The sequence below is a fragment of the Burkholderia sp. MSMB1588 genome, from assembly GCF_001546925.1.
In the GTDB taxonomy this organism is placed as follows: Bacteria; Pseudomonadota; Gammaproteobacteria; order Burkholderiales; family Burkholderiaceae; genus Burkholderia; species Burkholderia humptydooensis.
This window is the reverse complement of sequence record NZ_LNJS01000002.1, coordinates 165,795-223,465: the sequence shown is the minus strand read 5'-3', so window position 1 is coordinate 223,465 and position 57,671 is coordinate 165,795. Positions and strand designations below refer to the sequence as shown.

Genomic DNA, 57,671 nt, shown 5'->3' with positions numbered 1-57,671 from the left:
GAGATAGGCCCGCCCCGCCACTGAGAATCGATGCTAGTGAGTCATTAATCGACGTGTTATCGAAAATCGGCAAACGTCCGCGCTTTCATTTCGCATACGGAAATATTTCCGGCGGCTGGCGCGCGCGTGCGGTCCGTCCGCCTTTCGCCATTCATCCGCTTCGACTGCTTCGACTGCCTCGGGCGCGTAGCGCGACAGCGAACTTATGTCGTCCGGCACACAGATCGCCGCCGCGCGCGCCCCTACATTGTCCGTACGCAGCAAGCGTACCGCGCGCCGCCTTCGAGCGGCGCGCGGCTTACCCACGAAAGACCATTCCAATGACCGAGAGACCATGCGGGACTCCTATCTCGATACCGCTCGGGGTGCGGGCATCATCCTCGTCGTATACGGCCACGTGCTGCGCGGCCTGTTCGCGGCCGGCCTCGTGCCGGCCGGCTGGCCGAGCGCCCTGCTCGCCGCGGCCGACTATACGATCTACACGTTCCACATGCCGCTCTTCTTCCTGCTGTCGGGGCTGCATGTGCCGAAGTCGCTGCAGCGCACGGGCGACGTCTTCCTGCTCGCGAAGCTGCGCACGATCGTCTATCCGTACTTCGTCTGGTCGCTGCTGCAAGGCGCGGTGCAGATCGCGCTGTCGTCACACGGCATGAATCACGCGTTCACGCCGCGCGATCTGCTCGCGATCGGCTGGCGGCCGTTCGGGCAGTTCTGGTTCCTGTACGCGCTTTTCATCTGCATGCTGATTGCATGGGGGACGTCGATCGTCGCGCCGCGCATGCGGGTGCGCGGCGGTGCGAACGGCGAGCGAACGCGCGCGCTGCGCGCCATGTCCACCATGCCCGTCGCACTCGCCGCGCTCGCGATCGGCGGGCTCGCCATCGTCGTGTTCGTCGCCGGCTCCGTGACGCAGTGGGGCATCGTGTCGATGACGCTCGCGTACTTCCCGTTCTTCGCGCTCGGAATGCTGATCGGCAACCCGTTGCCCGCACTCGTCGAACGCGCGTCGAACGGGCTCGCGCTCGTCGCCATCGCGGTGACGTTCGCGGCATCGTCGGCATTCGCGCACCGCTTCGGCGAGCCGGACAGCATCTGGGCGCTGCCCGCCGCGCTATCGGGCAGCGCGCTCGTGCTGCTCGTCGCGTATCGCGCGACACGGCGCGGCGATGCGGCGCAGCGTTCTCCAGCGCGTCGCCCGTCATGGCTCGAATACGTCGGCTTCGCGTCGATGCCGATCTATCTCGCGCACATTCTCGCGACAGCCGCGACGCGCATCGCGCTCGTCAGGCTCGGCATCGTCGAAGTCGGCGTGCAGCTCGCGCTCGGCACGCTCGCGGGCATCGTCGGCCCGATGCTGCTGTACGCGCTCGCGCTGCGCACGGGAGTCGCGCGGCTCGCCGGCTTCCCGCCGCTGCCGGCCGGCTGCGCGATGATGCCCGACAAAGGCCGGATCGGCAGCGCGGATGCGGCTTGAGCGCCGGCGCAGTCATCAGGAACGCTAACCGTTCCGCTCGCGCCAAGAATCCGGGACGAGATGCCGGAACGAGCCGTCGCCGTATGCGCGCTCGACCTTCGACACGACGACGTGATAGCCGTCGTACCAGCGGCGGAACTGGCGCTTCGCATCGAGATGTTTCGGATGCGCAGCGAACGCACGCAGCGTTTGCTCGTCGCGCCAGTAGTAGCTCGCGTTGAACATCAGGCCGTCGGCCGAGCGCCACGATTCCATGCCGACGAAACCGGGCAGGCTCGCCGCGACCGCGTCGATCGTCTCGGTCAATTGCCGGAATTCGTCGTCGATTTGACCGAGGCGGTAAATGAATGCGGCGATATACATCGTTCGGTATCCTGTCGATTGCGCGCACGCGCGTTGTCGTGGTGTGTGAGTCGCTCAGGAGAGCCGCGACATCGTCGCGAGGCGCACCGCGAGCAGCACGAAGAGCGCGGCCAGGCCGGCCGACGCCGCGCGATGCCCGATGAAGCCCCGCACCGCATGGCCCGCCGCGCCGAGCAGCGCATGAAACGCAACGCTGATCGCGGCGAGCGCGCAACCAAGCGCCGCCAGTTGGCCGGCGACCGACGCGCCGTGACGATCGACGAATTGCGGCAGAAACACGATGAAGAACAGCAGCGCCTTCGGATTCGACAGGCTGTTCAGCATCGCGCGCACGCCAACCGACCATAGCGACCGCTCCGTCGAGGCGACCTTGCCGAGCGAGCCCGGACGGCGCACCGCGCGGTACGCCATCCACAACAGGTAGGCCGCGCCCGCATAGCGGATCAGATCGAACGAAGGCGGCCACGCGGCCACGGCAGTCGCGACACCCGCCGCCGTCAGCGCGGTGAGCACGAGATCGGCCGCGCCGATGCCGAGCGCCGCGGCAACGCCGCCGCGCAGCCCGTGTGCCGCGCCGTGCGCGATCACGAAGGCCATGTTCGGCCCCGGCGACATCAGCAGCACCAACACGGCCGCGGCGAAAAGCGACAAAGTGGATGTCTGGATCATGTCGGCGAAGGTTTGCGTGAACGACACGTGCAGCGTAATCTGGTCGCCCGATACAAACAAAGAATTGTTCTAGATACAACGCGATGGCCGAATCACGCTACCAGACGATCGTCGACGACTTCGCCGCGCGCATCCGCGCGGGCACGCTCGCGCCCGGCGCGCAATTGCCGACGGTGCGCGCATTGACGAAGCAGCACGGCATCGCGCTCGCAACGGCGTCGCGCGTGTACGCCGAGCTCGCGGAAGCGGGCCTCGTCGTCGGCGAGACCGGACGCGGCACGTTCGTGCGCGACACGTCGCTGCCGCGCGGGCTCGGCCTCGAGCAGCAGCCGGCGAAGGCGGGTGCGATCGATCTGACATTCAACTATCCGTCGCTGCCGGGCCAGGTCGAGCTGCTGCGCGGCGGCCTGCGCAACCTCGCGGCGTCCGGCGATCTCGACGCGCTCCTGCATTCGGCGCCGCAGGGCGGCCGCCGGCACGAGCGGCAGACCGTCGCGCGGCACCTGCGCAATCGCGGCATCCGCGTGCCGGCCGAGCAGGTACTGATCGTCAACGGCGCGCAGCAGGGGCTCGCGGTCACGCTGATGGCGACGATGAAGCCGGGCGAACTGCTCGCGATCGACGCGCTGACCTATCCCGGCATGAAGGCGCTCGCGCACGCGCACCGGATCGCGCTCGCGCCGCTGCCGCTGTCGGCCGCGCAGGATCTCGATCTCGACCGGCTCGATGCGCTTTGCAGGAAGCGGCCGGTGCGCGCGGTCTACACGATGCCGACGCTGCACAACCCGCTCGGCTCCGTGATGTCCGCGGCGAATCGCGCGCGTCTTGCCGAGCTCGCCGAGCGTCACGATCTGCTCGTCATCGAGGATGGCGCCTACGCGTTTCTCGCCGAGCCCGCGCCGAAGCCCGTGTTCACGCATGCGCCCGAGCGCACGGTCTACGTGTCGGGGCTGTCGAAGAGCGTCGCATCGGGCTTGCGGCTCGGCTTCGTCGCCGCGCCGGAACGGCTCGTGCCGGCGCTCGAGCGCGCGATTCGCGTGTCGACGTGGAATACGCCGTCGCTGACGGTCGCGCTTGCCTGCCAGTGGATCGACGGCGGAATCGTCGACACGCTCGAGGACCGCAAGCGCAAGGACGCGCGGCGGCGGCAGACGCTCGCGCGGCGGATCTTGCGTGACGGCGACGTCGTCTCGCATCCGTGCGCGTACTATCTTTGGCTCACGATGCCCGAAGAATTGCGCGCGGACCGCGTCGCGGGGCAGCTCGAACGCGACGGCGTGCTCGTGACGACGGCCGAGCCGTTCTCGACCGCGGCGAGTGCGCCGCATGCGCTGCGGATCGCGCTCGGCTCGATCGCGCTGGAGTCTCTCGAAGACGCGTTGCGCAAGGTGCGGCGCGCGGTGCTCGGCTGACGGCTCGCGCCGAGCACCGCGCGGACGCACTGTCACATGCGGTCACACGCGGCTCGGCGGCATCACTCCTGCTTGCCGCGCTGATTGAACCAGCGGTCGAGCAGCTTGCCCGCCGCCTCGCGGCCGCCGAGGCCGAACGACAGCGCGACCGCAACCGCGATCGCGCCGAGCACGAGGCCGAACGCGAGCTGCACGATCTCGTTCGCGATGCCCATCGCGCGCAAGCCCATCGCGAACACGAGGCCGAGGATCGCGAACTGCGCGATACGCGACAGCAGGCGGCTGTGCTCGTTGTCGGCCTGCTCGATTACGCGGCGCGCGAGGCCCGCGAGCCAGAAGCCGATCACGAGGATCACGCCGCCCATCAGCACGTGCCCGCCGAACTCGATGAACAGCGTGACGACATCGCGCACCTGCGTGAAGCCGAGCCGGTTCGCGGCTTCGACGGTCGCGAACAGCATCGCGAAGAACACGATCAGCCGGCCGGCGAGCACCGAAGGCTGCAGCATTCCGGTGAACACGCGTTCGACGCCGAGCATCGTGGGCAGGCCGTCGACGCCCGCGGCGACGAGCAGCTTCTGCACGAGCGCACCGACGAAGCGCGCGACGTAGAACGTGACGAGCACGATCACGACCGCCGCGACGATGTCGGGCACCGCGTTGAGGAACTGACCGAGCAGGTCGGTCGCGGGCCGCGAGATCGCCTCGATCTTCAGCGCGTCGAGCGCGGAGATCAGCGTCGGCACGAACACGAAGATGAAGACGACCGTGCCGACGAGATTCGAGATCTTCACGGGCGTCGGGCTCTCGACGCTTTGCGTGAGCCGGTCGGCGCCCGCCGCGACGAGCAGGTTCGTGACGAGCCCGCGCAGGATGCGCGCGACGAGCCAGCCGACGAAGCCGATCACGGCCGCGGCGAACACGTTCGGCACGATCGCGAGGATCTTGTCGATCATCCCCTGCACGGGCGACAGCAGGCCGTTCAGATCGAACGCGGCGAGAATCGCCGGAATGAACATCAGGATCACGAGCCAGAACAGCACGTCGCCGAGATACGAGCTCATCGGCCGCATCCCCGCCGTCTCCGACAGCTTGCTGTCGATCTTGCTCGCCTTCAGCGTCTTGTCGGCGAGGCTGCGCAGCAGCGACGCGATCAGCCATGCGACGAGCGTGAGCGCCGCGCCGCCGATGAGGTTCGGCAGATAGTTGATGATCTTCGTGACGAGCAGCGAGAACGGATTCGAGATCGCGTAGAGGTTCAGCACGTTGAAGATGCCGACCGCGGTCACGAGCAGGATGAGCCAGAACAGGCCGCCCGCGATGATGCGCTCCACCTGCGCGCCCTGGCCCGTGCTTTCGGCGATGCGCGCATCGACCTTCAGCGCGCCCAGCAGGCGGCGCACGCCCGCCCGGACGATCACGGCGATCAGCCAGCCGATGACCAGAATGCCGAGCGCGCCGGCGATCTTGGGCAGATAAACGCCGAGCGTGCTCTGCATCGACGTCAGGAAACTGGATGAATCCATATGTTCTCTCCCGAAAAGCGTGATGTTGCGTTGGACCTCGACGAACAACCTGCGGACTCCGAAGAAAACCGGGCTCCGCAGCCGGCGACCTTACACGGGGAACGATGACGGCTTCAATCGTGCTTCACTGTACTCGAACTTTAATCTGAGGGATCGATCCTGCTAACAAAAATCGTGCGCCAGCATGGTGCGGCGACGGCCCGCGCATGCGCGCGGATCGATGCCATTCGTTGGCGTAATGAAGGGTTCGCGCGCGCGGAGGCGCGGTTCGCGCCGGCGAACCGCAAGCATGCAACGAATCGGCCGATTGATGAGGAATGGAAGAATGTGAGCCGATGTCGTTCGCCGCTCGCATGCGATGCGCCGATATGTTGTGCGAGCGCAAACGACGCGGCCCTGAATCCGAATGCCGGCCCGGTACTTGCTGGGCGATTCGCCGCGCCGATGCGCGGCGCATGGCCGCGCGCGTCTCCCTGTGCTGCTGCGGCGCGGCCGCGGTCCTGCGCGAGTGCCCGGCCGGCGCGCGGCCGGGCGTCGCAGGTCATCCGCGCTGCGACGAGACGGCCGCCCCGCACTGCGGGCAGAAGCGCGCCGACGCATCGAGCGGCGCGCGGCATGCGCCGCATGCAGGCGGCGTCTGCGATGCGCCGCATTGCGCGCAGAACTTCGCATCCGCGCCGTTGATCGCGCCGCACTTCGCGCACGCGGCGCTCTGCGCGGGCGCGCTCGCTTCGCCGCGCAGCGGCGCGCCGTCACGCGCGCGATCCCAACCGCCGCCGCGCGGCGCATCCTGACGGCCCCAGCCCTGGCTACCGTAGCCGCCGTGGCCATGACCGCCATGACCGCCGCGATCGTCGTAGCCGCGGTCATGGCCGTGCCCGCCGCCCGCCCCGCCGTCATGACGGCCGCGCCGGCCGCCGCCTCCGTGATGCCGCCCGCCGACGATCCACTTGAGCCAATCCATCGCCGCCTCCGTTCATTGACCGCGGCGCAGCAGCCGCAAGCCATTGCCGACGACGATGAGGCTCGCGCCCGCGTCGGCGAACACCGCCATCCACATCGTGCCCATCCCCGCGACCGTGAGGCCGACGAACACCGCCTTCACGGCGAGCGCGAACGTGATGTTCTGCACGAGCACGCGATGCGTCGCGCGCGACAGCCGCACGAACGCCGGGATCTTCCGCAGATCGTCGTCCATCAGCGCGACGTCGGCCGTCTCGATCGCGGTGTCGGTGCCCATCGCGCCCATCGCGAAGCCGATGTCGGCGCGCGCGAGCGCCGGCGCGTCGTTGATCCCGTCGCCGACCATGCCCACCGCGCGGCCGCCCGCCGCAAGCTCTTCGACGGCGGCGAGCTTGTCCTGCGGCAACTGGTTGCCGCGCGCGTCGTCGATGCCGACCTGCTGCGCGATCGCTTGCGCGGTGTGCGGGTTGTCGCCTGTCAGCATCGCGGTCTTGATGCCGAGCGCGTGCAGCTCCGCGAGCGCCGCGCGGCTCGTGTCCTTCACCGTGTCGGCGACCGCGAAGAGACCGAGCACGCGCGTGCCGTCGATCAGCATCACGACCGTCTTGCCCTGCCGCTCCAGCTCGTCGAGGCGCGCTTCGAGCGCCGGCGTGCAGCACTCGAGCTCCTCGACGAGGCGATGATTGCCGAGCCAGTACGGCACGCCGTCGATCGTGCCGCGCACGCCGCGGCCGGGAATCGCCTCGAAGTAGGCGACGTCGAGGAATGACGCGTTCTTTGCGCGGCCGGCCCCGCCCAGGCCGCCCAGGCCGGCTTCGGCCGCGTTCGCCACCGCGACCGCCTGCGAAACCGGGTGGTCCGAGCGCGCGGCGAGGCTCGCGGCGAGCCGTCGCACGCGCGCGGCGTCGACATCGGCCGCGCGCCCCTCGAAATCGGTCTGCACCGGTTTGCCGCGCGTGATCGTGCCCGTCTTGTCGAGCGCGAGCCACGCGAGCCGGCGCCCCTGCTCGAGGTACACGCCGCCCTTCACGAGAATCCCGCGCCGCGCGGCCGCCGCGAGCCCCGACACGATCGTGACGGGCGTCGAGATCACGAGCGCGCACGGGCACGCGATCACGAGCAGCACGAGCGCGCGGTAGATCCAGTCGCGCCACGCGCCGTCGAGCACGAGCGGCGGCGCGATCGCGACAATGAGCGCGATCGCGAACACGATCGGCGTGTAGACGCGCGCGAAGGTGTCGACGAAACGCTGCGTCGGCGCCTTCGCGCCCTGCGCCTCCTCGACCGCGTGGATGATCCGCGCGAGCGTCGTGTTGCTCGCGACCGCCGTCACCCGATATTCGAACGAGCCGGCCTCGTTGATCGTGCCCGCGTACACCGCGTCGCCTACGGCCTTCTCGACGGGCAGGCTCTCGCCCGTGATCGGCGCCTGGTTGACGCTCGAGCGGCCGGCGACGATCTCGCCGTCGAGACCGATCCGCTCGCCGGGCTTCACGCGCACGACCGCACCGAGCGCGACCTGCGCCGCGTCGACCGGCCGCCACGTGCCGTCGGGCTGCTTGACCGTCGCGGTGTCGGGCGCAAGGCGCATCAGGCTCTGGATCGCGTTGCGCGCGCGATCGAGCGAACGCGCCTCGATCAGCTCGGCGACGGTGAAGAGCACCATCACCATCGCGGCCTCGGGCCACTGGCCGAGCGCCATCGCGCCCGTCACCGCGATGCTCATCAGCGCATTGATGTTCAGGTTGCCGTTGGTGAGCGCGATCCAGCCCTTGCGGTACGTGCCGAGGCCGCAGGTCGCGACCGCGGCGAGCGCGAGCGCGGCGGCGAGCCACACCGGCAGTTGCAGCCACGTGGCCGCCTCCGACGCGGCCGCCGCGACGCCCGCGATCGCGAGCGGCCACCACGGGCGCGGCGCATCGGCCGGCGCGGATGCAGCGGGCCGGCCCGACGCGCCGGCATCCGCCTGCTCGGGCGTCATGCCGAGCGAGCGAATCGCGCGGGCGATGCCCGCCTCCGCGCCCGGCGCGTGCTCGACCGTCAGCATCCGCTGCATCAGATTGAATTCGAGCGCCGCGACTTCGGACATTCCGCCGAGCTTCTTGCGGATCAGCGTCTCCTCGGTCGGGCAGTCCATCTGCATGATCCGGAACGCCGAGCGCGCGCGGCCGTCGGCGGCCTTTCGCGCGCCGGGCAGCGGCGCGAACGCGACCGGCGCGGGTGCGCAGCACGCCGCGCCGGCGTGGTCGTGGTCGTGACCGTGTTCGTGCGGATGGTCGCCGTTCGCGTGCGAACCGGGAACCTGTCCGTGGCCGCGCGAATCGCCATCGCATAATTGACCGGCGTGACGTGCCTGCGTTTCGGCGTCGCCATGCGGATGATCGTGCGAGCAGCAGCCGTCGGCGCGCGCCGAAACGCGCGCATCGTTCAAATGCGCGCTGTCGCGATCGGATTCGGGCGTTCGCGGCCGGCTTTCGGCCCGGGTGGCCTCGGTCATGGCAACCTCCTGAGTGATTGACGGTGTACAGTTAACACCTTGAAGTCACTACAAGGTCAACTCTTTTGTAAGGAGATTCGAATGAAAATCGGCGAACTGGCGAAAGCGGCGCGGTGCACGCCCGAGACGATTCGTTTCTACGAAAAAGAGGGGCTGATGCCCGACGCGGAACGGACCGATTCCAACTACCGCAACTACACCGACGCGCACGTCGAGCGGCTGCGCTTCATCCGGAACTGCCGCGCGCTCGACATGACGCACGACGAGATCCGCGCACTGCTGCGCTTCACCGACGATCCGGCGGATCGCTGCGATTCGGTCAACGCGCTGCTCGACGAACACATTGGTCACGTCAACACGCGGCTAGCCGAACTGCAGCACTTGCGCACACAGTTGATCGAATTGCGCGAGCGGTGCCAGGGCGAGCACGCGGTCGAGGATTGCGGGATCGTGCATGGCCTCGCGTCGATGGAAACGCCAGACATGCCGGGCAAGCGCACGCACGTCGGCTGACGCGCCGCCGCGGGATGCCCTGCCGGCAGGCATTGCACGACTTTCGCCCTTTTATATCTAGTTATATAATAACTAGAAATTAATTAACTATTCATGCAATGGCTCGCGCGATGGCTCCACCCGCCTCTCGATACTCTCCGCTCGCGCTCGTCGTGCTCGCGATGCTCACCGAAGCGCCGATGCACGCGTACCGAATCCAGCAGCTCGTGAAGCTGCGCGGCAAGGACGAGGTGGTCAACGTCAAGCAGCGCAACAGCCTCTACCAGACGATCGAGCGTCTGCAGCGCGATGCGCTGATCGCCGTGCGCGAGACCGAGCGCGACGGCGCGTTTCCGGAGCGCACGGTCTACGAGATCACCGATGCCGGCCGCGACACGGCGCGCATGTGGCTGCGCGAGCAGCTCGCTCAGCCGGCGCGCGAATATCCGTCGTTTCCGGCCGCGCTGTCGGTGCTGCCGCTGCTGTCCGCGGACGATGCCCGCCGCCAGCTCGAAGCGCGCGCCGCCGCGCTCGAAGCCGAGCTGGCCCGCCTCGACGAAGCACAGGACGCCGCGCTCACGATGCAAATTCCGCGGCTCTTCCTGCTCGACGGCGAGCTGACGCGGGTGACGCTGGAAGCCGAGCTCGACTGGGTGCGCAGCATCGTCGAACATCTGAAGGTGGGCGCGCTCACGTGGAGCGAGGCTTGGCTGCGCGAGGTCGCCGCGCGGTTCGCGCAGGCGGATTCGTCGGATTCAGACTGAACGGGCCGGCGGCTCCTCCGATCTGCGGCAACATCCGTGCGAACGACATGCCGGTGCGTACGGCCCGCCCCCGAATCGCGCCGCGAGCGCGCCACAACAACGACAACAGCTACAACACCTTCCCTGGATTCAAAATCCCGAGCGGATCGAGCGCCGCCTTCATCGTCCGCATCACGCCGATCTCGGCGGCGCTGCGCGAATACCCGAGAAACGGCCGCTTGAGCACGCCGATCCCGTGCTCGGCCGATATCGATCCGCCCCGCTCGCGCACGATCTCGTAGACGGCACGCTCGACGCGATCCGCGCCATGCACGGGCAAATCGGCAAGGGACACGCCGACGTGCACGTTGCCGTCGCCGACATGCCCGAAGCACAGGCACACCGCATGCGGCCAGTGCGCGCGAAGCGCGGCATCGCAGCGCATGGCGAACGCGCCCAGTTCGGCGACGGGCAGGCTCACGTCGAAATTGAGCAGATGCGGCAACGTGTCGATCGCGAGCCCTTCGCGCAGCGTCCACATGTCGCGCGCCTGCCGCTCCGACGCGGCAAGCGCCGCATCGGTCACGAGGCCGGCGTCGGAGCACGCGCCGAGGCATTGCTCGAGCGCATCGCGCGCGTCCGCCTGCGGACCGTTCGCCATGCATTCGATCAGCACCACGAAATCGCCGTCCGCATCGAACGGCGCCGTCACGCCCGGCGTGTTCGCGGCGACGTAACGATAGAACGCGGGCCACATCGCCTCGAAGCTGACGACGCCCGGCAGCGCTGCGCGCACGTCGCGCCAGAGCCGCACGAGCGCGTCGTAGTCGGGCACGCGGCAGAGCGCCGTCGCGGACTGCGCGAGCGGCGGATGCAGCCGCAGCACCGCACGCGTGACGACGCCGAGCGTCCCCTCGCTGCCGATGAAGAGCTGCTTCACGTCATAGCCGGCATTGTTCTTCAGCATCCGGTTCAGCGACGTGACGATCGTTCCGTCGGCGAGCACGGCCTCGATGCCGAGCGTCTGCTCGCGCATCATCCCGAAGCGGATCGCGCGCGTGCCGCCCGCGTTGGTCGCGAGCATCCCGCCGATCTGGCACGAGCCGCGCGCGCCGAGATCGACGCCGAACGAGAAGCCGGCCGCTTCCGCCGCGTCGTGCACCGCCTGCAGCGTCGTACCCGCGCGCACGGTGATCGTGCCGGCCGCCGCGTCGAGGTCCTCGATTCCGGCGAAGCGCTCCATCGACAGCACCACCTCGCCGCCGAGCGCGACGCCGCCGCGTGCGAGCCCCGTCAATCCGCCTTGCGGCACGACGGGCTGCCGCAGCCGCGTGCAGAGCGCGAGCGCGCGCGATACGTCGTCGACGGAACGCGGCCGCACGAGCGCGAGCGGACGCACGCCGGGCGCTTCGTTGTATGCGGTGAAGTAGCGCGGCTCGATCGCGGCGGAGCGCGTGACGAGCGCGTCGCCGAGCGCCGCGACGAGTGCCGATTCGATCGCGTGCGCGTGCGCGGCCGCATCGGATGTATCCGCGGCGCCGGATGCATCCGCAACACCGTCAACTCCGAATGCATCGCCGCACGCGACGGTTCCCGCCACGCCCGCCGCATCGCGCGTCGTCCGCTCGCTCATCGCGCCGCCTCCGTCATTTCGTCGAGATGTCGATATCGCCGAAATACTTGCGGCCGAACGCCTTCACGGTGCCGTCCGCCTTCAGCTTGTCGATCGCGGCATTCAGGCGCGCCTTCAATGCATCGTCGCCCTTGCGCAGCCCGAATGCGATCCCGCTTCCGAGGATCTTGTCGTCGCGCACCGGTTGCCCGACGAACGCGAAGCCCTTCGCGTCCGGCCGCGACAGGAAACCGCGCTGGCCCGCGGGCGCAAGCACGAGTGTGCCGTCGAGGCGGCCCGCCATGAGGTCCGCATACACCTGATTCTGGTCCTGATACGCGACGACCTGCACACCCGCGCCCGCCCAGTGCGCATTCGCATACGTCTCCTGAATCGAGCCCTGCAGCACGCCGATCCGCCGGCCCCTCAACGATTCCGGCGTCGGCGCGAGGCCGCTGTCCGCGCGCGCGATCAGTTGCGTCGGCACGCGATAGATCACCGTCGTGAAGTCGATCGCCTGGCGGCGCTGGTCGGTCGCGTTCATCGCCGAATTGATCGCGTCGAACTTGCGGCCCTGCAGCGCCGGGATCAGCCCGTCGAACGACGTCTCGACCCATTTGCACGCGAGCTTCGCCTCCTTGCAGACGGCGTTGCCGACGTCGATGTCGAAGCCTTGCAGCTCGCCGTTCGCCGCCTTCGATTCGAACGGCGGATATTGCGCCTCGAGACCGAAGCGCAGCGTCGGCGCAGCGTCGGCGCGCGCCGCGCCGGAACCCGCGGCGGCGCCCAATGCGCATGCGAGCGCGAACCAGAATTGCAGTCGTTTCATCGATGATTCTCCTTGAGGTCGGGTCTTGTCCGGTCGCCGGCGCAGCGCGCGCGTCGGAGCGTCAGAGGCTGCGCAGACGGCGCGCGCCTTCGATCAGCGTCGCGTCGTCCTTCGAAAAGCTGAGACGGATGCAGCCGGTGTTCGCGCCGTCCGCGTAGAACGCGGACAGCGGGATCGTCGCGACGCGCGCGTCGCGAATCGCGCGTAGCACGAAGTCCGCATCCGCTTCGTCGGAAAAGTGCCGAAAGCGCGCGAGCATGAAAAACGAGCCCTCGCTCGGCAGCAGCTCGAAACGCGAGTCGGCGAGCTCGCGCGCGAGCAGGTCGCGCTTGCGCTCGTAGAACGCGCCGAGCTCGAGGTAGCTCGACGGTTCGGCGAGCGCTTCGGCGAACGCGTGCTGCATCGGCGTGTCGGCCGCGAACGTCATGAACTGATGGACCTTGCGCAGCTCGCGCGTGAGCCCGGCTGGCGCGAGGCAGTAGCCGACGCGCCAGCCCGTCGCGTGATACGACTTGCCGAACGACGACACGATCACGCTGCGCTCGGCGAGCGCGCGATGGCGCGCCATGCTGTGATGGCGCGCGCCGTCGAATACGACGTGCTCGTACACCTCGTCGGACAGCACCACGATGTCGGTGCCCGCGGTGAGCTGCGCGAGGCGCGCGATGTCGGCGTCGCCGAGGATCGTCGCGGTCGGGTTGTGCGGCGTGTTGACGATCAGCATCCGCGTGCGCGGCGTGATCTTCGCGGCCACCTCGTCCCAGTTCACGCGAAAGCCGTCGGACGACAGCTTGATCGCCACAGGCGTCGCGCCCTGCAGCCGGACGATCGGTGCGTAGCTGTCGAACGACGGCTCGAAGTAGATCACCTCGTCGCCCGGGTGGACGAGCGCGCTGATCGTTGCGTAGAGCCCCTCGCTCGCGCTCGCGACGACGGTGATTTCGGAGTCCGGATCGTAGCGCCCGCCGTACAGGCGCTCGGTCTTGACGGCGAGCGCCTCGCGCAGCGCGGCGACGCCCGCCATCGGCGCGTACTGGTTGTGCCCGTCGCGCATCGCGCGGGCGACGCGCTCGACGAGCGCCGGATCGGGCGCGAAGTTCGGCGCGCCCTGCGACAGATTCAACGCCTGGTGCTCGGCGGCGTGCATGCCGATGACCGTGAAGATCGTCGTGCCAACGTCGGGCAGCTTCGAACGGGGCGCGGCGGCGCTCTGCATGAATCCTCCTTGGCTCGTGGACGGGCGCGCCGGTCAACGCCGGCGCGCGGGGCAACGATGCGGATTTGGCCCGAGCCAATATCCGGCGGCAATCGAAAGTTCGTCATGGCATGCATGAGAAAAATTCATGGCTCATGACGGCGGCGCGCCTGGAGGGAATTGAGGACGATGCGGATACAGGAGTCGATCGGGCGTTCAGCCGCTGGATGGTCTACAGCGCCGCCGCACGACGCGCCCGGCGGCCCGGCGACTTGGCGGCTCTGCGTTGGCAAGACGGCTGCCGGCGATCACCGGCGCGCCTCGCGCCACAATTGGCATCCCGGCATCCCGGCATCCCGGCATCGACAGCAAAAACGTCAAAAACGCCCGATTCACCCGCCCCTCGCCGAGGCCATGAGATACGCATCCACCGCCCGATGCAGCTCGCCGCGCAACTGCGCGACATCGACCTTCGCGCCCTGCGTCAGCAGCGATTGCGACACCCACCCGTAGCACAGCGCATGCGCGACGCGCGCCGTCACGTCGAGCCGCGCATCGGCCGGCGCATCGCTCGCGCCGGCGAGCGCATCGCGCCATAGTGCGACGTAATCGTCGTAATGCCGGCGATACGCGTCGATCGGCGAAACCTTGCGCTCGATCGTGAACATCGCCGCCCACACGCGCGCGTCCTGCTCGACCGCGTCGACCTGCGCGTCGACGAGCGCGGCCGCGACAGCCCGGCAGCCCGCGCCTCGCCGCGCATCGACGACCGCGCGCATGCGCGCCGCGAGCGCCTTCACGTAATGGTGGATCGCGAGCGCGGCGAGACTCTCCTTGTCGCCGAAATACTCGTAGAACGTGCCGACGCTCACGCCCGCGACCGCGGCGATCTCGCGGATCGTCGCCTTCGCGTAGCCGCGCTCGAGCAAAACCCGAACAAAGGCCTGCTGCAGCGCCTCCGAGCTCGCGCGCGCGCGACGCTGCCGCGGGCGGCGGCGCAAGGCCGGCTGCGGCTGCGCGATCGACTTGTCGGGAGACGCCGAAACCTGAACATGTCGCGAAGTCATCTTTGCTAACCTGATCGAGCCGAACAACGACAAGGAGACGCCCATCATGGCCTGGTCGACGCACGAGGTGAGCAACCAGTTCGACGAATTGACCGACTATAACCTCTTCGCCACCGACCCGGCGCTGGGCGAAGCGCTCGACCGCGCGGGCGCGGCGTGGGCCGCGCCTCGGCTCGACGCGTTCGGCGCACGGCTCGGCGCGCGCGACACCGCGCAGCAGGCCGAGGACGCGAACCGCCACGTGCCCGAGCTGAACGCGTTCGACCGCCGCGGCCGCCGGATCGACCGCGTCGATTTCCATCCGAGCTGGCACGCGCTCCTCGGCCTCTATCGCGAACAGGGCCTGATCTCGCTTGCGTTTCGCGAATCGCGCGCGGGCCGCTGGGCGGCGAACGCAGCGGGCTTCTACCTGCACGGCCAGATCGAGGCGGGCACGCTGTGCCCGGCGACGATGACGCAGGCGAGCATTCCCGTCCTGCAAAAGGAGCCCGCGCTGTGGGCGCAGTTGAAAGACAAGCTCTACAGCGACATCCACGATCCGCGCGACGCGCCGATCGACGCAAAGCAGTCGATCATGATCGGCATGGGCATGACCGAAAAGCAGGGCGGCTCGGACGTGCGCGCGAACACGACGCTCGCCGTGCCTGTCGGCGCGGGCGGCCGCGGCGGCGAGCATCTGCTGCGCGGCCACAAGTGGTTCTTCTCCGCGCCGATGTGCGACGCGCATCTCGTCGTCGCGCGCACCGAAGCGGGCGGCCCGTCGTGCTTCTACGTGCCGCGCTGGCGGCCCGACGGCACGAAGAACGCGGTGCGGGTCCAGCGGCTGAAGAACAAGGTCGGCAACCGCAGCAACTCGAGCAGCGAAGTCGAACTCGACGACGCGTGGGGCGTGATGCTCGGCGAAGAAGGCCGCGGCATTCCGACGATCATCGAGATGGCGACCTACACGCGCCTGAACTGCGTGCTCGGCAGCGCAGCGATCCTGCGCCAGGGGCTCGTGCAGGCGATCGCGTACGCGCGGCAGCGTCACGCGTTCGGCCGCGCGCTCGCCGAGCAGCCGCTGATGCGCGCGGTGCTCGCCGATCTCGCGCTCGAAAGCGAAGCGGCGCTCGCGCTCGCGATGCGGCTCGCGCAGGCGTTCGAGCGCGGCGAGCCGGCGTGGATGCGCATCGTCACGCCGGCCGCGAAATTCTGGGTCTGCAAGCGCGCGGTCGAGGCAGCGGGCGAAGTGATGGAAGTGTTCGGCGGCAACGGCTATGTCGACGACGGCCCGATCGCGCGGCTGTTTCGCGAAGCGCCCGTCAATTCGATCTGGGAAGGCTCGGGCAATGTGATGTGCCTCGACGTGATGCGCGCGATCTCGCGCGAGCCGGACGCGGCGCACGCGCTCGTCGACGAACTGCACGCGCTCGGCGGCCACGACGCGCGGATTCGCGCGGAGCTCGACGCGTTGCGCGCGCTGCTCGGCACGCCGCCCGACGCGCTCGAAGCGCTCGGCCGCGTGCTCGCGCAGCGCATCGCACTCGTCGCGCAGGCGTGTCTGCTGATCGACGCGGCGCCCGCCGCCGTCAGCGACGGCTTCATCGCGACGCGCTTCGGCGAGCCGGCGTGGGGCCGCGTGACGGGTGCGCTCGATGCGCGGCGCGTCGACGTCGCCGCGCTGTTGCACCGCGCGTACGCCGCGTGACCACACACCGCCCGCCGAGCCGCCTCGACCCGAACGATCGCCCGCAGCACGAACGGAGCACGACGCCATGAACCTGATTGCCGCACTCGAGCGCGCCGCGCGCGCGACGCCCGACAAGCCGTTCCTGCGCGACGACGGCGCGACGATCACCTATCGGCAGATGCAGCAGCGCTCGCGGCGCGCGGCCGACGTGCTCGCGTCGTTCGGCATCGCGCCAGGCGAGCGCGTCGCCGCGATGTGCCTGAACACGCCCGCGTTCTTCGATCTGCTGCTCGGCGCATGGCGCATCGGCGCGGTCGTCGTGCCGGTCAATCACAAGCTGCAGGCGCCGGAGGTCGATCACATCCTGCGGCACAGCGCGAGCCGCGCGGTGCTGTTCGACGCGGCGCTCGCGCCCGTGCTCGCGAAAGTCGAGCACGGCGCGCGCCGCCTCGTGACCGAAGGCGAAGCAAACGGCGCCGCGCCATTCGACCGCCTCGTCGCCGACGCGGCCGGCCTCGCGTCGGGCGCGTCGGGCGCGCCCGCCGACGCGGCGCTCGCCGAAATCCTCTACACGTCGGGCACGACGGGACGCCCGAAGGGCTGCATGCACAGCCACCACACGGTCGCGCTCGCCGCCGCGACGAGCGCGCTCGCGCTATCGATGACGGAGCGCGAACGCACGCTGATGGCGATGCCGGTCTGGCACGCGTCGCCGCTCAACAACTGGTTCGGCGGCACGCTGTACGTGGGCGGCACCGTCGTGCTGATGCGCGAATATCATCCGCTGCGCTTTTTGCAGACGGTCGAGGCCGAGCAGGCGACGCTGTACTTCGGCGCGCCGGTGTCGTACACGCTACCGCTCGAGACGATCGCCGATTTCGCGTCGTTCGACCTGACGAGCGTGCGCGCGTGGCTGTACGGCGGCGGGCCGATCGGCGCGGCGCTCGCGCGCCGGCTGATGCATGCGTACCGCAGCGAGGCGTTCTATCAGGTGTACGGCATGACCGAGACGGGGCCCGCCGGCACCGTGCTGTACCCGTTCGAGCAGACCATGAAGGCCGGCTCGATCGGCCGTCAGGGCACACCCGGCGTCGACGTGCGGGTCGTCACCGCATCGGGAGACGACGCGCGGCCGAACGAAATCGGCGAGATCCTGTTGCGCACCGACAGCATGATGCTCGGCTATCTCGACGACCCCGGCGCGACGCGCGCCGCGTTCGACGACGACGGCTGGTACCGCAGCGGCGACGTCGCGCGCGTTGACGCCGACGGCTATCTGTTCGTCGTCGACCGGATCAAGGACATGATCGTGACGGGCGGCGAGAACGTCTATTCGAAGGAAGTCGAGGACGTGCTGACCGCGCATCCGGCCGTCTCCGAGGCCGCCGTGATCGGCCGCGCGCATCCGCAATGGGGCGAGACCGTGGTCGCGCACGTCGTGCTGCGCGCGCCCGGCGGCGCGAGCGGCGCAGGCGGCGCTGAAGCCGCGGTCGATGCCGACGCGCTGCGCGCGTTCTGCGAGACGCGCCTCGCCGCGTACAAGATCCCGCGCGAATACGTGTTCGCCGAGCGCCTGCCGCGCACGCCGACGGGCAAGCTTCAGAAGTACCTGCTGCGCGCGGGCGGCGGCGCATGACGCGGCGGCCGCCGCGCATTGCCTGCTTGGGCCCGCGTCCGCCGAACCGCGAAAACCGCGAAATCGCCCCAAAAAACAAAACCCCGGCTCCGCCAGCGCGGCCCCGGGGTTCGTCGATATCGACATCGGCATCGAAGCGCGCCGCGAACGCCGCTACGCGACGCCCGCGTCACGCCGCGCGGCGCTTACTTGCCGCCGATGCTCTTCAGGGGCTTCCACTCGCCCTTCTCGACCTTGTACATCGTGATGCCGCCGTTCTTCAGGTCGCCCTTCGCGTCATACGCGATGTGCGTCGACGTGACGCCCGCCATGTCGGTCTTCGCGAGCAGCGGCAGGTACTTCGCCGGATCGGTCGAGTTCGCCTTCTTCATCGCGTTGAACATCGCCATCGCGCCGTCATACGCGTACGGCGAGTACGTCTGCACGTCTTCGCCGAAGCGCTTCTTGTACTTGTCCGCGTACGTCTTGCCGCCGGGCATTTCGGCAAGCGGCAGGCCGGCGAGCGAAGCGATCGAGCCTTCGGCCGCGTCGCCCGCGATCTTCAGGAAAGTCGGCGTGTGCACCATCTCGCCGCCCATCAGCGGCGCCGTCACGCCGAGCGACTTCATCTGCTTGGCCATCGGCGCGGCCTGCGAATCCGCGCCGCCGTAGTAGACGAGATCCGGCTTCGACGCCTTCAGCTTCGTCAGGATCGCCTTGAAGTCGACGGCCTTGTCGTTCGTGAATTCACGATCGACGATCGTCGCGCCCGACGCCTTCGCCGCCTTCTCGAACTGGTCGGCGAGACCCTGGCCGTACGCGGTGCGGTCGTCGACGATCGCGATCTTCTTCATGCCGAGATCCTTCACCGCGAACGTGCCCGCGACCGAGCCTTGCTGCGTGTCGGACGTCATCATCCGGAAGGTGGTCTTGTAGCCCTGCGTCGTGTACTCGGGCGCCGTCGCCATCGCGATCTGCGGGATGCCCGCGTTCGCGTAGATGCGCGAGGCGGGAATCGTCGTGCCCGAGTTGAAGTGACCGAGCATGCCCTTGATGCCGTCGTCGACGAGCTTCTGCGCGACCGTCGTGCCGGTGCGCGGGTCGGCCTGGTCGTCCTGCGTGTCGAGCACGAACTTCACCGGCTTGCCGCCGATCGTCGGCTTCGTCGCGTTGATGTCCTCGATCGCGAGCACGATCCCGTTCTGCATATCCTTGCCGTAGTGCGCCTGCGCGCCCGTCATCGGCGCCGCGAAGCCGATCTTGACATCATCCGCGTGCGCCGTCCCCGCGAGCGACATGACCGCGACAAACGTCGCGCCTGCCAGCTTTTTCATCGTGTGTTGCATATCTTCTCCTAGTACCAGGGTAAATGGAGCGACTTCGGGTTCGCCTTGCCGCTTCCGTTTCTTGAGGCGAAGGGCAAGGATTGCTCAGCCAATCGTCATCAAATTCGCATTGCCGCCTGCCGCCGCGGTGTTCACGCTCACCGAGCGCTCGGTGAGGAGCCGCTCAAGCGCGTAGTCCTCGTCGCCGCCGTTCTCGAACGCGCTCGCCGCGACGCCCTGCACCGACACGATCGGTCCTGGGCGCTGCGCGACTTCCTTCACGAGCGCGAGCAGCTCGTCGCTGTCGCCTTCGAACAGCACCGCGTCGAACGCCGCGTCCGCCTGCTTCCTCACGCCCGCCTGCGCCTTCAGCGATGCCGGCAGCGCCGCGGCGAGCGCCTCGCCCGCCGCGCCCGCGAAGAGCGCGCGGTTGCCCGTGGCGAGCACCGCCGCGAACTGCGCGCGCGCGCCGCTCGCCGTCGCCGCGATGCACAGCACCGTGCCGCGCGCGCCGAGCGTATACGTATTGCGCTCGCCCGTCGGCCCCGAGAGCACGGCGGTTGCGCCCGCGAGCACGTGCGACAGGTAGCCGTCGCAGCGCGCGGCAAGCGCCGGCTCGCGCTGCTCGATCAGCCAGTCGCGCAGCGCGGTCAGCGCGGCGGACGGATTATCGCGCGTCTCGCCTTCCTGCGGCGCGTCGGCGACGAGCGACGCCTCGAGCGAGCGCGGCAGCCCGGCCGGGCGCGTCGCGAGCAGGCGCGGCAGATAGAGCGCGCCGCCCGCCTTCGGCCCCGTGCCCGACAGCCCTTCGCCGCCGAACGGCTGCACGCCGACCACCGCGCCGATCACGTTGCGGTTCACGTAGATGTTGCCGACGTGCGCGTGCGAGATCACGTGCGCGATCGTCTCGTCGATCCGCGTGTGGATGCCGAGCGTCAAGCCGTAGCCCGTCGCGCGGATCTGCTCGAGCAGCTTGTCGAGGCCGCTGCGGCGATAGCGCACGACGTGCAGCACCGGGCCGAACACTTCGCGCTTGAGCTCGTCGACGTTGCCGATCTCGATGATCGTCGGCGGCACGAACGTGCCTTGCGCGCACGCGTCCGGCATCGCGAGCTGCGTGACCGCGTGCCCCTTGTCCTTCATCGCCGCGATGTGCGCGTCGATCGTGCGCTTCGCGTCGGCGTCGATCACCGGGCCGACGTCCGCCGACAGCCGGTCCGGATTGCCGAGCGCGAGCTCGCGCATCGCGCCCTTGAGCATCGTCAGCGTGCGGTCCGCGACGTCGTCCTGCAGACACAGAACGCGCAGCGCCGAACAGCGTTGACCGGCCGAGTCGAACGACGACTGCAGCACGTCGGCGACGACCTGCTCGGCGAGCGCCGACGAATCGACGATCATCGCGTTCTGGCCGCCCGTCTCGGCGATCAGCGGAATCGGCTTGCCGTCCGGATCGAGGCGCGACGACAGCGTCTTGTTGATGAGGCGCGCGACTTCGGTCGAGCCGGTGAACATCACCGCGCGCGTGCGGGAGTCCGCCACGAGCGCCGCGCCGACCGTCTCGCCGTTGCCCGGCAGCAGTTGCACCGCGCCCGCCGGCACGCCGGCGTCGCGCAGCAGGCGCACCGCCTGCGCGGCGATGAGGGGCGTCTGCTCGGCCGGCTTCGCGAGCACCGTGTTGCCCGCCGCGAGCGCGGCCGCCACCTGGCCCATGAAGATCGCGAGCGGGAAGTTCCACGGGCTGATGCAGACGACGGGGCCGAGCGGGCGATGCGTGTCGTTCGAGAACTCGTCGCGGATCTGCGCCGAGTAGTAGCGCAGGAAATCGACCGCCTCGCGGATCTCGGCGATCGCGTTCGGCAGCGACTTGCCCGCCTCGCGCACGATCAGGCCCATCAGCGTGTGCATCTGCGCTTCGAGAAGATCCGCCGCGCGCGCGAGGCAATCGGCGCGCGCGTCGACGGGCGTCGCCTGCCAGATCGGCGCGGCCGCGACCGCGTGCGCGAGCGCCGCGCCCACCTCTTCGGGCGTCGCCTCGCTGACCGTGCCGACGATGTCGCGCAGATCGGCCGGATTGCGCACGTCGCGCGGCGCGGCGTGCTCGAGCACGTCGTCGGCGAGCATCGGCGCGGCGCGCCACGGATGATGCGCGCTCGCGAGCAGCGCCGACGACAGCGACGCGAGCCGGTGCTCGTTCGACAGATCGAGGCCCATCGAATTGACGCGCGACGCGCCGTACAGCTCGCGCGGCAGCGGGATCTTCTCGTGCGGCGCGCCGAGCGGCACGACCTTCGCGGCTTCGTCGAGCGGATCGGCGACCAGCTCCTTCACCGACACGGTCTTGTCGGCAATGCGGTTCACGAACGACGTGTTCGCGCCGTTTTCCAGCAGGCGGCGCACGAGGTACGCGAGCAGCGTCTCGTGCGTGCCGACGGGCGCATACACGCGGCACGGGCGGTTCAGCTTGTCGCGGCCGGTGACTTCCTCGTACAGCGGCTCGCCCATCCCGTGCAGGCACTGGAATTCGTACTGGCCGGGGTAGTAGTTCTGGCCCGCGAGGTGATAGATCGCGGCGAGCGTGTAAGCATTGTGCGTCGCGAACTGCGGATAGACGGCGTCGGGCGCGGCGAGCAGCTTCTTCGCGCACGCGAGGTACGACACGTCCGTGTAGATCTTGCGCGTGTAGACCGGATAGCCTTCGAGGCCGTCCACTTGCGCGCGCTTGATCTCGGTATCCCAGTACGCGCCCTTCACGAGGCGGATCATCAGGCGATGGCGGCTGCGGCGCGCGAGGTCGACGAGGTAGTCGATCACGAACGGGCAGCGCTTCTGGTACGCCTGCACGACGAAGCCGATGCCGTTCCAGCCGGCGAGCTCCGGATCGAAGCACAGCGCCTCGAGCAGATCGAGCGACAGCTCGAGCCGGTCCGCCTCCTCGGCATCGATGTTCAGGCCGATGTCGTAGCGGCGCGCGAGCAGCGCAAGCGAGCGCACGCGCGGCAGCAGCTCGACCATCGTGCGTTCCTGCTGCGAGCGCGAGTAGCGCGCGTGCAGCGCCGACAGCTTGATCGAGATGCCCGGGCCTTCGTAGATGCCACGGCCGCCCGCCGCCTTGCCGATCGCGTGGATCGCCTGCTCGTACGACGCGTAGTAGCGCAGCGCGTCCTCTTCGGTCGTCGCCGCCTCGCCGAGCATGTCGTACGAGTAGCGGAAGCCGCGCGCCTCGTACTTGCGGCTGTTCGCGAGCGCTTCGGAGATCGTCTCGCCCGTGACGAACTGCTCGCCCATCAGGCGCATCGCCATGTCGACGCCCTTCCTGATGAGCGGCTCGCCGCCCTTGCCGATCAGCCGCGTGAGCGCCGACGACAGGCCCGCTTCGCTGTTCGTCGTGACGAGCTTGCCCGTGATCATCAGGCCCCAGGTGGCCGCGTTGACGAACAGCGACGGCGCGTGGCCGACGTGCGAGCGCCAGTCGCCCTTGCTGATCTTGTCGCGGATCAGCGCGTCGCGGGTCGCGCGGTCGGGAATCCGCAGCAGCGCCTCGGCGAGGCACATCAGCGCGACGCCTTCCTGGCTCGACAGCGAGAATTCGTGGATCAGCCCCTCGACGCCGCCGCCCGAGCTCTTCTCGCGCAGCGCCTCGACGAGGCCCGCCGCCATCGACTGGACGTCCGGCGCCAGGCTCGCGGGCAGCCGCGCCTCGCCGATCAGGAACGGCACGCACTCGGGCTCCGGGCGGCGGTACGCGGCCGTGATCGCCGCGCGCAGCACCGATTGCGGCTGCACGCTCTGCGCGAATTCGAGGAACGGGTGCGGCGCGCCGTCTTCGTCGCCGTCGGCGTGGCTGTCGGACAGGTCGGCGGCGCCCGTGTGGCCGGACAGCTCCGGCGGAAGCTGACCGTGCTCGATCCGCTCGAGATACGCGAAGATCGCCTGCTTGATCAGCCAGTGAGGAGTGCGCTCGAGCCGCGACGCCGCGTCCTTCAGACGCGAGCGGAGCAGATCGTCGACTTTGACGCCCAGTGTGGTGCTTGCCATGATTTTCTTCTAGCGCCGGCCCGATGCCGGCCAAGGACTTTAAAAGATCGCAAAATCGTAAGGCACCCAATAAAAAGGTGCAACCAAATCGCATACCTGGTTGCACCCGATTAATTTCCTTTTATATCAATGTGTTACGAAAAAAGACAGATCACACGCACCACTTTGATCGATCGGTATTTTCCCTGATCCTGTCAGTTTTACCGGCTCGATTTCCATGGCAATCTGGCGTGATATCGGATGCGCGTGCGCCCGCTGCCCGCGGACGCGAAGGAGAACGCAGATGGACGGATGGGTAGTGATCGGCATCGTGCTCGCCGCGTGGATCGCGGGCGCGATCGTATTCGTGCACCGCGCGTCGGAGGTATTCTTCCAGGCGCTCGGGTGCGCGCACGGCGCGAAAAAGGGCAAGCGCCGCCCGCGGCTTTCCGGCCTGCGTGAAGCGCACGAATGACGGATCAGCGTCAGATGTCGAGCGGATCGACCTCGACGCTCCAGCGCAGCACGCCCTTCTGCTCGCGCAACAGCGGCTGCCACGCGCGCAGCGTGTGCTGAAGCGCCGCGCGCGACGCGCTCTCGATCAACAGTTGCGCCCGGTGGACGTTCGCCACCTTGACGATCGTCATCGGCACCGCGTCATAGACCGTCACGCGGTCCGCGCCCGACAGCGCCGAAAACGCGTCGGCCGCCTGCTGCAGGAACGCGAGCGCCGCGTCGAGCGTGCGCCCCTCGGCGCGCAAGAGTGCCTGATAGACGAACGGCGGCAGATGCGCGTCGCGGCGCTCGCCGAGCGTCGCGCCGGCGAACCCCACGTAATCCTGCCGCGCAAGCGCGTGATAGAGCGCGTGGCGCGGGTAGCGCGTCTGGATCAGCACCTCGCCCGGCAGCCCCGCGCGCCCCGCGCGGCCGCTCACCTGCATCAGTTGCGCGAATAGCCGCTCGCTCGCGCGGAAATCGTGCGAGAAGAGCGCGGTATCCGCGTTCAGCACGCCGACGAGCGACACCCGCTGGAAATCGTGCCCCTTCGCGATCATCTGCGTGCCGACGAGGATGTCGACCTCGCCCGCGTGCACGTCCGAGAAGAGCGCCTGCGCGCTGCCCTTGCGGCGCGTGCTGTCCGCGTCGATGCGCAGGATCCGCGCGCCCGGCACGGCGTGCGCGAGCGTCTCCTCGACGCGCTGCGTGCCGCGGCCGAGCGGCGCGATATCGACGTTCCCGCATTCCGGGCACGACCGCGGAATCCGCGCCTCCCAGCCGCAGTGGTGGCAGCGCACCGCATGCTCGGGCTTGTGCATCACGACGTACGCGCTGCATCGCGGGCAACCGGCGACCCAGCCGCACGCGTCGCACGCGAGCGCGGGCGCATAGCCGCGCCGGTTCAGGAACACGAGGCTCTGCTCGCCGCGCTCGAGCCGCGCCTTCAACGCGGCAACGAGCGGCCCCGACAGCCCGCCCATCGACGCCCGGCCGCGCCGCCGCTCCTCCTCGAGATCGACGAGCCGCACCGTCGGCAGCGCCGCGTCGGCGACCGCGCGCTTCGTCAGCGTGAGCCGCCGGTAGCGGCCCTGCTCGGCCTGCCACCAGGTTTCGAGCGACGGCGTGGCCGAGCCGAGCACGACCGGAATCGCGAGCTGCTTCGCACGCCACACCGCGAGATCGCGCGCCGAATAGCGCAACCCTTCCTGCTGCTTGTAGGCCGGCTCGTGCTCCTCGTCGACGACGATCATCGCGAGCGCCGGCAGCGACGCGAGCACCGCGAGCCGCGTGCCGAGCACGATCCGCGCGCGGCCGGTATGCGCGGCGAGCCAGTGGCGCGCGCGCTCGCCTTCGGCGAGGCCGCTATGCAGCGTGACGATCGCGTCGGCGGGCAGCGTCGCCGCGAAGCGCGCGCGGAACGCCGCCTCGAACTGCGGCGTCAGGTTGATCTCGGGCACGAGAACGAGCGCCTGCGCGTCGGGCTGCCGCCCGAGCAGCACGGCGAGCGCGCGCAGATACACCTCGGTCTTGCCGCTGCCCGTCACGCCGTGCAGCAGGAACGGCGCGAAGCCGTCCGCCGACGCGATCGCGTCGAGCGCCTCGGCCTGCTGATCGGTCAGTTGCGGCGGTGACGCAAGCGCGCGCCATCCGGCCGCCGGCGTCGAGTTGTCCACAAGCTGCGCGTCGGCGTGCGTGATCGCAATCTCGTCGCATGCGATCCAGCCTTTCGCCTGCCACGCGTCGAGCACCGCGACGGCCTTCGGGTGCAGCGCGCGAACCTCGGCAAGCGACAGCGCGGGCGCGTCGGCGAGCGCCTGCGCGAGCCGGCGCAGCGCCGCGCCGCGCGCGGGCAGCGCGTCCGGCAGCGCGGCGCGCCCGGCGTCGAGCAGCCGGTAGCGCAGCTCGGGCGCGAGCAGGCGCCCCCAGCGCGGCACGTCGCGCAGCGCCTGCGGCAGCGCGGGCAATGCAACTTCGCCGAGCCCGCGCTGGTAGTAGTCGGCCGCGAACGCGACGAGGTCGAGCCACGGCCGCGACAGCGGAGGCAGCTCCGCGCAGACCGCGTCGACCGCCTTCAGCTTGCCCGCCGGCACGTCCGTGTGAGCGGTCACTTCGCACACGAGTCCGACTGCGCTGCGCCGGCCGAACGGCACCTGCACGAGCATCCCCGGCGCGGCCGGGACGTTGCCGCGATAGCGATAATCGAACAGCGTCGGCAGCGGATGATCGAGCGCGACGCGCACGAACGCGTCAGCCATCGGCGCGACACCGCCGAATGCCGGTAGACCCGGCAGGCCAGACATCCGCGACGCCCGCGAAGTTAAAGTGAAACATCACTTTCGGCGCTAAGTTTTGGATTCTCATTAAGAATCGCGGCGCGACCGCCGATCCTGTGGATAACTTTGTTGAGAACTCGCTCTTGACTACCGCGAAAAGGCGCTGCGTTCGGCCATCCACTGCCTTTTCGCGATTCGGCGAGCCAGCCGGAAAGCCTTATCCCACAAGGCTGCTATCCAATTTCCGCCGTCATAGCGCGGCCCGCTCGCCGATACCGCCCTCTACCGCGCTGCAACGTGGAAAATGTGCATAAGTCAAGTCTTGACAAGCATGAGAGCGCCATTGGGCGGGCGCTTGCGCCCTGTTTAGTCGCGTTTGCGCAAACTTGCCCCGTCGCGTCGCAGCATCGAACGGCTTGCGATTACGATCCAGAGCCGCTACGGATCGCTCGGCTATGGCAATGCACTTCGTCGACGAGTTCCGCGACGTGCTCGGGCGGCGTGAACTGCGAGATGCCGTGGCCGAGGTTGAACACGTGGCCCGGATGGTTGCCGTAGCTGTCGAGCACCGCGCGCGCCTCGGCGCGGATCGCCTCGGGCGGCGCGAACAGGATCGTCGGGTCGAGGTTGCCCTGCAGCGCGACGCGCCCCGCGACGCGCTCGCGCGCGCGGCCGAGGCTGACCGTCCAGTCGAGGCCGACCGCGTCGACGCCCGTTGCCGCCAGATCCTCGAGCCAGAGCCCGCCGCCCTTCGTGAACGCGATCGCCGGCACGCGCGCGCCGTCGTGCTCGCGCTTCAACTGCGCGACGACGCGCCGGATGTAGTCGAGCGAGAAGCGCTGATACGCGCCGTCGGCAAGCGCGCCGCCCCAGGTATCGAAGATCATCACGGCCTGCGCGCCGGCCTCGATCTGCGCGTTCAGGTAGGCGGCCACCGCCTGCGCGTTGACGTCGAGGATCCGTTGCATCAGGTCGGGCCGCGAATACGCCATCGACTTCACGGTGCGGAAATCGTCCGAGCCGCCGCCTTCGACCATGTAGCACGCGAGCGTCCACGGGCTGCCGGAGAAACCGATCAGCGGCACGCGCTGGCGGCCTTCGCCATCGGTGAGCGCGCGGCGAATCTCGCGCACCGCGTCGGTCACGTAACCGAGCGTCGCGCCGATGTCCGGCACCGCGAGCTTCGCGACGTCGGCCTCGGTGCGCACCGGATGCGCGAACCTCGGCCCCTCGCCCGCGGCGAAATCGAGGCCGAGTCCCATCGCGTCGGGGATCGTCAGGATGTCGGAGAACAGGATCGCGGCGTCGAGCGGGAAGCGCTCGAGCGGCTGCAGCGTCACTTCGGTCGCGTAATCGGGATGCTTCGCGAGCCCGAGGAAGCTGCCCGCGCGCGCGCGCGTCGCGTTGTATTCGGGCAGGTAGCGGCCCGCCTGGCGCATCAGCCAGATCGGCGTGTAGTCGGTCGGCTCGCGCAGCAGCGCGCGCAGGAAGGTGTCGTTGATGAGAGTCTGGGCCACGATGAATGCGACGAAGCGAAACGCAAAGGAGCATTCTACCGGACGCGGCGCGCCGCCCGGCGCTCGCGGCCATATGACGCTCGCCGGCCGTCCGTTATGATCCGGCGTTCGGACCAGCCCCACGTATCGAGGAGACACGATGAAAATGAAGAAGACGTTGCTCGCGCTCGCCTGCTGCGCGGGCGTCGCCCACGCGCAAACCCTGCCGCAGCCCGCCGCGCCCGCGTCGCGGCTCGACGACGTGCTCGCGCGCGGCGCGCTGCGCGTCTGCACGACGGGCGACTACAAGCCGTACACATACCGGCGCGAGGACGGCGCGTTCGAAGGCATCGACATCGACATGGCGGCCTCGCTCGCGAAATCGCTCGGCGTGAAGACGGAGTTCGTGAAGACCACGTGGCCGACGCTCATCAGCGACTTCGTCGCGAAGTGCGACATCGCGGTGGGCGGCATCTCGACGACGCTCGAGCGGCAGAAGCGCGCGTTCTTCACGCAGCCGTACGTGACCGATGGCAAGACGCCGATCGTGCGCTGCGCGGACGTCGAGCGCTACCAGACGATCGCGCAGATCGACCAGCCGCAAACACGCGTGATCGTGAACCCGGGCGGCACGAACGAGCGTTTTGCGAAGCAGCATTTCACGCACGCGAAGATCGCCGTCTTTCCGGACAACGTGACGATCTTCAAGCAGATCCTCGCGGGAAGCGCGGACGTGATGGTCACGGACGCGTCCGAGACGCTGCTGCAGCAAAAGCTGAATCCCGGCCTCTGCTCGGTGCATCCGGACAAGCCGTTCCAGTTCGGCGAGAAGGCGTACATGGTGCCGCGCGGCGACGTCGTGTTCCAGCAGTACGTCGATCAGTGGCTGCATCTCGCGCGCGAGACAGGCGAGCTTCAGGCAATCTCGGACAAGTGGCTCAAATAGCGTGGCGGCGCCTTCGCGATCGCCGCGCCGGCGAGCGACGGATGCACGGGCTCGCCGAGCACCGTCGTGCCGGCGAGCAGCGGATTGACGGGTACGATCCGATAATCGTTTTGCCGCAGGTAAGCAGCGACTTCATAACTGGACCGATAAGGTTTATCCGAAAGGCCGACTACCGCGATTACCCGATCGCGTTTCAAAATCTTTCTCAGAACTTCGTCAGTCGATATCGCTGTCATTTCAATGCATGTTTGATGGCGCCCGACAGCCTCGTCAGCCGGGGCAGGCCCATCGCAAAAGGGGCCTGGGCGGGCTCGAAAATACTTTTTTCATTACGGTAAAAATGACTTTATGCGCTTCTTTAAAAACAGTAAAAAGTCCCGCGAAGCCTTATCCGGCGTGGGTTACAACCTGAAACACTTTGTTACCGCGTGGGTGGGGTAATTCGCCCAAAATGCCTCTCACGGTTTCAACACGGATGCGGTCTCGTGTGCAGCGTGTGAGCGGACACAAGCACGAATGACGAGCCCGTCGGTCTCGTACCGAATCCCTGTTCAGGGGCATCCTTGTTGGAGTCGTCGTCGGCCCACGCCGATGCGTTCCATCTTTGGTCTCCTCGCGCTAACCCCGTAGCGTGTGGTTTTTAGCGGGCTCATCAGCCCGCTTTTTTTCGTCCATCGAAAACGTGCGCGGCACGTCAAGCCGTCTTCTGCACGCTCAATCCAAGTTCGTCGATCATCCTCTCGCGCATCACGAACTTCTGCACCTTCCCCGTCACGGTCATCGGGAGCTCGTCGACGAAGCGCACGTAGCGCGGCACCTTGTAGTGCGCGATCTGGCCGCGGCAAAACTCGCGCAGCTCATCGTCCGTCATCACCTCGCCCGCGCGCAGCACGATCCACGCGCACACTTCCTCGCCGTACTTCGAATCGGGAACGCCGAACACCTGCACGCTCTGAATCTTCGGATGCCGAAACAGGAACTCCTCGATCTCGCGCGGATAGACGTTCTCGCCGCCGCGGATCAGCATGTCCTTCAGGCGCCCGACGATGTTGCAGAAGCCCTCTTCGTCGAGCGTCGCCAAGTCGCCCGTGCGCATCCAGCCGTCGACGACGGCTTCGCGCGTCCTCGCTTCGTCGTCCCAATAGCCGAGCATCACCGAATAGCCGCGCGTGCACAGCTCGCCCGTCTCGCCGACAGGCACGATCGCGCCCGTCGCGTCGACGATCTTCGCCTCCAGATGCGGCTGGATACGGCCGACCGTCGTCGTGCGCTTCTCGAGCGAATCCGTCGTCGAGCTCTGGAACGATACGGGGCTCGTCTCCGTCATCCCGTAAGCGATCGTCACCTCGGACATGTGCATCTTCGCGACGACCCGCTTCATCGTCTCGATCGGGCACGGCGAGCCCGCCATGATGCCCGTGCGCAGCGTGCCCAGGTCGAAGCGGTCGAAATCCGGATGATCGAGCTCGGCGATGAACATTGTCGGCACGCCCTGCAGCGCGGTGCAGCGCTCGTCGGACACCGCCGCGAGCGTCGCGCCCGGCTCGAACGCCGCGCCGGGAAACACCATCTTCGCGCCCGCCGACACGCACGCGAGCACCGACAGCACCATCCCGAAGCAGTGATAGAGCGGCACCGGAATGCACATCGCGTCGGCCTCGGTGAGCCGCATCACGCGCGCGATCGAGCGCGCGTTGTTGACGACGTTGCGGTGCGTGAGCGTCGCGCCCTTCGGGCTGCCCGTCGTGCCGCTCGTGAACTGGATGTTGATCGGATCGCGGCAGTCGAGCGTCGCGCCGATCGCATCGAGCCGCGCGGAATCGAGCGCTGCCCGTCCGCGCGCGAGCACGTCGGCGAAGCTCAGCATGCCCGCGGGCGCCACGTCGCTCATCGTCACGACCGTGCGCAGGCTTGGCACGCGCGCCGCGTGCAGCGCGCCGCCCGCGTGCGTCGTCGCGAGTTCCGGCGCGATCTCGGCGATCATCTCGGTGTACGCGGACGTCTTGAAGCGCTCGGCCGCGATCAGCAGCTTGCAGCCGACCTTGTTCAGCGCGTATTCGAGCTCGGCAAGCCGATAGGCGGGATTGACGTTGACGAGCACCGCGCCGATGCGCGCGGTCGCGAATTGCGTGAGCAGCCATTCGGCGCGGTTCGGCGACCAGATGCCGACCCGGTCGCCGCGCGCGATGCCGAGCTCGATCAGCGCGGTCGCGAGCGCGTCGACTTCGCCCGAGAACTCGCGCCACGTCCATCGAACGCCCTGCTCGCGGAACACGACCGCCGCACGGTCGGGAAAGCGCGCGACCGTATCGAGCAGAAACTGCCCGATCGTCGCTTCGCTCAATGGGACGTCCGCCGTGCCGCGTACGTACGAAAGCCCCCGCTGCGGCGCGATCAGCGCGCCGACGCCCGAATCTGCTGCCATGAGAGTGTCTCCGCCATTGGAACGTTCTACGAACGTTTCGTCGTTTTGAATGCGTTTCTGTAAATTATTCTGCCATCCGCTTACGACACTCTGACATCAAGTGTTACCCGCAGTGCGGGCGTGCCCGCGGAAACAAAAAAGGCAGCCCGAGGGCTGCCCTTCCGATGCAATCGCTACGCAATTGCGATGCAAGGCGTGAACCGGACGCGTGCGGCGGGCACGCGAACGCTTCAGTGCTTGCCGCGGATCTTCGCGAGACGCTGGATCGCTTCGAGTTGCGCCATCGCGGTTGCGAGTTCCGACTGCGCCTTTGCGAGATCGATGTCCGATTTCGCGTTCTGCAGCGTTTCCTCAGCGCGCTTTCTCGCTTCCTCGGCCTTTGCCGCGTCGAGATCCTTGCCGCGGATCGCCGTGTCCGCGAGCACCGTCACGGCGCCCGGTTGCACTTCGAGAATGCCGCCCGCGACGAACACGAACTCTTCGTCGCCGCTTTCCGCCTCGATGCGCACCGCACCGGGACGAATCCGCGTGATGAGCGGCGTGTGACCCGGCAGGATGCCCAGCTCGCCGGCTTCGCCCGGCAGCGCGACGAACTTCGCCTGGCCCGAGAAGATCTGCTCTTCCGCGCTGACGACGTCTACTTTGATGGTTGCCATCTCGACTCCTGTCGACGGGAGTCAGCGCTTTAGCGCTGCCCCCCCGTCCCATGCCGCGGTTGGCAAGAGTTGGCGCTTCAGCCGCTTACTCTTGCCCAGCGGCGGTCGATCGGAGCGAGCGCTTTAGCGCTGACTCCGATCCCACGCACGGCGGGTTGAGCGTGTTGCGGTTGGCGCGAGCCCGCCGTAAAGCGGATCGGTCAGACCCATTCGCTTTACTTCGGCCGGCACGCGCCAGCGTGCTACTCACTCGAACCCTTACTGGATCTTCTTGGCCTTCTCGAAGGCTTCGTCGATCGTGCCGACCATGTAGAACGCCTGTTCCGGCAGGTGGTCGCACTCGCCGTCGACGATCATCTTGAAGCCGCGGATCGTTTCCTTCAGCGGCACGTACTTGCCCGGCGAGCCCGTGAACACTTCGGCGACGTGGAACGGCTGCGACAGGAAACGCTGGATCTTCCGTGCACGCGCGACCGACAGCTTGTCTTCCGGCGACAGTTCGTCCATGCCCAGAATCGCGATGATGTCGCGCAGTTCCTTGTAGCGCTGCAGCGTCTGCTGAACGCGACGCGTGATCGAGTAGTGCTCTTCGCCGATCACGTTCGGGTCGATCTGGCGCGACGTCGAGTCGAGCGGGTCGACCGCCGGGTAGATACCCAGCGAAGCGATGTCACGCGACAGCACGACCGTTGCGTCCAGGTGGCCGAAGGTCGTAGCCGGCGACGGATCGGTCAAGTCATCCGCAGGGACGTACACGGCCTGGACCGACGTAATCGAGCCCTTCTTGGTCGACGTGATGCGCTCTTGCAGCTTGCCCATTTCTTCAGCCAGCGTCGGCTGATAGCCCACCGCCGACGGCATACGGCCGAGCAGTGCCGACACTTCGGTGCCGGCCAGCGTGAAACGGTAGATGTTGTCGACGAAGAACAGCACGTCGAGGCCTTCGTCGCGGAAGTGCTCGGCCATCGTGAGGCCCGTCAGCGCGACGCGCAGACGGTTGCCCGGCGGCTCGTTCATCTGGCCGTACACCAGCGCGACCTTGTCGAGAACGTTCGAGTCCTTCATTTCGTGGTAGAAGTCGTTCCCTTCACGGGTACGCTCGCCCACGCCCGCGAACACGGAGTAACCGCCGTGCTCCTTCGCGATGTTGTTGATGAGCTCCATCATGTTGACGGTCTTGCCCACGCCCGCGCCGCCGAACAGCCCCACCTTGCCGCCCTTTGCGAACGGGCAGATCAGGTCGATGACCTTGATGCCCGTTTCGAGCAGCTCGGTCGACGGCGACAGTTCGTCGAACGCCGGCGCCTTCTGGTGGATCGAACGCTTGTGTTCGCTGACGATCGGGCCCGCCTCGTCGATCGGACGGCCGAGCACGTCCATGATGCGCCCGAGGGTCGGCTTGCCGACCGGCACCGAGATCGGGTTGCCCGTATTCTTCACCACGACGCCGCGGCGCAGGCCGTCGGAGGCACCCAGACAGATGGTGCGGACCACGCCGTCGCCCAGTTGCTGCTGGACTTCGAGCGTCAGTTCCGAGCCTTCCAGAATGAGCGCGTCGTAGATCTTCGGCATGCTCTCGCGCGGGAATTCCACGTCGATAACGGCGCCGATGCACTGTACGATCTTGCCTTCTACCAAAGCAGCAGTACTCATCGCTTTTCCTTTCAATACCTGATTCTTTACTCGCGCAAAGGCGCAGTTTCGAGACGCAGCAGGCGTCGCGCGTTCCGCCTTACACCGCGGCGGCGCCGCCGACGATCTCCGACAGTTCCTTCGTGATCGCAGCCTGGCGGCTCTTGTTGTACGACAGTTGAAGCTCGCTGATCACCGTCTTCGCGTTGTCCGAAGCAGCCTTCATCGCGACCATCCGCGCCGACTGCTCCGACGCCATGTTTTCCGCGACCGCCTGGTACACCAGCGCCTCGACGTAACGCACGAGCAGCTCGTCGACCACCGCCTGCGCGTCCGGCTCGTAGATGTAGTCCCACGACGTGGCCGGCATGCCGTCGCTGCTGTCGAAATGTTCGGTCGACAGCGGCAGCAGTTGCTCGATCACCGCTTCCTGCTTCATCGTGTTGATGAAGCGCGTGTACGCGAGATAAACGGCTGACAGCTTGCCTTCCGAATACAGATCGAGCTGCACCTTCACCGCACCGATCAGCTTGTCGAGGTGCGGCGTGTCGCCGAGATGCACGACCTGCGAGATCACCTTCGCGCCGAAACGGTTCAGGAAGCCGAGGCCCTTGCTGCCGATCGCGGTGGCTTCGAGCTTCTGGCCCTTGTCGTCGAGCTCCTTGAACTTCTGCATCGACGCACGCAGCACATTCGTGTTCAGACCGCCGCACAGACCCTTGTCGGTCGTGACGAGGATGATGCCCGCGGTCTTCGCGCCGTCGTTCGCCACCATGAACGGGTGGCGGTACTCCGGGGTCGAGCGGCTCATGTGCGCGGCGATGGCGCGGACCTTGTCGGCATACGGGCGAGCAGCGCGCATGCGTTCCTGAGCGCGGCGCATCTTCGATGCCGCCACCATCTCCATCGCCTTCGTGATCTTGCGCGTGTTCTGCACGCTCTTGATCTTGCCGCGAATTTCCTTCATTCCAGCCATTGCTTGCTCCTTGACCGAAGCGGGGCGAGCGCTTTATGCGACCCGCGCCACTTCAAGGTGTCCCTCGCGGATCAATAGGCACCCGACTTCTTGAAGTCCTTGATCGCGGCGTGCAGCGCGCTCTCGTCGTCCTTCGACAAGTCCTTCGTGTCTTCGATGCGCTTGATGAGGTCAGCGTGGCTCGTCTTCAGATACTCGCGCAGGCCCTTCTCGAACGGCAGGACGTCCTTGACGTCGAGATCGTCGAGATAGCCGTTGTTCGCCGAGAAGAGCGACACGGCCAGCTCCCACACCTGCAGCGGCTGGTATTGCGGCTGCTTCAGCAGTTCCGTCACGCGGCGGCCGCGCTCGAGCTGCTTGCGGGTCGCTTCGTCGAGGTCCGACGCGAACTGCGCGAACGCGGCCAGTTCGCGGTACTGCGCGAGGTCGGTACGGATACCGCCCGACAGCTTCTTCACGACCTTCGTCTGCGCGGCGCCGCCGACTCGCGACACCGACACGCCCGCGTTGATCGCCGGACGGATGCCCGCGTTGAACAGGTCGGTTTCCAGGAAGATCTGGCCATCGGTGATCGAGATCACGTTCGTCGGAACGAACGCGGTCACGTCGCCCGCTTGCGTTTCGATGACGGGCAGCGCCGTCAGCGAGCCGCTCTTGCCCTTCACTTCGCCGTTCGTGAACTTCTCGACGTACTCTTCCGACACGCGAGCCGCGCGCTCGAGCAGACGCGAATGCAGATAGAACACGTCGCCCGGGTACGCTTCACGGCCCGGCGGGCGGCGCAGCAGCAGCGAGATCTGGCGATACGCCCAAGCCTGCTTGGTCAAGTCGTCGTAAATGATGAGGGCGTCCTGGCCGCGATCGCGGAAGTATTCGCCCATCGTGCAGCCGGCGTACGGCGCGAGGTACTGCATCGCAGCCGATTCCGACGCCGACGCAGCGACGACGATCGTATATTCGAGCGCGCCGGTTTCCTCGAGCTTGCGCACCACGTTCATGATCGACGAAGCCTTCTGGCCGATCGCGACGTAGATGCAGACGAGGTCCTTGCCCTTCTGGTTGATGATCGTGTCGATCGCCACCGCGGTCTTGCCGCACTGGCGGTCGCCGATGATCAGCTCGCGCTGGCCGCGGCCGATCGGCACCATCGAGTCGATCGACTTCAGGCCCGTCTGCACCGGCTGCGACACCGACTTACGCCAGATCACGCCCGGCGCGATCTTTTCGATCGCGTCGGTCAGCTTCGCGTTGACCGGGCCCTTGCCGTCGATCGGGTTGCCGAGCGCATCGACCACGCGGCCGACGAGTTCCGGACCGACCGGGACTTCGAGAATGCGGCCCGTCGTCTTGACGATGTCGCCTTCGGAGATGTGTTCGTATTCGCCGAGAATCACCGCACCGACCGAGTCGCGCTCGAGGTTCAGCGCAAGACCGAACGTGTTGCCCGGGAATTCGAGCATTTCGCCCTGCATCACGTCGGACAAACCGTGGATGCGCACGATGCCGTCGGTCACGGAGATCACGGTGCCCTGGTTGCGAACGTCCGCGCTCGCTTCAAGGCCCTGGATCCGGCTCTTGATCAGCTCGCTGATCTCAGAGGGATTGAGTTGCATTATTCGCTCCTGATATTCAATTCTGTTGCGTGCCGGCCGCGTAGGCGCTCAGGCGGTCAAAGCCACCTGCATGCCGGCGAGCCGCGCGCGGACCGAGGTATCGAGCACTTCGTCGCCAACCGTCACGCGCACGCCGCCGATCAGCGACGCGTCGACTTCGACCGTCGGCTTCAGCTTGCGCTTGAATCTGCGCTCGAGGTTTTCGACGAGTTCGGTGAGCTGCGCGCCTTCCAGCGGAAACGCGCTGACGATCAGCGCATCCGCCGCGCCTTCGCGCGCATTCTTCAGCTCGTCGAACTGCGCGGAGATTTCCGGCAGCAGCGCGATACGATGATTTTCGACCAGCATCCCCACGAAGTTCTTCGCTTCCGCGCTGGTCGCGAGCGGTGCCTTCACCGCGGCGAGCAGCAGCTCGCCGACTTGCGCGCGACTCACCTTCGGACTCGACGCGACAGACAGCACTTCGGGCAGGTGCGCAACCTGAGCCAGCTCTTGCACGAGCGTGGACCAGGCGGCGATGTCACCACCCTCGGCCACGCGGAACAGCGCTTCTGCGTAAGGGCGGGCGATGGTTGCAAGTTCGGCCATGATCAGAGCTCGGCTTTCAGTTGATTCAGCAGTTCGGCGTGGGCCGTATGATCGACTTCGCGCTTCAGGATCTGCTCGGCGCCCTTCACGGCCAGCGAGGCGACTTCGCCGCGCAGCGTTTCACGGGCCTTCACGATTTGCTGATCGGCATCCGCCTTCGCCTGGGCGATGATGCGGGCCGCTTCGGCCTGGGCGTTCGCCTTGATTTCTTCGGCGACCGCCTGCGCGCGCTTTTCGGCTTCGGCGATGCGCTGCTGGCCATCGCTACGAGCCTGCGCGAGTTCCTGGTCGACGCGCTTGTGCGCCGCTGCGAGTTCCGCCTGCCCCTTTTCCGCAGCCGAGAGGCCATCGGCAATTTTCTTCGAGCGCTCGTCGAGGGCGTTGATCAACGGCGGCCACACGAACTTCATCGTGAACCACGCGAGGATCAGGAACACGACCATTTGCGCAAACAGGGTTGCGTTGAGATTCACGGTGTTTCCTTAATCTGCTATTCCGGAAAAATGAAACGACGAGGAGCGCACCGAAAAAAGCTTTCGAGTCGCGCTCACTTTCCGTTCCGCCCTGCGCCGGCAAGCCTGGCGCATTGGTATTTCCGAGGAACCCTTAGCTCGCGAGCTTCGACAGGAGCGGGTTCGCGAATGCAAACAGCATGGCCACACCCACGCCAATCAGGAACGCCGCATCGATCAGACCCGCCAGCAGGAACATCTTCGTTTGCAGCGGATTGATCAGTTCCGGCTGACGTGCGCAAGCTTCGATGTACTTGCCGCCCATCAGGCCGATACCGATACAGGCGCCGATTGCACCCAGGCCGATGATGATACCGATACCGATGGCGGTCAGACCTTGGATGTTGGCGATGAAAGCTTGCATGATCACTCCTTTGTGAAAAGACTTGGAACTGGAATTAAAAAAACTGAAAACAAACCTGCTTGATTGTCCGGCACGCCTAGTGCGACTCGTGCGCCTGACCGAGATACACCAGGGTCAGCATCATGAAAATGAACGCTTGCAGCAGAACAATCAGAATGTGGAAGATCGCCCAGATACTGCCTGCGAGGACATGACCGATGAAGCCGAGTATCGTTGCGTCCGCGCCGAAGCCCCACATGCTGCCGAGGAGGGCGATCAGCAGGAACAGCAACTCACCCGCGTACATGTTGCCGAACAGCCGCATGCCGAGCGACACGGTCTTCGCGACATATTCGACGATGTTCAACGCAAGGTTCGGAATCCACAGCAGCGGATGCGCACCGAACGGGGCCGACAGGAGCTCGTGCGCGAAACCGCCCGGGCCCTTGATCTTGAGGCTGTAGTAGATCATCAGCACGAACACGCCGAGCGCGATGCCGAGCGTGCCGTTCAGATCGGCTGTCGGCACGATGCGATGATGCGAAATGACTTGCGACAGGCCCAGCAAGCCGATCACGCGGCCCGGCAGGTCAACGGGGAGGAAGTCGAGCGAGTTCATCAGCGCGACCCAGATGAACACGGTCAGCGCGAGCGGCGCGATAAAGGTACGATTGCCGTGAACGACCGCCTTCGACTGGTCCTCGACCATTTCGACGATCATTTCGATCAGGCACTGGAAGCGTCCCGGCACGCCCGGCGTTGCCTTGCGCGCGGCCAGACGCAGGATGAGGATGGTGACGAGGCCGCAGACGATCGACCAGAACAGCGTGTCGAGATTCCAGACGTGGATATCGAAAATCGACGTCTGATGCGCGGTGGAAAGGTTTTGCAGGTGGTGCGCAATATACTCGGACGGGTCCAGAGCACGCGTTCCTTCGCTAGCTGCCATAATCGTTGATGTCACCCAAATTGTCGAAAATCGGTTTATCCGCTTCGCCGCAACAGTTCATTGCGGGAACGGGCCTACGCGGGAACTGTCGAATTCACGCGCGGCACTTGATGCCTTATCGCCAGGCGAGCGCAATCCAGTACGTCTTCAACACCAGCAGATACGTGACGAGCAACGGCACCCAATGCGCGCCGGGATACCCCCATGCGACAGCAACGAACATCGCAATCGTCGCGCCCATCTTGAGTACTTCGCCAATCACCCAGCCCATCACGGTATCCGCGCCTTTTTGCTTCAGACGCGCCGCGAACAATGCACTCGGCACCCAACCGATCGCTCCGCCCAGAAATGCCGATTGAGCAGCGGCACCCGGCGACTTCGAAAACAGCCACCACGCCAGCGTTGCAACCAGGGACAAGACCATTTGCGCCATCACCACCCGGTAAGGCGTGACGCGCGATGGCCGATTCACTTCGGGGCCGAACAGCGCTTGTGCCTCGGCCCGTGTGAGCGGAACGATGTCATCGTCCTGCTGCTCGGCATCCCAATCGTCCGAGGCGGATTTCCGCCGCCCGACGGCCCCCGAAACGGTGCGTTGCGCTGCTCGCCGATCTTCGTGCCTTTTATCCGGCGCTCGATCCGCCATCGCAGTTGGTCCGCTCAATTCCTGTACGGCCCCAAAGCTTTCCGAAAGCTTTCAGGGGTGCCTAACTAACAAATCCGGGCGATTGTAAGCGATAGTTGCAGGCGGTTCAAGGCTTTAGACGCGACAAAAATCCGTATGAAACGCCGGTTCATGATGCGAAAAGTTCGTGAATTTTTGGCGTTCGATGATAGTTGTAAGGTGTGTATTTTCGGTCGCCCGAACCACGCGAAACGCCCCCTGCCCCGCCCCGTTCCGGTGCGCGCCGCTGCTCAAAAATAATGCAGCAGCAGCGCGCCGAGCACGGCGCTCGCGATGCCGAACGGGATGCTCGCGAGATGGAACGGCAACCACATCCCGCGCGCGCGGGATAGCCGGATCGCGATCAGGTTGGCGAGCGAGCCGATCGCGACGCCGAAGCCGCCGACGCTCACGCCGAACGCGAGCGCACGCCAGTCGCGCGTGAACTCCGACAGCAGGATCGCGGCCGGCACGTTGCTGATCGCCTGCGACAACAGCGCCCCCGCCGCATACGCGCGCAGCGGCGTGTCGAGCCCGACGCCGGCGATCGTCCGATGGACGGCCGGCAGCGACGCCACGCTGCGCAGCACGATGAACATCAGCACAAAGATCAGCAGCAAGAGCCAGTCGATCTTCAGCACCGCTTCGCGCCGCACTGCCAGGTAGACCGCCGCGACCGCGAGCACGCCGCCAAGCGCATGATGCGCGTCCGCGAGCAGCACGAAGCCCGCGAACATCGCGACGGTCGCGAACGCGTGTGCGCGATCGACCGGCCGCTCGGCGCGGTCCTTCGACAGATCGAGCGGACGGCCGTCGAACGCGAAGGCGGTCATCGCAAGCAGCAGCGCCATCAGCATGAGCGCGAGCGGCCCGAGCGCGATCACGAAGCGGCCGAACGAGACGCCGCTCAATTGCCACAGAAACAGATTTTGCGGATTGCCGAGCGGCGTCGCGATCGCGCCCGCGTTCACGGCGAACGCGATGTAGATCACGAGGCGCTTGAACGGCAACGGCGTCAGCTCGCGCAGCGACAACACGAGCGGAATCACGACGAAGAGCGCCACGTCGTTCGTGAGCCACACGGACAGCGCTGCGGCGAACACGACGAGCAGCGCGGCGAGCGCACGCTCGGACCGCACGCGATGGACAATGCGGTGCGCAAGCCACATCAGGAAGCCCGATAGCTCGAGCGCCTTCGTCAGCATCAGCAGGCCGGCGAGCGTCGCGACGGTCTGCCAGTCGACGAGCCGCACGAGCGCGGCCGCCGATTGGGGACGGACGAACTGCAGCGCAATCAGCGCCGCGACGAGAATCGACAGAACCGGCTCGCGCCGGACAAACGCGATGATCCGCGCGGGCGCGCGGCCGCCGACCGAATTCGACACGCCGCGTTACACGGCGACGTCGCCGCGCAGTCGCGCGAGGATGCCTTCGAGCGCGTCGAGGTCGCCGAAATCAATCGTCAACTGGCCTCGCCCTCGGCGACCGACCTTGATCTTCACGTTCGACGCGAGCAGGTCCGACAGCTCTTCTTCGAGGCGCCGCGTGTCGCGGCCGCCATCGTCCTTCGCCCGCGCCTTCACCGCCGGCTCGGCCTTCGTCGTGTGCGTGACAAGCTTTTCCGTCTCGCGCACCGACATCCGCTTGTTGACGACCTGATGTGCGAGCGTGATCTGCGTCGCCGCGTCAACCGCAAGCAGCGCGCGCGCGTGGCCCATGTCGAGATCGCCCGCAAGCAGCATCGTCTGCACGGGCATCGCGAGATTCAGCAGACGCAGCAGGTTCGACACCGCGCTGCGCGAGCGGCCGACCGATTCTGCCGCCTGCTCGTGCGTGAAATCGAACTCGTCGAGCAGACGCTGGATGCCGTGCGCCTCTTCAAGCGGGTTCAGGTCCTCGCGCTGGATGTTCTCGATCAGCGCCATTGCGGCCGCGGCCTGATCGGATACGTCCTTCACGAGCACCGGCACTTCTTCGAGGCCAGCGAGACGTGCCGCACGGAAACGGCGCTCGCCCGCGATGATCTCGTATTTATCTGATGAAATTGGGCGCACGAGGATCGGCTGCATGACGCCCTGCGCGCGAATGCTCGCGGCAAGCTCCTGCAGGCTGCCCTCGTCCATTCGGGTACGCGGCTGGTACTTGCCGGCCTGCAGCTTGCCGAGCGCGAGCACGTTCGGCGCACCCTCGATCTTCACCGCTTCGGTGATGTCGGCGCTGCCGCCAAGCAGCGCTTCAAGGCCACGTCCCAAACCCTTTTTCTTCGCTACCGCATTCATGTTCTGTTCCCTCGATTCTTGTCTGGAAGGCGGGCTCAAAGCGCGCGCACCCGCTCGATCATTTCCGCGCCGAACTGGATATACGCTTGCGCGCCGCGCGAACCGCGATCGAACACGACGCCGGGAAGTCCATAGCTGGGCGCTTCCGCGAGACGCACGTTGCGCGGAATCACCGCGTCGAACACCTTGTCGCCGAAGTGCGCCTTCAACTGGTCGGAAACCTGTTGCTGCAGCGTGATCCGCGGATCGAACATCACGCGCAGCAGGCCGATCACCTTCAGGTCGCGATTCAGGTTCGCATGCACCTGCTTGATCGTGTTGACGAGGTCGGACAGCCCCTCGAGCGCGAAGTACTCGCATTGCATCGGGATCACGACGCCGTGCGCCGCGCACAGCCCGTTCAGCGTCAGCAGCGACAGTGCGGGCGGACAATCGATCAGCACGAAATCGTAATCGTCCGCGACTTTCGCGAGCGCGGCCTTCAACTGGCGCTCGCGATTCTCCACACTCACCAGCTCGATTTCCGCACCGGCGAGCTCGCGATTCGCCGGAAGCACGTCGTACTTCACCGCTTCGGGGCGCACGCGCGCATCCGCAACGGTCACGCCGTCGACCAGCACCTCATAGACCGTCGACTCGCATTCCGCCTTGTCGATGCCGCTGCCCATCGTGGCATTGCCCTGCGGGTCCAGATCGATCAGCAGCACGCGTTGCCCCTGCGCCGCGAGGCTCGCGGCGAGATTGACCGTCGTCGTCGTCTTGCCGACGCCGCCCTTCTGGTTCGCCACGCAGAAGATCTTTGCCATCGTTGGTGTATTCCTTCTCTTCAAATGGTCCGGGCGCCCTGCGGCGCGCCGATTAAATTGCTTCGTCGAGCTCGACTTCGATCAAATGCCGTTCCGCATCGAGCGACGGGACCGTTAGACGGATCATCTGTTTGACGCGCGTGCCATCGGGCAGGCGACCGATTTCTTCATCGGGACGCACGCCCTTCATCGCCCAGATCGACCCGCCCGGCGCAACGAGGTGCCGGGCAAGTGTAACGAAGTCCGCCAGATCCGCGAATGCCCGCGACACGATCACATCGAATTTCCCTGGGACTTCGACCCCAGGGCGCAGCGTCTCGACGCGCCCCGTCACGACGGACAGATTGCCGAGCTTCAGTTCGGCCTTTGCCTGATTCTGGAATGCGGATTTTTTCTGGACGATGTCGTTCAGCGCCACCTGCCATCCGGGCAGCGCGATCGCGAGCACGATGCCTGGCAGACCGCCGCCGGAACCGACGTCCAGCGCGGACACCGCTGCACCGCACGCGCCGAGATGCGGAATGATCGACAGCGAATCGAGGATGTGCTGAATCAGCATCTGCCGCGGATCGCGGATCGCGGTGAGGTTGTAGACCGCGTTCCACTTGGCGAGCAGCGCGACGTAATCGAGTAGCGCGCCGCGCTGCGCATCGCTCAATGCGACACCCAGTGCTTCCGCGCCATCCGACAGCAATGCTTGCAGCGTTTCCCGGCTGGCAATCGGGGCTTGACGACGTTGTGCCGTCATTGCTGCGTCGCGGCGTTGTTGGTTTCCGCGTCGGCGTTCGGCGCTCCATCCGCGCCCTTTCGCCGGCCCAACCCGCGCTTCTTCAGATGCACCATCAGCAGCGAGATTGCAGCGGGTGTCATGCCCGAGATCCGCGACGCCTGCCCGATCGTTTCCGGGCGGAACTGGTTCAGCTTCTGACTGACTTCGAACGATAGGCCGCGCACTTCCGTATAGTCGATCCCGTCAGGCAACCGCGTGTTTTCGTTCGCGCCGTTCCGTTCGATTTCACCGGCCTGGCGCTCGATATAGCCTTGGTACTTGATGCCGATCTCGATCTGCTCCTTGATCTGCGCGAGCAGGAGTCCGTCTTCGGCCAACGGTTCGGACGGGCCATACTCGCCGCCGCGCAAGCCGCACACGCCGTCGTAGCTGACGCCCGGCCGGCGCAGCAGTTCGGCGAGACTGTATTCGTGATCGATCGGCTTGCCGAGCAGTGCAGTCGCTTCGTCGGCCGGCAACGTCTTCGGCGTCACCCAAGTCGTGCGCAACCGTTCGGTTTCACGTGAAACAGCGTCACGCTTTCGATTGAACGCATCCCAACGGACGTCGTCAACGATGCCCAGTTCGCGCCCGATTTCGGTCAGCCGCATGTCCGCGTTGTCTTCGCGAAGGCTCAGCCGGTACTCGGCACGGCTCGTGAACATTCGATAAGGCTCAGATACGCCGCGCGTCACCAGATCGTCGACGAGCACGCCAAGATACGCCTGGTCTCGCCGCGGACACCACGCCTCTTTTTCTTGCGCATAACGGCCCGCATTGATGCCGGCGAGCAGCCCCTGCGCGGCGGCTTCTTCATAGCCGGTCGTGCCGTTGATCTGGCCCGCAAAGAACAGGCCGTGGATCGCCTTGGTTTCCAGCGACGATTTCAGCGCGCGCGGGTCGAAATAATCGTATTCGATCGCATAGCCCGGACGCAGGATGTGCGCCTGTTCCAGACCGCGCATCGAATGCACGAGCGCGAGCTGCACGTCGAACGGCAGGCTGGTCGAAATGCCGTTCGGATAGAACTCGTTGGTCGTCAGCCCTTCTGGCTCGAGGAAAATCTGATGCGAGTCTTTCGACGCAAAGCGATGGATCTTGTCTTCGATCGACGGGCAATAGCGGGGCCCGACGCCTTCGATAACGCCCGTGTACATCGGCGAACGATCGAGACCGCTGCGGATGATGTCGTGCGTACGCTCATTGGTATGCGTGACCCAACACGGCAGTTGTTGCGGATGCTGCTCGGCTCGGCCAAGGAACGAGAACACCGGGATCGGATCGAGATCGCCCGGCTGTTCCTCCAGCTTCGAGAAGTCGATCGTCCGGCCGTCGATGCGCGGCGGCGTTCCCGTCTTCAGCCGCCCTTGCGGCAGCTTCAGCTCCTTCAGCCGCGACGACAGGGATACGGCCGCCGGATCGCCGGCGCGGCCGCCCGTATAGTGATTGAGCCCGACATGGATCTTGCCGTCCAGGAACGTGCCGGCCGTCAACACGACCGCACGCGCCCGGAATCGCACGCCGACTTGCGTGACCGCACCGACTACTCGATCCCCCTCCACCATCAGATCATCAACGGCTTGCTGGAACAGCCAGAGATTCGGCTGATTCTCCAGACGACGGCGGATAGCCTGCTTATATAGCACGCGGTCCGCCTGGGCACGCGTCGCACGGACCGCTGGCCCCTTCGACGAGTTCAGGATGCGGAACTGTATGCCGCCTTCGTCGGTGGCGGCAGCCATCGCGCCGCCAAGCGCGTCGACCTCCTTGACCAGATGGCCCTTGCCGATCCCGCCGATCGACGGGTTGCAGCTCATCTGCCCAAGGGTTTCGATGTTGTGCGTCAGCAGGAGCGTCTTTGCGCCCATGCGTGCGGAGGCCAACGCAGCCTCCGTACCGGCATGGCCGCCGCCAACGACGATGACGTCAAATTCAACGGGATAAAGCATTGCGGACTTCGTGCAGGACGGTGCACGAACCTATCAGAGAAATGTATGGGCCGAATTATAGCGGGTTCGGTTTTGGCCCGAATCTCGTTCGAATGGCCGACCAACAAAAAACGGCGTGTTTCACGTGAAACACGCCGTTCAGTCAGAGCTGGCGAAGCCGCCGCTAAACCGCTTTCTTCGCGAGCCCGAGGTAGGTTTCGATTACCCGGGGATTCTGCGCAAGCTCGCCCGCCGGGCCTTCCAGCGCAACCTCACCGGTCTCCAGCACATACCCATAGTCCGAAATCTGCAACGCCGCTCGAGCGTTTTGCTCGATCAGCAGCGTCGCGACGCCGGTTCCACGCAGCGCGCTGATGATATGAAAAATCTCCTTCACGATCAGCGGCGCAAGCCCGAGGCTCGGTTCGTCGAACATCAGCAAATCGGGTTTGCCCATCAGCGCGCGCCCGACAGCCAGCATCTGCCGCTCACCGCCCGATAGCGTCCCCGCCGCCTGCTTGCGCCGCTCCTTCAGCCGCGGGAACAGCGAGAAAACCGGCTCGAGCTGGTCCAGGAAGTTCGCGTCGCCGGCCATCTTCCGCCGGTACGCCCCCAAAACAAGGTTGTCCTCAACCGACATCGTACCGAACAGCTCACGCTTTTCGGGCACGAGGCACATGCCGAGCGCGACGCGCTGCTCGATCGGCAACGCGCCCACGTCGTCGCCGCGATAGCGGACCATACCGGCCGCGTGGCCATTGGTCGGCAACGCCCCCATCACCGCATTGAGCAGCGTCGACTTTCCCGCCCCGTTCGGGCCGATCACTGTGACGATCCTCCCCGCTTCGACCGTCAGCGCCGCGCGATGCAGCGCCTCGACCTTGCCGTAGCGCACCGACAGATCCCTCACCGCCAGAATTGGCGTCATCTCCCGATCCGTCATCACTCCACCCCGCCGAGATAAGCTTCCAGCACTGCCGGGTCCTTCTGCACATCCTGCGGCAGACCTTCGGCGATTCGCGTGCCAAATTCCATCACTACCAGCCGGTCGGTCAGATTCATTACGAAGTCCATGTCGTGCTCGACGAGCAGCACACTCATGCCTTCCGCCTTTAGCTTGCGCAATAGTTCGGCCAACTGCTGCTTTTCCTGATAACGCAGGCCGGCCGCAGGTTCGTCAAGCAGCAACAATGTCGGATCGCTGCACAGCGCACGGGCGATCTCGAGAATCCGCTGCTGGCCGAGCGCAAGACTGCCTGTCTCGTCATACATGTGCGCATCGAGGCCGACGCGCCGAATCTGCTTCGCCGCTTCCGCCATCAGCCGCGTTTCCTCATGCGCGTTCAGCCGGACGATACTGCGCCAGATGCCAGCCGAGCCGCGCAGATGCGCGCCGATCGCGACGTTTTCCAGCACGGTCATTCCAGGCAGCAGCCTCACGTGCTGGAATGTGCGGCCGATACCCCGCTTCACGATTTCACGTGAAACAAGTTCGTCGATCCGCTCGCCGCGGAACGTGATTGCGCCGCTCGTCGGCTGCAGCATGCCGGTCACGAGATTGAACGTCGTCGACTTGCCCGCGCCGTTCGGGCCGATCAGGCCGACGATCTGCCCGGCCAGCACGCCGAAGCTCACGTCGTTCACCGCGACGAGCCCGCCGAACTGCTTGCGCACGTTGTCGACGACGAGCAGCGCCTCGCCTGCCTGCGGCCGGGCGCGCTGCGGCAGCGGCTCCGCCTGGTCCGGCGCCCGGGCGGCGGGCTCGCGCGGAAAGAGCTTCGCGACGAAAGGCCAGACGCCCTGCCGCGCGTACTGCAACAGCAACACCATCAGCACACCGAACACGATGATCTCGAAGTTGCCTTCCGCGCCGAGCAGCTTCGGCAACAGCGTTTGCAGATAATCCTGCAGCACGGTGACGATCGCAGCGCCGAGCAACGCGCCCCATACGTGCGCGACGCCGCCTACCACCGCCATGAACAGGAACTCGATCCCATGATTGAGCCCGAACGGCGTCGGATTCACCGCACGCTGCAGATGCGCGTACAGAAAGCCCGAAATCGACGCGAGCACCGCCGCATGGACGAAGATCGCCACTCGCATCCATCCGGTGTTCACGCCCATCGCCTCGGCCATCAGGCTGCCGCCGCGCAGCGCGCGAATCGCGCGGCCGGGCCTGCTATTAAGCAGATTCTGAACAGACACAACCGCCGCGAGCACGACGATCCAGATCAGGTAATAGAGACTGCGTCCTGTATCCAACGCTTGACCGAACACGGCAAGCGCGGGAATGCCGTTGATTCCGTCGTATTTGCCGAGCCAGTCGAGATTGCCGAACAGGAAGAACAGCGCGAGCCCCCACGCGATCGTTCCAAGCGGCAGGAAGTGTCCGGAGAGGCGCATCGTGACGGCGCCCAGCACGAGCGCGACAAGCGCCGTCAGCACGACGCCCGCGATCAGTCCGAGCCACGGCGACGCGCCGTGCGCCGTCGTCAGATAGGCGGTCGCGTACGCGCCGATACCGACGAACGCCGCCTGCCCGAAGCTCGTCATCCCGCCGATTCCAGTCAACAACACGAGCCCGACCGCGACGATCGCATAGAGCCCGATGTAGTTCAGCAGCGTGATCCAGTACTCGGGCACGCGCGCCGCGCCAGGCAACGCCGGCAGCGCGAACAGCACGACGAGGAACAGCCAGAACGCCTTGTTGCGCAAGATCGCTTTCATCGCGTCACGCCTCCTCATCTTCCGTTTGCGGCGCCGCAAGGCTGCGCCACAGCAGCACCGGTACGATCAGCGTGAAAACGATCACCTCCTTGTACGCGCTCGCCCAGAACGACGAATACGACTCCAGCACGCCGACGAGAAGCGATCCGGCCGCGGCCAGCGGATAGCTGACGAGCCCGCCGATGATCGCGCCGACAAAGCCTTTCAGGCCGATCAGGAAGCCGGAATCGTAGTAGATCGTCGTCAGCGGCCCGACCAGCACGCCCGACAACGCACCGAGCCCGGCCGCGAGCGTGAACGCGAGCCGCCCGGCCTCGGTCGTGCCGATGCCGACGAGCTGCGCGCCGAGACGGTTCACCGATGTCGCACGCAGCGCCTTGCCGGGCAGCGTGCGCTCGAAAACCAGATAGAGCCCGGCGATCAGCACGAGCGCGGTGCCGACCACCCAGACACCCTGCATCGAAATCGACAGGCTGCCGAGCGCGAGCGACGCGTCCGAGAACGCGGCCGTGCGCGAGCCCTCCGCGCCGAACATGACGAGGCCGAGCCCGACCAACACGAAATGCACGGCAACCGATACGATCAGCAACAGCAGCGTCGTGCCTTCGGCGATCGGCTGATACGCGAGCCGGTAGATGAATGGCCCGAGCGGCACGACGATCGCGAGCGTGAGCGCGATCTGCGCAATCATCGGCAACGGCTGCGCGGCAACGCTTCTCGTCACCGCGTAGATCGCAAGCGGCAGCAGCACATAGCGGCTCGCGAGCGTCGTCAGCGTGCGGGCGAGCCGGTGACGACGCGTGCGATACCGGATCAGCCCGCCCACTTCGAGCACGAAGCAAGCGATGCCCGCAACGAACAGCAGCCAGCAGGTTGCCGGAAACTTCTGCGCCTGTAGCGCGGCCAGCGTCAGCGCGCCGTAGGTGACGAATTCGCCCTGGGGGATGAAGATCACGCGCGTGACGGAAAAAACGAGCACGAGCGCGAGCGACAGCAGCGCGTAGATCGCGCCCGTCGTGATGCCGTCCTGCGCGAGAATTGCCGCGATGGAGAAATCCATGTGGTTTCTTCGGTTGAGAATGCGTCGACGGAAAAAACGGAAATATGGCCTGCGGGGCGTGGCCGTCGTGAAACGGCCCGGCGCGGGGCGCGCGCGCGATGCATCGCACGCGCCCTATCAGCCGACGCTCAATCGGCCTGCAGCTTCCACTTGTCGCCGACGATCTGCACGATCACGCGCGCGCGCGTATCGAAGCCGTTGTGATCCGCCGGCGTCGTGTTGATCACGCCGTGCGACACCGGCAGGTCCTTCACGTTCTCGAGCGCGCTGCGCAGCGCCTCGTGGAACGCCGGCGTGCCGGGCTGCGCCTTCTTCAGCGCGTCCGGAATCGCGCGCTGGAGCATCAGCCCCGCGTCCCATACATGACCGCCGAACGTCGACACCGCGCCCGCGCCATACGCCTTCTCATACGCGGCTTTATACGCGAGCGCCGGCTGCTTCGCCGGACTCGAATCGGGCAATTGATCGGCGACGAGTACGGGCCCCGCCGGCAGCAGCTCGCCGTCGCAGTCCTTGCCGCACACGCGCAGGAAATCGTTGTTCGCGACGCCGTGCGTCTGATAGACCTTGCCCGTGTAGCCGCGCTCCTTCAGCGTCTTCGCGGGCAGCGCCGCAGGCGTGCCCGCACCCGCGATCAGCACCGCGTCGGGACGCGCGCCCAGCGTCTTCAGCACCTGACCCGTCACCGACGCGTCGGTGCGGTTGTAGCGCTCGTTCGCGACGATCTTGAGCCCATTCGCCGCCGCGGCCGCGCTGAACACGTCATACCAGCCGTCGCCGTACGCGTCCGCGAAACCGATGAAGCCGACCGTCTTCACGCTGTGCTTCGCCATGTAGCCGGCGAGCGCATCAGCCATCAGGCGATCGTTTTGCGGCGTCTTGAACACCCAGGCGCGTTTTGCGTCCATCGGCGCAATGATGTGCGCGCCCGCGGCGAGCGAAATTGTCGGCGTCTTGCCCTGCGCGACGACGTCGATCATCGCGAGCGCGTTCGGCGTGATCGACGAGCCGACGATCGCGTCGACATGATCCTCGTCGATCAGCTTGCGCGCGTTCTGCACCGCGCGACTCGTGTCCGACGCGTCGTCGAGCACGATGTACTCGACGCGCTTGCCGCCGATCTCCTTCGGCAGCAGCGCGACCGTGTTCTTCTCGGGGATGCCGAGCGACGCGGCGGCGCCTGTCGCTGACACCGTGACGCCGATCTTCACCTGCGCCGACGCGAGCCCGGCGGTACATAAGCAGCCGGCCGCGAGCGCGGCCTCGATCCATCGATTCATTTTCATTGTGTGTCTCCAAACGCTGCGCGAAACGCGATCGAGCAGCCGTTGCAACACGGCGCACCGATCGAACCTGCGCGCCGCCGCGGCCGGTTTCACGTGCAACGGTGACCCGGCGCGGGGCGCGTTCTTCTTGCTGTTGCGCTCCCCTGCGCGTGCGCATCGCACGCGCCCTCGCCACGCTTTACCCTCGGCCCCGCGCAAGCCTGCGCTCCGCGCCGACGATCCCGGCCATCATGCGAGCGGTTCGTCGAGGCCAACGCGCCCGCCGAACGACGTGCGCGACACGTTGCGAGCCGCGGGCACGCCAGACGCGCCGCGCGTCGACGCAACCGGAACCGCTCGCGCCAAAAGCGGCGCGGCACCGCGCGCATGCTCGCCGAGCGTCGGCATCTTGCCGGCGTCGTATGCACCTTCACGCGCGCGCTTGAATGCCGGCTCGAACGGCTTGCTGAAATTTGAATCGTGAAGAAACTGATCGTCGATAAGGATCGGGCCAGGGAGCCGACGCGTGCCGTTGCAGCCCTCCCCGCATACACGCAGGAAACCGTTGATCGTGATGCCTTGCGCGCGCGGCTGAACCTCGCCCGCGTCGCCGCGCACCCGCGGCGTGTCCAGTGTCTTGCGTGGCAGCGCGCTGCGGAATTCCGTCAGCGAGTTCAAGTTGCGCGCCTCGTTGAAACCAACGAACGCAACCGTCTTCATGTCGCGCATCGCGAAGCCGTGCCTGGCGATCGCGCTCGATAGCGGAATATCGTTTTGCCCTGCTTCGACGCCCCAGGCGCGCTTCGCATCGAACGGCCCGGCGCCCAAAGCAGCTACCGCCGACGAAATCGCCCGAACCGGCAACCGCGCGGCAATGCCGGCCAGCGCGAACGAACACAGGGAGACGGAGACGGTCGAGCCGATCCGCACATCGGCTTGATTTTCGCCCGCGAGCTTGTGGGCGTTGCTTGCTGCGTGCGTCGAATCGGCCGCATCGCCGAGAGCGACCGAGCCCGCTGCCCGCCCGCCGGTTTCGCTCGGCGGCAGCGCGATCGCATTCGTTTCGCAGAGGCCTGGCGGCGCAGCGAAGCAAGCGGCGGAAGCTGTGGACCAGGCGGCGAGATCGATCCGGGCGGCCGCGAACGCGACGCCCGAAACGGCCGCCCATGCGGTCGCCGCACCGATTCCCCAAAACCGCCACGCCCCTATCATCGAGTTCGTCTCCGTGTCTCGCGCTCGGCCAATCCCTGACCAACGGGTCGGGGAACGGCGAGTGTAGCGGACGCGTTGCGCGTGCGACAACCGGGTTAGCCCGCAGCAGCATGGGCCAGCCGATGCAAGCGAGCGGCCATCGAAGGCGGCGTGACGAACGGCTTCAACGAAGACGGCCTGGTGCGCGGCCGCGAACGCGCAAATAAAAAGCGCTGTTGGAATGAATCCAACAGCGCTTTGGGTCGGGCACTCTGTGCCTCGAATGTCTCCTCGTTCTCCACCTGCAAATTCGTTTCGCGGTGCATCAGAACTGAAACGAAGGTTAATGCAAGCTCGCCGGGCGCGACAACCTAGCATTTACCCCTATGGTGCATCGCCGCACGAAATTGGGGCATATCATCGGCCACGTCGAGCCGGACTGAGCCGGACCTAGCCTGGCATTCGCCGTGCGCATTGCATCGGATTCCCAACGATCATTGCGCACCGCACGATCGCCCAGGCCGGGTCGCTCACGACGCCCGCAGCAGCCGCACCCGCGCGATCGCCTCGCCGACGATTCCACGCCGGAACGCGAGCACGCATGCGATGAAGATGAGGCCCGTGACGATCGTCGCGGATTCGCCGAGCGAGCGAAACCAGTCGATGTGCGTGACCGATGCGAGCCAGCCGCCGATGTCGCCCAGCCGATCTTCGAGCGCGACGATCAACGCCGCGCCGACGAGCGGGCCGAACAGCGTGCCCATGCCGCCCACGAGCGTCATCAGCACGACGAGGCCCGACATCGTCCAGTACGCGTCGCTCAGCGTCTCGAAGCCGAGCACGACGACCTTCAGCGCGCCGGCGAGCCCCGCGAGCGCAGCCGACAGGATGAACGCGAGCAGCTTGAAGCGATCGGTATCGTAGCCGAGCGACGTCGCGCGCGGCTCATTCTCCTTGATCGCGACGAGCACCTGCCCGAACGGCGAATGCACGATGCGCACGATGAAGAAGCACGCGCACGCGACGACGCCGAGCACGACGTAATAAAGCGCGAGATCCGACGACAGATCGACGAGCCCGAACAGCCGCCCGCGCGGCACGCCCTGCAGGCCGTCCTCGCCGTGCGTGAACGGCGCTTGCAGATAGATGAAGTACACCATCTGCGCGAACGCGAGCGTGATCATCGCGAAATAAATGCCCTGCCGCCGGATCGCGAACAGGCCGACGACGAGGCCGAGCAGCGTCGCCGCCGCGATGCCGGCCAGCACGCCGAGTTCGGGCGTCGCGCCGAGCGACTGCATCGCGTAGCCCGTCACGTAGCCCGCGGTCGCGAGAAACATCGCGTGGCCGAACGACAACAGGCCCGTGAAGCCGATCAGCAGGTTGAACGCGGCCGCGAAGAGCGCGAAGCACAGCACCTTCATCACGAACACCGGATACGCACCGACGAACGGCGCGACGAGCAGGCCGGCCAGCAGCAGCCCGTAGAGCGCTTTTCTCTGCATCATCTTTCCTTGCCGAATAAACCTGCCGGGCGAATCAGCAGCACGACCGCCATGATCACGAAGACGACCGTCGCCGATGCTTCCGGATAGAACACGCGCGTCAAGCCCTCGATCACGCCGAGCATCAGGCCCGTCACGATCGAGCCGAGAATCGAGCCCATGCCGCCGATCACGACGACCGCGAACACGGTGATGATCATCGGCTGCCCCATCAGCGGCGACACCTGGATCACGGGCGCCGCGAGCACGCCGGCGAACGCGGCAAGCGCGACGCCGAAGCCGTAGGTCAGCGTGACCATCATCGGCACGTTGACGCCGAACGCCTCGACGAGCTTCGGATTCTCGGTGCCCGCGCGCAGGTACGCGCCAAGCCGTGTCTTCTCGATCACGAACCACGTCGCGAGACACACCGCGAGCGACGCGACGACCACCCACGCGCGATAGTTCGGCAGGAACATGAAGCCGACGTTGGTCGCGCCCGCGAGCAGCTCGGGCACGTCGTACGGTTGCCCGGACGAGCCGTAGATCGCGCGGAACACGCCTTCGACGACGAGCGTGAGCCCGAACGTCAGCAGCAGCCCGTACAGGTGATCGAGCTTGTAGAGCCAGCGCAGCATCGAGCGCTCGATCAGGATCCCGAACAGACCGACGACGACGGGCGCGAGCACGAGCATCGCCCAGTACGGCAGGCCGAGATACGTGAGCCCCATCCATGCGAGCATCGCGCCCAGCATGAAGAGCGCCCCGTGCGCGAAGTTGATCACGTTGAGCAGCCCGAATATCACCGCGAGCCCGAGGCTCAGGATCGCGTAGAACGAGCCGTTGACGAGTCCGAGCAACAACTGGCTCAGCATCGCCGACATCGGAATGCCGAAGATGTCCATCGAATCTGCCGTCAGTCAGTATCAGGTCAAAATCGTTGCGCATGCAACCAAATGGGCGCGACGGCCGCGTTCGGGCGCGCCGTCGCGCGTGCATTCGCCGCGCGCCGCGGCGTGCGCGGCGCCGGCATGACGCGGCGTCACTTCCAGAGCGCGCAGCGCGTCTCCTGCTTCGTCGTGAACGCCTGCTCGCCCGGAATCGTCGCGACGACCTTGTAGTAGTCCCACGGCTCCTTCGATTCGGACGGTTTCTTCACTTCCATCAGATACATGTCGTGAATCATGCTGCCGTCCGTGCGGATGTAGCCCTTCGCGAAGAAGTCGTCGATCTTCATCTTCTTGAGCTGCGCCATCACCTTGTCGGAATCGGTCGAGCCCGCCGCCTGCACCGCCTTCAGGTAGGTCGTCACCGACGAATAATCGGCCGCCTGCAGGCTTGACGGCATCTTCTTCATCTTCGCGAAATAGCGCTGCGCCCACTGCCGCGACGCCGGATCGCGATTCCAGTACCAACTGTCCGTCAGCACGAGGCCCTGCGTCGTCTCGAGGCCGAGCGCGTGGACGTCGTTGATGAACATCAGCAGCGCGGCGAGCTTCATCGTCTTCGTGATGCCGAATTCCTTCGCCGCCTTGATCGCGTTCACCGTGTCGCCGCCCGCGTTCGCGAGGCCGAGGATCTGCGCCTTCGACGATTGCGCCTGCAACAGGAACGAGGAGAAGTCCGACGCCGACAGCGGGTGCCGCACTTCGCCGAGCACCTTGCCGCCGTTCGCCTTGACGACGTCCGCAGTGTTCTTCTCGAGCGCCTTGCCGAACGCGTAATCGGCGGTCAGGAAGAACCACGTCTTGCCGCCCTGCTTCACCACCGCCGAGCCCGTGCCCTTCGCGAGCGCCATCGTGTCGTACGCGTAGTGGACCGTGTACGGCGTGCACTGCTCGTTCGTCAGCGTGTCCGCGCCCGCGCCGATGTTGATGTAGACCTTCTTCTTCTCGGCCGCGACCTGGTTCATCGACAGCGCGGTCGCCGAGTTCGTGCCGCCGACGAGCAGATCGAGCCCGCCGCGGTCCATCCATTCGCGCGCCTTCGACGCGGCGATGTCCGCCTTGTTCTGGTGATCGGCGTACACGACCTCGATCGGCTTGCCGTTGACCTTGCCGCCGAAGTCGGCCACCGCCATCTTGATCGCCTCGAGGCCGCCCTGCCCGTCGATGTCGGCGTAGAGGCCAGACATATCGGTGATGAAGCCGATCTTCACGGTGTCCGCGGCCTGCGCGGCGCCGACCGACCACGCGGCGGCGGCGGCGAGACAGGCGTGCGCAAGGGTCTTCACTTTCATTGGCGTCTCCTGGTGTAGTGCGTTGTGGTTGTCAGGTTATGTACATCGGGGGACCGGCAAAGCGGCGCTATACGCCGAGCAGATCGTGCAGCACAGGCATCTTCCCTTCGAGCTCGGTCGCGCCGAAATGCTCGACGATGCGGCCGTGCTCCATCACGTAGAAGCGATCCGCGAGCGGCGCCGCGAAACGGAAATTCTGCTCGACCATCACGATCGTGTAGCCGCGCGCCTTCAGCGTGACGATCATTTTCGCGAGCGCCTGCACGATCACGGGCGCGAGGCCCTCGGAGATTTCGTCGAGCAACAGCAGGTTCGCGCCCGTGCGCAGGACCCGCGCAACCGCGAGCATCTGCTGCTCGCCGCCCGACAGCCGCGTGCCCTGGCTGCTGCGCCGCGACGCGAGATTCGGGAACATCTCGTAAATGTCCTCGAGCGACATCGCGCTCTTGCGATCGCCGAGCACGGGCGGCAGCAGCAGGTTCTCTTCGCACGACAGGCTCGAGAAGATCCCGCGCTCCTCCGGGCAATAGCCGACGCCGTAATGCGCGATCTTGTGCGTCGGCAGATCGATCGTCTCGTGGCCCGCAATCCTGATCGAGCCCTGGCGACGGCCCGTGAGACCCATGATCGCGCGCAGCGTCGTCGTGCGGCCCGCACCGTTGCGGCCGAGCAGCGTGACGACCTCGCCGCGGTGCACGGTCAGATCGACGCCGTGCAGGATGTGCGATTCGCCGTACCACGCTTCGAGCCCCGCGATCGCGAGCGCGGGCGTGCCGCTTTCGACGCTGTTCAACTCGCGCTCTTCCCGTTCGCTGTGGTTCATGCGTGCGCCCCCGCGAGGGCCGCGTCCGCGCTGCCCATGTACGCCTCGACGACGAGCGGATTCTTCGACACCTCCGCATACGTGCCTTCCGCGAGCACTTCGCCACGCTGCAGGACGGTGATCGTATCGGAGATGCCCGCGATCACGTTCATGTTGTGCTCGACCATCAGGATCGTGCGGCCGTTCGCGACCTTCTTGATGAGCGCCGTCACGCGGTCGACGTCCTCGTGGCCCATGCCCTGCGTCGGCTCGTCGAGCAGCATCAGCTCGGGCTCCATCGCGAGCGTCGTCGCGATCTCGAGCGCGCGCTTGCGGCCGTAGGCGAGCTCGACCGTCGGCACGTGCGCGAAATCGGAAAGGCCGACCTGCGTGAGCAGATCCATTGCGCGATCGTCGAGACGCTTGAGCGAGCGCTCGCTGCGCCAGAAATGAAACGCGGTGCCGAGCGAGCGCTGCAGGCCGATGCGCACGTTCTGCAACGCGCTCAGATGCGGAAACACCGCGGAGATCTGGAACGACCGGATCACGCCGCGCCGCGCGATCTGCGCGGGGCGCTCGTCGGTGATGTCGATGCCGTTGTAGACGATCTGGCCCGACGTCGGCTTCAGGAATTTAGTCAGGAGATTGAAACAAGTGGTCTTGCCGGCGCCGTTCGGTCCGATCAGCGCATGAATCGAACCGCGCCGCACGCGCAGGTTCACGCCGCTGACCGCGGTGAAGCCCTTGAATTCCTTCGTGAGTCCGCGTGTTTCGAGAATCGTGTCGCCGAGAATCATGTTCCCTTCCTACGAAGTGAGGCGAAGCGCTGAGAGATCTCGCGCAAGCGGCCACGATGCATTCAGCGGATGAGAGGCTGCCCCCGAGCTTTGTATCTTTGCGCCGAGGCCGGTCTCCTCGCGCAAGTCGCAGATTCAGACTGCGTGTCATTGTCGCGCCGTTGGTGCAGTGCATTCATCGGGATTTGCACTTATAGGGCGCGACAGCCGCGAGCATTTTTTACTCGGTTTTTTTGTTTTGTAGATCAATGCGCTCGCTTATTCGCGCACTGCGGTCCGGTTCGCGCGGAATCGTTTCCGACCGCGCGCAAACCCTGGCGCCACATGCATTTTTTTGCGCGGGCGGCGAAAAGGCCCACGACGAAAAACGCGTTCCGGTACAAATCGGAAAACCGCCGTCGCGATCGAGTACGCACAAGATCGCTCGCTTCGCTTTTGGGTTAACCCTCGGCTGTTTTTGATTCCGATTCTTTGCCGATTCTTTCAACGGATCGTGTCACTTTTACGTCGGCAGCGCTGCCTCGCCACGCGCGGCCACGCCGTGCTCCGGCGCGCCGCGGCGATCCGCGCGAATCATGTCGCTCGCCCGCTCGGCGATCATCAGCGTCGGCGAGTTCGTGTTGCCCGACGTGATCCTCGGCATCACCGATGCATCGACGATCCGCAGCCCCGTCACGCCGCGCACGCGCAGGCGGCTGTCGACGACCGCGTCCGGATCGTCCGCGCGCCCCATCCGGCACGTGCCGACCGGATGGAAGATCGTCGTGCCGACCGCGCCCGCCGCGGCGATCAGCTCCGCCTCGCTCAGATACTGGGCGCCCGGCAGGATTTCTTCGGGCGCATAGCGTGCGAGCGCGGGCGCCGAGGCGATCCGGCGCGTCAGGCGCAGCGCATTCGCCGCGACGTGCCGATCGTGATCGGTCGACAGATAGTTCGGCGCGATCGACGGCGCGCGCGCCGGGTCCGGCGACACCGCATGAATGCTGCCGCGCGACGTCGGCCGCAGATGGCAGACCGACGCGGTGAATGCGTTGAAGCGATGCAGCGGCTCGCCGAAGCGCTCGAGCGACAGCGGCTGCACGTGATATTCGAGATCGGGCCGCGTGAGCGCCGGATCGTTCGGATCCGATTTCGCAAACGCGCCCAGTTGCGACGGCGCCATCGACATCGGCCCGCGCCGCATCAGCGCGTACTGCGCGCCGATCCACAGCTTGCCCCACCAGTGCGCGGACAGCGTGTTCAGCGTGCGCACGCCGCGCACGCGAAACGCCATCCGCAACTGCAAGTG

The 57,671-nt window shown here is 66.6% G+C and carries 49 protein-coding genes (1 of these 49 only partly in view); 8 read left to right on the top strand and 41 right to left on the bottom strand.

Features of this window, described 5'->3' with window-relative positions; all coding sequences use genetic code 11:
* Nucleotides 1-334 precede the first annotated feature (334 nt).
* Entirely contained in the window at nt 335-1,474 is a 1,140-nt protein-coding gene (locus WS92_RS29255; protein ID WP_059933169.1) for an acyltransferase family protein, read from the top strand.
* 24 nt (nt 1,475-1,498) lie between these two features.
* Here the strand turns inward: WS92_RS29255 and WS92_RS29250 are convergent, their stop codons facing one another.
* Together WS92_RS29250 and WS92_RS29245 are read right to left on the bottom strand one after the other, a co-directional pair.
* A complete protein-coding gene (locus WS92_RS29250) occupies nt 1,499-1,837 on the bottom strand; it encodes an antibiotic biosynthesis monooxygenase family protein (RefSeq protein WP_059933167.1) in 339 nt (112 codons plus the stop codon).
* A gap of 54 nt (nt 1,838-1,891) precedes the next feature.
* Nucleotides 1,892-2,506 carry a LysE family translocator gene (locus WS92_RS29245; protein ID WP_059933204.1) on the bottom strand — a complete coding sequence of 205 codons (615 nt, stop codon included), beginning with the start codon at nt 2,504-2,506 and terminating at the stop codon, nt 1,892-1,894.
* Nucleotides 2,507-2,589: 83 nt separating this feature from the next.
* Between WS92_RS29245 and WS92_RS29240 the strand changes: the two genes are divergently transcribed.
* The gene (locus WS92_RS29240) at nt 2,590-3,918 is read left to right on the top strand and encodes an aminotransferase-like domain-containing protein (RefSeq protein WP_015602306.1); all 1,329 of its coding nucleotides are present in this window, start codon (nt 2,590-2,592) and stop codon (nt 3,916-3,918) included.
* Nucleotides 3,919-3,980: 62 nt separating this feature from the next.
* Here the strand turns inward: WS92_RS29240 and WS92_RS29235 are convergent, their stop codons facing one another.
* From WS92_RS29235 to WS92_RS29225, 3 genes are all read right to left on the bottom strand, one after another.
* Complete coding sequence (locus WS92_RS29235; protein ID WP_015602281.1) at nt 3,981-5,444, bottom strand: mechanosensitive ion channel; 1,464 nt, start codon at nt 5,442-5,444, stop codon at nt 3,981-3,983.
* Nucleotides 5,445-5,985: 541 nt separating this feature from the next.
* A complete protein-coding gene (locus WS92_RS29230; protein ID WP_059933166.1) occupies nt 5,986-6,408 on the bottom strand; it encodes a zinc ribbon domain-containing protein in 423 nt (140 codons plus the stop codon).
* Between the two features lie 12 nt (nt 6,409-6,420).
* Nucleotides 6,421-8,904, bottom strand: coding sequence for a heavy metal translocating P-type ATPase (locus WS92_RS29225; protein WP_059933164.1), 2,484 nt, complete (start codon nt 8,902-8,904; stop codon nt 6,421-6,423).
* Nucleotides 8,905-8,985: 81 nt separating this feature from the next.
* Here WS92_RS29225 and cadR point away from each other — a divergent pair, with 81 nt between their 5' ends.
* Nucleotides 8,986-9,417, top strand: a complete 432-nt coding sequence (gene cadR / locus WS92_RS29220) for a Cd(II)/Pb(II)-responsive transcriptional regulator (RefSeq protein ID WP_006023912.1) — start codon at nt 8,986-8,988, stop codon at nt 9,415-9,417.
* 110 nt (nt 9,418-9,527) lie between these two features.
* On the top strand, nt 9,528-10,160 hold the full coding sequence (locus WS92_RS29215) for a PadR family transcriptional regulator (RefSeq protein WP_059933163.1): 633 nt from the start codon (nt 9,528-9,530) through the stop codon (nt 10,158-10,160).
* 109 nt (nt 10,161-10,269) lie between these two features.
* Here WS92_RS29215 and WS92_RS29210 read toward each other — a convergent pair whose 3' ends face one another.
* From WS92_RS29210 to WS92_RS29195, 4 genes are all read right to left on the bottom strand, one after another.
* Nucleotides 10,270-11,772 carry an FAD-binding oxidoreductase gene (locus tag WS92_RS29210; protein ID WP_082743818.1) on the bottom strand — a complete coding sequence of 501 codons (1,503 nt, stop codon included), beginning with the start codon at nt 11,770-11,772 and terminating at the stop codon, nt 10,270-10,272.
* Between the two features lie 13 nt (nt 11,773-11,785).
* Nucleotides 11,786-12,580, bottom strand: a complete 795-nt coding sequence (locus WS92_RS29205) for an ABC transporter substrate-binding protein (RefSeq protein ID WP_015600471.1) — start codon at nt 12,578-12,580, stop codon at nt 11,786-11,788.
* Between the two features lie 61 nt (nt 12,581-12,641).
* Nucleotides 12,642-13,796 (bottom strand): pyridoxal phosphate-dependent aminotransferase, encoded by a 1,155-nt coding sequence (locus tag WS92_RS29200; protein ID WP_059933161.1) that lies wholly within the window; start codon nt 13,794-13,796, stop codon nt 12,642-12,644.
* Nucleotides 13,797-14,167: 371 nt separating this feature from the next.
* The gene (locus tag WS92_RS29195) at nt 14,168-14,842 is read right to left on the bottom strand and encodes a TetR/AcrR family transcriptional regulator (protein WP_059933159.1); all 675 of its coding nucleotides are present in this window, start codon (nt 14,840-14,842) and stop codon (nt 14,168-14,170) included.
* 46 nt (nt 14,843-14,888) lie between these two features.
* On the opposite strand from WS92_RS29195, the gene WS92_RS29190 reads away from it, so the two are divergent.
* Both WS92_RS29190 and WS92_RS29185 read left to right on the top strand, forming a co-directional pair.
* Nucleotides 14,889-16,529, top strand: coding sequence for an acyl-CoA dehydrogenase family protein (locus WS92_RS29190; RefSeq protein WP_015602154.1), 1,641 nt, complete (start codon nt 14,889-14,891; stop codon nt 16,527-16,529).
* 67 nt (nt 16,530-16,596) lie between these two features.
* Nucleotides 16,597-18,147, top strand: a complete 1,551-nt coding sequence (locus tag WS92_RS29185) for a class I adenylate-forming enzyme family protein (RefSeq protein WP_059933156.1) — start codon at nt 16,597-16,599, stop codon at nt 18,145-18,147.
* A gap of 185 nt (nt 18,148-18,332) precedes the next feature.
* Here the strand turns inward: WS92_RS29185 and WS92_RS29180 are convergent, their stop codons facing one another.
* Complete coding sequence (locus tag WS92_RS29180; RefSeq protein WP_009914010.1) at nt 18,333-19,472, bottom strand: branched-chain amino acid ABC transporter substrate-binding protein; 1,140 nt, start codon at nt 19,470-19,472, stop codon at nt 18,333-18,335.
* An 84-nt stretch (nt 19,473-19,556) separates the two neighbouring features.
* A complete protein-coding gene (gene putA / locus WS92_RS29175) occupies nt 19,557-23,486 on the bottom strand; it encodes a trifunctional transcriptional regulator/proline dehydrogenase/L-glutamate gamma-semialdehyde dehydrogenase (protein ID WP_059933154.1) in 3,930 nt (1,309 codons plus the stop codon).
* Between the two features lie 283 nt (nt 23,487-23,769).
* On the opposite strand from putA, the gene WS92_RS29170 reads away from it, so the two are divergent.
* Entirely contained in the window at nt 23,770-23,940 is a 171-nt protein-coding gene (locus WS92_RS29170) for a hypothetical protein (RefSeq protein ID WP_061083909.1), read from the top strand.
* Between the two features lie 10 nt (nt 23,941-23,950).
* Here the strand turns inward: WS92_RS29170 and WS92_RS29165 are convergent, their stop codons facing one another.
* The 3 genes from WS92_RS29165 to hemE form a co-directional block, all read right to left on the bottom strand.
* Nucleotides 23,951-26,218: a primosomal protein N' gene (locus WS92_RS29165; RefSeq protein WP_015602035.1), complete on the bottom strand. Its 2,268-nt coding sequence runs from the start codon at nt 26,216-26,218 to the stop codon at nt 23,951-23,953.
* Nucleotides 26,211-26,417: a hypothetical protein gene (locus tag WS92_RS37325; RefSeq protein ID WP_075644719.1), complete on the bottom strand. Its 207-nt coding sequence runs from the start codon at nt 26,415-26,417 to the stop codon at nt 26,211-26,213. Before WS92_RS37325 ends, WS92_RS29165 begins: the two co-directional genes overlap by 8 nt.
* Before the next feature lie 241 nt (nt 26,418-26,658).
* Entirely contained in the window at nt 26,659-27,753 is a 1,095-nt protein-coding gene (gene hemE, locus WS92_RS29160) for a uroporphyrinogen decarboxylase (RefSeq protein ID WP_059933152.1), read from the bottom strand.
* 139 nt (nt 27,754-27,892) lie between these two features.
* Here hemE and WS92_RS29155 point away from each other — a divergent pair, with 139 nt between their 5' ends.
* Nucleotides 27,893-28,678, top strand: coding sequence for a transporter substrate-binding domain-containing protein (locus WS92_RS29155; protein ID WP_006023929.1), 786 nt, complete (start codon nt 27,893-27,895; stop codon nt 28,676-28,678).
* On the opposite strand, the gene WS92_RS29150 is transcribed toward WS92_RS29155, so the two are convergent.
* From WS92_RS29150 to WS92_RS29020, 27 genes are all read right to left on the bottom strand, one after another.
* Nucleotides 28,648-28,914, bottom strand: a complete 267-nt coding sequence (locus WS92_RS29150; RefSeq protein WP_082743816.1) for a CoA-binding protein — start codon at nt 28,912-28,914, stop codon at nt 28,648-28,650. The two genes, WS92_RS29155 and WS92_RS29150, sit on opposite strands and share 31 nt — an antisense overlap.
* A 458-nt stretch (nt 28,915-29,372) precedes the next feature.
* Nucleotides 29,373-31,103 carry an AMP-binding protein gene (locus WS92_RS29145; RefSeq protein WP_059933148.1) on the bottom strand — a complete coding sequence of 577 codons (1,731 nt, stop codon included), beginning with the start codon at nt 31,101-31,103 and terminating at the stop codon, nt 29,373-29,375.
* Nucleotides 31,104-31,333: 230 nt separating this feature from the next.
* Nucleotides 31,334-31,759 carry a F0F1 ATP synthase subunit epsilon gene (locus tag WS92_RS29140; protein ID WP_006023932.1) on the bottom strand — a complete coding sequence of 142 codons (426 nt, stop codon included), beginning with the start codon at nt 31,757-31,759 and terminating at the stop codon, nt 31,334-31,336.
* Nucleotides 31,760-32,017: 258 nt separating this feature from the next.
* The gene (gene atpD, locus WS92_RS29135; RefSeq protein WP_041861550.1) at nt 32,018-33,412 is read right to left on the bottom strand and encodes a F0F1 ATP synthase subunit beta; all 1,395 of its coding nucleotides are present in this window, start codon (nt 33,410-33,412) and stop codon (nt 32,018-32,020) included.
* Nucleotides 33,413-33,491: 79 nt separating this feature from the next.
* On the bottom strand, nt 33,492-34,367 hold the full coding sequence (gene atpG / locus WS92_RS29130; RefSeq protein ID WP_006023934.1) for a F0F1 ATP synthase subunit gamma: 876 nt from the start codon (nt 34,365-34,367) through the stop codon (nt 33,492-33,494).
* A 71-nt stretch (nt 34,368-34,438) separates the two neighbouring features.
* Nucleotides 34,439-35,980 carry a F0F1 ATP synthase subunit alpha gene (atpA, locus tag WS92_RS29125; RefSeq protein WP_006023935.1) on the bottom strand — a complete coding sequence of 514 codons (1,542 nt, stop codon included), beginning with the start codon at nt 35,978-35,980 and terminating at the stop codon, nt 34,439-34,441.
* 48 nt (nt 35,981-36,028) lie between these two features.
* Complete coding sequence (locus WS92_RS29120) at nt 36,029-36,568, bottom strand: F0F1 ATP synthase subunit delta (RefSeq protein WP_059933145.1); 540 nt, start codon at nt 36,566-36,568, stop codon at nt 36,029-36,031.
* Nucleotides 36,569-36,570: 2 nt separating this feature from the next.
* A complete protein-coding gene (locus tag WS92_RS29115) occupies nt 36,571-37,041 on the bottom strand; it encodes a F0F1 ATP synthase subunit B (RefSeq protein WP_009914023.1) in 471 nt (156 codons plus the stop codon).
* A gap of 133 nt (nt 37,042-37,174) precedes the next feature.
* Complete coding sequence (atpE, locus tag WS92_RS29110) at nt 37,175-37,444, bottom strand: F0F1 ATP synthase subunit C (protein ID WP_009914024.1); 270 nt, start codon at nt 37,442-37,444, stop codon at nt 37,175-37,177.
* 76 nt (nt 37,445-37,520) lie between these two features.
* Nucleotides 37,521-38,372, bottom strand: coding sequence for a F0F1 ATP synthase subunit A (gene atpB, locus WS92_RS29105; RefSeq protein ID WP_006023939.1), 852 nt, complete (start codon nt 38,370-38,372; stop codon nt 37,521-37,523).
* Nucleotides 38,373-38,487: 115 nt separating this feature from the next.
* Complete coding sequence (locus WS92_RS29100) at nt 38,488-39,018, bottom strand: ATP synthase subunit I (protein WP_006023940.1); 531 nt, start codon at nt 39,016-39,018, stop codon at nt 38,488-38,490.
* A gap of 269 nt (nt 39,019-39,287) precedes the next feature.
* On the bottom strand, nt 39,288-40,421 hold the full coding sequence (locus tag WS92_RS29095; protein WP_015601779.1) for an SLC13 family permease: 1,134 nt from the start codon (nt 40,419-40,421) through the stop codon (nt 39,288-39,290).
* 6 nt (nt 40,422-40,427) lie between these two features.
* Entirely contained in the window at nt 40,428-41,315 is an 888-nt protein-coding gene (locus tag WS92_RS29090; RefSeq protein WP_006023942.1) for a ParB/RepB/Spo0J family partition protein, read from the bottom strand.
* A 35-nt stretch (nt 41,316-41,350) separates the two neighbouring features.
* On the bottom strand, nt 41,351-42,121 hold the full coding sequence (locus WS92_RS29085) for a ParA family protein (RefSeq protein WP_004195817.1): 771 nt from the start codon (nt 42,119-42,121) through the stop codon (nt 41,351-41,353).
* Between the two features lie 52 nt (nt 42,122-42,173).
* Nucleotides 42,174-42,869: a 16S rRNA (guanine(527)-N(7))-methyltransferase RsmG gene (rsmG, locus tag WS92_RS29080; protein ID WP_061083908.1), complete on the bottom strand. Its 696-nt coding sequence runs from the start codon at nt 42,867-42,869 to the stop codon at nt 42,174-42,176.
* Nucleotides 42,866-44,839, bottom strand: coding sequence for a tRNA uridine-5-carboxymethylaminomethyl(34) synthesis enzyme MnmG (gene mnmG, locus WS92_RS29075; protein ID WP_059933141.1), 1,974 nt, complete (start codon nt 44,837-44,839; stop codon nt 42,866-42,868). The genes rsmG and mnmG overlap by 4 nt, the downstream gene beginning before the upstream one ends.
* A 163-nt stretch (nt 44,840-45,002) precedes the next feature.
* Nucleotides 45,003-45,761 (bottom strand): ABC transporter ATP-binding protein, encoded by a 759-nt coding sequence (locus WS92_RS29070; protein WP_059933139.1) that lies wholly within the window; start codon nt 45,759-45,761, stop codon nt 45,003-45,005.
* Entirely contained in the window at nt 45,761-47,545 is a 1,785-nt protein-coding gene (locus tag WS92_RS29065; RefSeq protein ID WP_059933137.1) for a branched-chain amino acid ABC transporter ATP-binding protein/permease, read from the bottom strand. Before WS92_RS29065 ends, WS92_RS29070 begins: the two co-directional genes overlap by 1 nt.
* Nucleotides 47,546-47,549: 4 nt before the next feature.
* Entirely contained in the window at nt 47,550-48,605 is a 1,056-nt protein-coding gene (locus tag WS92_RS29060; protein ID WP_059933135.1) for a branched-chain amino acid ABC transporter permease, read from the bottom strand.
* 128 nt (nt 48,606-48,733) lie between these two features.
* A complete protein-coding gene (locus tag WS92_RS29055; RefSeq protein WP_009914034.1) occupies nt 48,734-49,891 on the bottom strand; it encodes an ABC transporter substrate-binding protein in 1,158 nt (385 codons plus the stop codon).
* A gap of 228 nt (nt 49,892-50,119) precedes the next feature.
* Nucleotides 50,120-51,172, bottom strand: a complete 1,053-nt coding sequence (locus tag WS92_RS29050) for a type 1 periplasmic-binding domain-containing protein (RefSeq protein WP_231755966.1) — start codon at nt 51,170-51,172, stop codon at nt 50,120-50,122.
* A 419-nt stretch (nt 51,173-51,591) separates the two neighbouring features.
* Nucleotides 51,592-52,566 (bottom strand): branched-chain amino acid ABC transporter permease, encoded by a 975-nt coding sequence (locus WS92_RS29045; RefSeq protein WP_015600354.1) that lies wholly within the window; start codon nt 52,564-52,566, stop codon nt 51,592-51,594.
* Entirely contained in the window at nt 52,566-53,450 is an 885-nt protein-coding gene (locus WS92_RS29040; protein WP_009914036.1) for a branched-chain amino acid ABC transporter permease, read from the bottom strand. The genes WS92_RS29045 and WS92_RS29040 overlap by 1 nt, the downstream gene beginning before the upstream one ends.
* A 137-nt stretch (nt 53,451-53,587) precedes the next feature.
* Nucleotides 53,588-54,784 carry a beta-hydroxybutyrate-binding protein gene (locus tag WS92_RS29035; protein WP_006023953.1) on the bottom strand — a complete coding sequence of 399 codons (1,197 nt, stop codon included), beginning with the start codon at nt 54,782-54,784 and terminating at the stop codon, nt 53,588-53,590.
* A gap of 67 nt (nt 54,785-54,851) precedes the next feature.
* The gene (locus tag WS92_RS29030; RefSeq protein WP_015601083.1) at nt 54,852-55,607 is read right to left on the bottom strand and encodes an ABC transporter ATP-binding protein; all 756 of its coding nucleotides are present in this window, start codon (nt 55,605-55,607) and stop codon (nt 54,852-54,854) included.
* The gene (locus tag WS92_RS29025) at nt 55,604-56,383 is read right to left on the bottom strand and encodes an ABC transporter ATP-binding protein (protein ID WP_006023955.1); all 780 of its coding nucleotides are present in this window, start codon (nt 56,381-56,383) and stop codon (nt 55,604-55,606) included. The genes WS92_RS29030 and WS92_RS29025 overlap by 4 nt, the downstream gene beginning before the upstream one ends.
* A gap of 502 nt (nt 56,384-56,885) precedes the next feature.
* Nucleotides 56,886-57,671: the 3' portion of a GMC family oxidoreductase gene (locus tag WS92_RS29020; protein ID WP_059933132.1), read on the bottom strand. It continues 900 nt past the right edge of the window; only the last 786 of its 1,686 coding nucleotides appear in the window; its start codon lies off the right edge, out of view; its stop codon occupies nt 56,886-56,888.

What these genes read in the sequence shown, in the direction of transcription:
- cadR (WP_006023912.1), top strand. Translation starts at nt 8,986, where the DNA reads ATGAAAATCGGCGAACTGGCGAAAGCGGCGCGGTGCACGCCCGAGACG.
- WS92_RS29255 (WP_059933169.1), top strand. Translation starts at nt 335, where the DNA reads ATGCGGGACTCCTATCTCGATACCGCTCGGGGTGCGGGCATCATCCTC.
- WS92_RS29190 (WP_015602154.1), top strand. Translation starts at nt 14,889, where the DNA reads ATGGCCTGGTCGACGCACGAGGTGAGCAACCAGTTCGACGAATTGACC.
- WS92_RS29225 (WP_059933164.1), bottom strand. Translation starts at nt 8,904, where the DNA reads ATGACCGAGGCCACCCGGGCCGAAAGCCGGCCGCGAACGCCCGAATCC.
- mnmG (WP_059933141.1), bottom strand. Translation starts at nt 44,839, where the DNA reads ATGCTTTATCCCGTTGAATTTGACGTCATCGTCGTTGGCGGCGGCCAT.
- WS92_RS29145 (WP_059933148.1), bottom strand. Translation starts at nt 31,103, where the DNA reads ATGGCAGCAGATTCGGGCGTCGGCGCGCTGATCGCGCCGCAGCGGGGG.
- rsmG (WP_061083908.1), bottom strand. Translation starts at nt 42,869, where the DNA reads ATGACGGCACAACGTCGTCAAGCCCCGATTGCCAGCCGGGAAACGCTG.
- WS92_RS29085 (WP_004195817.1), bottom strand. Translation starts at nt 42,121, where the DNA reads ATGGCAAAGATCTTCTGCGTGGCGAACCAGAAGGGCGGCGTCGGCAAG.
- WS92_RS29215 (WP_059933163.1), top strand. Translation starts at nt 9,528, where the DNA reads ATGGCTCCACCCGCCTCTCGATACTCTCCGCTCGCGCTCGTCGTGCTC.
- WS92_RS29025 (WP_006023955.1), bottom strand. Translation starts at nt 56,383, where the DNA reads ATGATTCTCGGCGACACGATTCTCGAAACACGCGGACTCACGAAGGAA.
- atpD (WP_041861550.1), bottom strand. Translation starts at nt 33,412, where the DNA reads ATGAGTACTGCTGCTTTGGTAGAAGGCAAGATCGTACAGTGCATCGGC.
- WS92_RS29090 (WP_006023942.1), bottom strand. Translation starts at nt 41,315, where the DNA reads ATGAATGCGGTAGCGAAGAAAAAGGGTTTGGGACGTGGCCTTGAAGCG.
- putA (WP_059933154.1), bottom strand. Translation starts at nt 23,486, where the DNA reads ATGGCAAGCACCACACTGGGCGTCAAAGTCGACGATCTGCTCCGCTCG.
- WS92_RS29070 (WP_059933139.1), bottom strand. Translation starts at nt 45,761, where the DNA reads ATGACGGATCGGGAGATGACGCCAATTCTGGCGGTGAGGGATCTGTCG.
- atpB (WP_006023939.1), bottom strand. Translation starts at nt 38,372, where the DNA reads ATGGCAGCTAGCGAAGGAACGCGTGCTCTGGACCCGTCCGAGTATATT.
- WS92_RS29245 (WP_059933204.1), bottom strand. Translation starts at nt 2,506, where the DNA reads ATGATCCAGACATCCACTTTGTCGCTTTTCGCCGCGGCCGTGTTGGTG.
- atpE (WP_009914024.1), bottom strand. Translation starts at nt 37,444, where the DNA reads ATGCAAGCTTTCATCGCCAACATCCAAGGTCTGACCGCCATCGGTATC.
- WS92_RS29055 (WP_009914034.1), bottom strand. Translation starts at nt 49,891, where the DNA reads ATGAAAATGAATCGATGGATCGAGGCCGCGCTCGCGGCCGGCTGCTTA.
- WS92_RS29230 (WP_059933166.1), bottom strand. Translation starts at nt 6,408, where the DNA reads ATGGATTGGCTCAAGTGGATCGTCGGCGGGCGGCATCACGGAGGCGGC.
- WS92_RS29045 (WP_015600354.1), bottom strand. Translation starts at nt 52,566, where the DNA reads ATGCAGAGAAAAGCGCTCTACGGGCTGCTGCTGGCCGGCCTGCTCGTC.
- WS92_RS29140 (WP_006023932.1), bottom strand. Translation starts at nt 31,759, where the DNA reads ATGGCAACCATCAAAGTAGACGTCGTCAGCGCGGAAGAGCAGATCTTC.
- WS92_RS29155 (WP_006023929.1), top strand. Translation starts at nt 27,893, where the DNA reads ATGAAAATGAAGAAGACGTTGCTCGCGCTCGCCTGCTGCGCGGGCGTC.
- WS92_RS29060 (WP_059933135.1), bottom strand. Translation starts at nt 48,605, where the DNA reads ATGGATTTCTCCATCGCGGCAATTCTCGCGCAGGACGGCATCACGACG.
- WS92_RS29100 (WP_006023940.1), bottom strand. Translation starts at nt 39,018, where the DNA reads ATGGCGGATCGAGCGCCGGATAAAAGGCACGAAGATCGGCGAGCAGCG.
- WS92_RS29150 (WP_082743816.1), bottom strand. Translation starts at nt 28,914, where the DNA reads ATGACAGCGATATCGACTGACGAAGTTCTGAGAAAGATTTTGAAACGC.
- WS92_RS29235 (WP_015602281.1), bottom strand. Translation starts at nt 5,444, where the DNA reads ATGGATTCATCCAGTTTCCTGACGTCGATGCAGAGCACGCTCGGCGTT.
- atpG (WP_006023934.1), bottom strand. Translation starts at nt 34,367, where the DNA reads ATGGCTGGAATGAAGGAAATTCGCGGCAAGATCAAGAGCGTGCAGAAC.
- WS92_RS29210 (WP_082743818.1), bottom strand. Translation starts at nt 11,772, where the DNA reads ATGAGCGAGCGGACGACGCGCGATGCGGCGGGCGTGGCGGGAACCGTC.
- WS92_RS29030 (WP_015601083.1), bottom strand. Translation starts at nt 55,607, where the DNA reads ATGAACCACAGCGAACGGGAAGAGCGCGAGTTGAACAGCGTCGAAAGC.
- atpA (WP_006023935.1), bottom strand. Translation starts at nt 35,980, where the DNA reads ATGCAACTCAATCCCTCTGAGATCAGCGAGCTGATCAAGAGCCGGATC.
- WS92_RS29240 (WP_015602306.1), top strand. Translation starts at nt 2,590, where the DNA reads ATGGCCGAATCACGCTACCAGACGATCGTCGACGACTTCGCCGCGCGC.
- WS92_RS29065 (WP_059933137.1), bottom strand. Translation starts at nt 47,545, where the DNA reads ATGAAAGCGATCTTGCGCAACAAGGCGTTCTGGCTGTTCCTCGTCGTG.
- WS92_RS29180 (WP_009914010.1), bottom strand. Translation starts at nt 19,472, where the DNA reads ATGCAACACACGATGAAAAAGCTGGCAGGCGCGACGTTTGTCGCGGTC.
- WS92_RS29205 (WP_015600471.1), bottom strand. Translation starts at nt 12,580, where the DNA reads ATGAAACGACTGCAATTCTGGTTCGCGCTCGCATGCGCATTGGGCGCC.
- WS92_RS29250 (WP_059933167.1), bottom strand. Translation starts at nt 1,837, where the DNA reads ATGTATATCGCCGCATTCATTTACCGCCTCGGTCAAATCGACGACGAA.
- WS92_RS29120 (WP_059933145.1), bottom strand. Translation starts at nt 36,568, where the DNA reads ATGGCCGAACTTGCAACCATCGCCCGCCCTTACGCAGAAGCGCTGTTC.
- WS92_RS29035 (WP_006023953.1), bottom strand. Translation starts at nt 54,784, where the DNA reads ATGAAAGTGAAGACCCTTGCGCACGCCTGTCTCGCCGCCGCCGCCGCG.
- WS92_RS29200 (WP_059933161.1), bottom strand. Translation starts at nt 13,796, where the DNA reads ATGCAGAGCGCCGCCGCGCCCCGTTCGAAGCTGCCCGACGTTGGCACG.
- WS92_RS29040 (WP_009914036.1), bottom strand. Translation starts at nt 53,450, where the DNA reads ATGGACATCTTCGGCATTCCGATGTCGGCGATGCTGAGCCAGTTGTTG.
- WS92_RS29170 (WP_061083909.1), top strand. Translation starts at nt 23,770, where the DNA reads ATGGACGGATGGGTAGTGATCGGCATCGTGCTCGCCGCGTGGATCGCG.
- WS92_RS29185 (WP_059933156.1), top strand. Translation starts at nt 16,597, where the DNA reads ATGAACCTGATTGCCGCACTCGAGCGCGCCGCGCGCGCGACGCCCGAC.
- WS92_RS29165 (WP_015602035.1), bottom strand. Translation starts at nt 26,218, where the DNA reads ATGGCTGACGCGTTCGTGCGCGTCGCGCTCGATCATCCGCTGCCGACG.
- WS92_RS29195 (WP_059933159.1), bottom strand. Translation starts at nt 14,842, where the DNA reads ATGACTTCGCGACATGTTCAGGTTTCGGCGTCTCCCGACAAGTCGATC.